Annotated in this window: 50 protein-coding genes (2 of these 50 only partly in view); 24 read left to right on the top strand and 26 right to left on the bottom strand. The window is 72.9% G+C overall.

Features of this window, described 5'->3' with window-relative positions; translation table 11 throughout:
* Positions 1-290: the 3' end of a ribosome biogenesis GTPase Der gene (gene der / locus ACJ9NR_RS08850; protein ID WP_412491684.1), read on the top strand. It extends 1,192 nt beyond the left edge of the window; only the last 290 of its 1,482 coding nucleotides appear in the window; its start codon lies off the left edge, out of view; the stop codon is at positions 288-290.
* 48 nt (positions 291-338) lie between these two features.
* Here der and ACJ9NR_RS08845 read toward each other — a convergent pair whose 3' ends face one another.
* Complete coding sequence (locus tag ACJ9NR_RS08845; RefSeq protein WP_412491683.1) at positions 339-728, bottom strand: hypothetical protein; 390 nt, start codon at positions 726-728, stop codon at positions 339-341.
* Positions 729-802: 74 nt separating this feature from the next.
* Positions 803-1,582: a DUF8842 C-terminal domain-containing protein gene (locus tag ACJ9NR_RS08840; RefSeq protein WP_412491682.1), complete on the bottom strand. Its 780-nt coding sequence runs from the start codon at positions 1,580-1,582 to the stop codon at positions 803-805.
* A gap of 533 nt (positions 1,583-2,115) precedes the next feature.
* Here ACJ9NR_RS08840 and ACJ9NR_RS08835 point away from each other — a divergent pair.
* Complete coding sequence (locus ACJ9NR_RS08835) at positions 2,116-2,808, top strand: transglycosylase family protein (RefSeq protein ID WP_412491681.1); 693 nt, start codon at positions 2,116-2,118, stop codon at positions 2,806-2,808.
* Positions 2,809-2,922: 114 nt separating this feature from the next.
* Positions 2,923-3,627, top strand: coding sequence for a transglycosylase family protein (locus ACJ9NR_RS08830; RefSeq protein WP_412491680.1), 705 nt, complete (start codon positions 2,923-2,925; stop codon positions 3,625-3,627).
* Here ACJ9NR_RS08830 and ACJ9NR_RS08825 read toward each other — a convergent pair.
* From ACJ9NR_RS08825 to ACJ9NR_RS08815, 3 genes are read right to left on the bottom strand one after another with little or no spacing between them, the layout of a single operon-like run.
* A complete protein-coding gene (locus ACJ9NR_RS08825; protein WP_412491679.1) occupies positions 3,593-4,240 on the bottom strand; it encodes an ATP-binding cassette domain-containing protein in 648 nt (215 codons plus the stop codon). The genes ACJ9NR_RS08830 and ACJ9NR_RS08825 overlap by 35 nt on opposite strands.
* On the bottom strand, positions 4,237-6,942 hold the full coding sequence (locus ACJ9NR_RS08820) for an ABC transporter permease subunit (protein WP_412491678.1): 2,706 nt from the start codon (positions 6,940-6,942) through the stop codon (positions 4,237-4,239). The genes ACJ9NR_RS08825 and ACJ9NR_RS08820 overlap by 4 nt, the downstream gene beginning before the upstream one ends.
* Positions 6,942-7,421, bottom strand: coding sequence for a hypothetical protein (locus ACJ9NR_RS08815; RefSeq protein WP_412491677.1), 480 nt, complete (start codon positions 7,419-7,421; stop codon positions 6,942-6,944). Before ACJ9NR_RS08815 ends, ACJ9NR_RS08820 begins: the two co-directional genes overlap by 1 nt.
* 143 nt (positions 7,422-7,564) lie before the next feature.
* Between ACJ9NR_RS08815 and ACJ9NR_RS08810 the strand changes: the two genes are divergently transcribed.
* The 3 genes from ACJ9NR_RS08810 to ACJ9NR_RS08800 all read left to right on the top strand — a co-directional run bounded on the left by ACJ9NR_RS08810 (position 7,565) and on the right by ACJ9NR_RS08800 (position 10,346).
* Complete coding sequence (locus ACJ9NR_RS08810; protein ID WP_412491676.1) at positions 7,565-8,137, top strand: MTB12 C-terminal domain-containing protein; 573 nt, start codon at positions 7,565-7,567, stop codon at positions 8,135-8,137.
* Positions 8,106-9,404, top strand: coding sequence for an ABC transporter substrate-binding protein (locus ACJ9NR_RS08805; RefSeq protein ID WP_412491675.1), 1,299 nt, complete (start codon positions 8,106-8,108; stop codon positions 9,402-9,404). The genes ACJ9NR_RS08810 and ACJ9NR_RS08805 overlap by 32 nt, the downstream gene beginning before the upstream one ends.
* Positions 9,405-9,503: 99 nt before the next feature.
* Positions 9,504-10,346, top strand: a complete 843-nt coding sequence (locus ACJ9NR_RS08800) for a hypothetical protein (protein ID WP_412491674.1) — start codon at positions 9,504-9,506, stop codon at positions 10,344-10,346.
* A gap of 48 nt (positions 10,347-10,394) precedes the next feature.
* Here the strand turns inward: ACJ9NR_RS08800 and ctaD are convergent, their stop codons facing one another.
* Positions 10,395-12,095, bottom strand: coding sequence for an aa3-type cytochrome oxidase subunit I (gene ctaD / locus ACJ9NR_RS08795; protein ID WP_412491673.1), 1,701 nt, complete (start codon positions 12,093-12,095; stop codon positions 10,395-10,397).
* A 435-nt stretch (positions 12,096-12,530) separates the two neighbouring features.
* Here ctaD and ACJ9NR_RS08790 point away from each other — a divergent pair, with 435 nt between their 5' ends.
* The gene (locus ACJ9NR_RS08790; protein ID WP_412491672.1) at positions 12,531-12,746 is read left to right on the top strand and encodes an I78 family peptidase inhibitor; all 216 of its coding nucleotides are present in this window, start codon (positions 12,531-12,533) and stop codon (positions 12,744-12,746) included.
* Positions 12,747-12,834: 88 nt separating this feature from the next.
* Here ACJ9NR_RS08790 and ACJ9NR_RS08785 read toward each other — a convergent pair whose 3' ends face one another.
* Positions 12,835-13,860, bottom strand: a complete 1,026-nt coding sequence (locus ACJ9NR_RS08785; RefSeq protein WP_412491671.1) for a phosphatase PAP2 family protein — start codon at positions 13,858-13,860, stop codon at positions 12,835-12,837.
* 238 nt (positions 13,861-14,098) lie between these two features.
* Positions 14,099-15,409, bottom strand: a complete 1,311-nt coding sequence (locus ACJ9NR_RS08780) for a hypothetical protein (protein WP_412491670.1) — start codon at positions 15,407-15,409, stop codon at positions 14,099-14,101.
* A gap of 261 nt (positions 15,410-15,670) precedes the next feature.
* Between ACJ9NR_RS08780 and ACJ9NR_RS08775 the strand changes: the two genes are divergently transcribed.
* Positions 15,671-17,272: an MFS transporter gene (locus tag ACJ9NR_RS08775; RefSeq protein WP_412491669.1), complete on the top strand. Its 1,602-nt coding sequence runs from the start codon at positions 15,671-15,673 to the stop codon at positions 17,270-17,272.
* Positions 17,273-17,368: 96 nt separating this feature from the next.
* Entirely contained in the window at positions 17,369-18,559 is a 1,191-nt protein-coding gene (locus ACJ9NR_RS08770) for an acyl-CoA dehydrogenase family protein (RefSeq protein ID WP_412491668.1), read from the top strand.
* A 37-nt stretch (positions 18,560-18,596) separates the two neighbouring features.
* Here ACJ9NR_RS08770 and ACJ9NR_RS08765 read toward each other — a convergent pair whose 3' ends face one another.
* Positions 18,597-19,037: a cell division protein SepF gene (locus tag ACJ9NR_RS08765; protein ID WP_412491667.1), complete on the bottom strand. Its 441-nt coding sequence runs from the start codon at positions 19,035-19,037 to the stop codon at positions 18,597-18,599.
* Between the two features lie 328 nt (positions 19,038-19,365).
* Here ACJ9NR_RS08765 and ACJ9NR_RS08760 point away from each other — a divergent pair, with 328 nt between their 5' ends.
* From ACJ9NR_RS08760 to ACJ9NR_RS08745, 4 genes are all read left to right on the top strand, one after another.
* Entirely contained in the window at positions 19,366-20,541 is a 1,176-nt protein-coding gene (locus tag ACJ9NR_RS08760; RefSeq protein ID WP_412491666.1) for a DUF5685 family protein, read from the top strand.
* A gap of 98 nt (positions 20,542-20,639) precedes the next feature.
* On the top strand, positions 20,640-21,275 hold the full coding sequence (locus ACJ9NR_RS08755; RefSeq protein ID WP_412491665.1) for a GTP-binding protein: 636 nt from the start codon (positions 20,640-20,642) through the stop codon (positions 21,273-21,275).
* A gap of 204 nt (positions 21,276-21,479) precedes the next feature.
* Positions 21,480-22,379: a S1 family peptidase gene (locus tag ACJ9NR_RS08750; RefSeq protein WP_412491664.1), complete on the top strand. Its 900-nt coding sequence runs from the start codon at positions 21,480-21,482 to the stop codon at positions 22,377-22,379.
* 174 nt (positions 22,380-22,553) lie between these two features.
* Entirely contained in the window at positions 22,554-23,435 is an 882-nt protein-coding gene (locus ACJ9NR_RS08745; RefSeq protein ID WP_412491663.1) for a slipin family protein, read from the top strand.
* A gap of 216 nt (positions 23,436-23,651) precedes the next feature.
* On the opposite strand, the gene ACJ9NR_RS08740 is transcribed toward ACJ9NR_RS08745, so the two are convergent.
* Positions 23,652-24,680 (bottom strand): ABC-2 transporter permease, encoded by a 1,029-nt coding sequence (locus ACJ9NR_RS08740; RefSeq protein ID WP_412491662.1) that lies wholly within the window; start codon positions 24,678-24,680, stop codon positions 23,652-23,654.
* Positions 24,681-24,813: 133 nt separating this feature from the next.
* On the opposite strand from ACJ9NR_RS08740, the gene ACJ9NR_RS08735 reads away from it, so the two are divergent.
* Both ACJ9NR_RS08735 and ACJ9NR_RS08730 read left to right on the top strand, forming a co-directional pair.
* On the top strand, positions 24,814-28,404 hold the full coding sequence (locus tag ACJ9NR_RS08735) for a DNA polymerase III subunit alpha (RefSeq protein ID WP_412491661.1): 3,591 nt from the start codon (positions 24,814-24,816) through the stop codon (positions 28,402-28,404).
* Positions 28,401-29,375 carry a DNA polymerase Y family protein gene (locus tag ACJ9NR_RS08730; protein WP_412491660.1) on the top strand — a complete coding sequence of 325 codons (975 nt, stop codon included), beginning with the start codon at positions 28,401-28,403 and terminating at the stop codon, positions 29,373-29,375. Before ACJ9NR_RS08735 ends, ACJ9NR_RS08730 begins: the two co-directional genes overlap by 4 nt.
* Positions 29,376-29,378: 3 nt before the next feature.
* Here the strand turns inward: ACJ9NR_RS08730 and ACJ9NR_RS08725 are convergent, their stop codons facing one another.
* Entirely contained in the window at positions 29,379-29,753 is a 375-nt protein-coding gene (locus tag ACJ9NR_RS08725) for a cupin domain-containing protein (protein ID WP_412491881.1), read from the bottom strand.
* A gap of 92 nt (positions 29,754-29,845) precedes the next feature.
* On the opposite strand from ACJ9NR_RS08725, the gene ACJ9NR_RS08720 reads away from it, so the two are divergent.
* Complete coding sequence (locus tag ACJ9NR_RS08720) at positions 29,846-30,292, top strand: MarR family winged helix-turn-helix transcriptional regulator (RefSeq protein ID WP_412491659.1); 447 nt, start codon at positions 29,846-29,848, stop codon at positions 30,290-30,292.
* A gap of 171 nt (positions 30,293-30,463) precedes the next feature.
* On the top strand, positions 30,464-31,324 hold the full coding sequence (locus ACJ9NR_RS08715) for an esterase/lipase family protein (protein ID WP_412491658.1): 861 nt from the start codon (positions 30,464-30,466) through the stop codon (positions 31,322-31,324).
* A 61-nt stretch (positions 31,325-31,385) separates the two neighbouring features.
* Here the strand turns inward: ACJ9NR_RS08715 and ACJ9NR_RS08710 are convergent, their stop codons facing one another.
* Complete coding sequence (locus ACJ9NR_RS08710) at positions 31,386-32,468, bottom strand: lytic polysaccharide monooxygenase auxiliary activity family 9 protein (RefSeq protein WP_412488875.1); 1,083 nt, start codon at positions 32,466-32,468, stop codon at positions 31,386-31,388.
* 224 nt (positions 32,469-32,692) lie between these two features.
* Between ACJ9NR_RS08710 and ACJ9NR_RS08705 the strand changes: the two genes are divergently transcribed.
* Positions 32,693-33,157, top strand: a complete 465-nt coding sequence (locus tag ACJ9NR_RS08705; RefSeq protein WP_412488876.1) for a GNAT family N-acetyltransferase — start codon at positions 32,693-32,695, stop codon at positions 33,155-33,157.
* Positions 33,158-33,163: 6 nt separating this feature from the next.
* On the opposite strand, the gene ACJ9NR_RS08700 is transcribed toward ACJ9NR_RS08705, so the two are convergent.
* The gene (locus tag ACJ9NR_RS08700) at positions 33,164-33,298 is read right to left on the bottom strand and encodes a hypothetical protein (RefSeq protein WP_412488877.1); all 135 of its coding nucleotides are present in this window, start codon (positions 33,296-33,298) and stop codon (positions 33,164-33,166) included.
* Positions 33,299-33,437: 139 nt separating this feature from the next.
* Between ACJ9NR_RS08700 and ACJ9NR_RS08695 the strand changes: the two genes are divergently transcribed.
* Positions 33,438-34,055, top strand: coding sequence for a class I SAM-dependent methyltransferase (locus tag ACJ9NR_RS08695; protein ID WP_412488878.1), 618 nt, complete (start codon positions 33,438-33,440; stop codon positions 34,053-34,055).
* A gap of 39 nt (positions 34,056-34,094) precedes the next feature.
* Here ACJ9NR_RS08695 and ACJ9NR_RS08690 read toward each other — a convergent pair whose 3' ends face one another.
* Entirely contained in the window at positions 34,095-34,595 is a 501-nt protein-coding gene (locus ACJ9NR_RS08690; protein ID WP_412488879.1) for a ribonuclease FAU-1 family protein, read from the bottom strand.
* The gene (locus tag ACJ9NR_RS08685; protein ID WP_412488880.1) at positions 34,576-35,508 is read right to left on the bottom strand and encodes a GNAT family N-acetyltransferase; all 933 of its coding nucleotides are present in this window, start codon (positions 35,506-35,508) and stop codon (positions 34,576-34,578) included. Before ACJ9NR_RS08685 ends, ACJ9NR_RS08690 begins: the two co-directional genes overlap by 20 nt.
* Before the next feature lie 89 nt (positions 35,509-35,597).
* Here ACJ9NR_RS08685 and ACJ9NR_RS08680 point away from each other — a divergent pair, with 89 nt between their 5' ends.
* Positions 35,598-35,969: a GntR family transcriptional regulator gene (locus tag ACJ9NR_RS08680; RefSeq protein ID WP_412488881.1), complete on the top strand. Its 372-nt coding sequence runs from the start codon at positions 35,598-35,600 to the stop codon at positions 35,967-35,969.
* Between the two features lie 291 nt (positions 35,970-36,260).
* On the opposite strand, the gene ACJ9NR_RS08675 is transcribed toward ACJ9NR_RS08680, so the two are convergent.
* Positions 36,261-37,013, bottom strand: a complete 753-nt coding sequence (locus ACJ9NR_RS08675) for a DUF72 domain-containing protein (RefSeq protein WP_412488882.1) — start codon at positions 37,011-37,013, stop codon at positions 36,261-36,263.
* A gap of 15 nt (positions 37,014-37,028) precedes the next feature.
* Entirely contained in the window at positions 37,029-38,123 is a 1,095-nt protein-coding gene (locus ACJ9NR_RS08670) for a DUF5925 domain-containing protein (RefSeq protein WP_412488883.1), read from the bottom strand.
* A 188-nt stretch (positions 38,124-38,311) separates the two neighbouring features.
* On the opposite strand from ACJ9NR_RS08670, the gene ACJ9NR_RS08665 reads away from it, so the two are divergent.
* A complete protein-coding gene (locus ACJ9NR_RS08665) occupies positions 38,312-39,742 on the top strand; it encodes a GH39 family glycosyl hydrolase (RefSeq protein ID WP_412488884.1) in 1,431 nt (476 codons plus the stop codon).
* Positions 39,743-39,763: 21 nt separating this feature from the next.
* On the opposite strand, the gene ACJ9NR_RS08660 is transcribed toward ACJ9NR_RS08665, so the two are convergent.
* The 5 genes from ACJ9NR_RS08660 to ACJ9NR_RS08640 all read right to left on the bottom strand — a co-directional run bounded on the left by ACJ9NR_RS08660 (position 39,764) and on the right by ACJ9NR_RS08640 (position 47,188).
* A complete protein-coding gene (locus ACJ9NR_RS08660; RefSeq protein ID WP_412488885.1) occupies positions 39,764-43,705 on the bottom strand; it encodes a lipopolysaccharide biosynthesis protein in 3,942 nt (1,313 codons plus the stop codon).
* On the bottom strand, positions 43,698-44,498 hold the full coding sequence (locus tag ACJ9NR_RS08655) for a polysaccharide deacetylase family protein (RefSeq protein ID WP_412488886.1): 801 nt from the start codon (positions 44,496-44,498) through the stop codon (positions 43,698-43,700). Before ACJ9NR_RS08655 ends, ACJ9NR_RS08660 begins: the two co-directional genes overlap by 8 nt.
* Positions 44,491-45,522, bottom strand: coding sequence for a glycosyltransferase family 2 protein (locus ACJ9NR_RS08650; RefSeq protein ID WP_412488887.1), 1,032 nt, complete (start codon positions 45,520-45,522; stop codon positions 44,491-44,493). The genes ACJ9NR_RS08655 and ACJ9NR_RS08650 overlap by 8 nt, the downstream gene beginning before the upstream one ends.
* Positions 45,519-46,370 (bottom strand): glycosyltransferase family 2 protein, encoded by an 852-nt coding sequence (locus tag ACJ9NR_RS08645; protein ID WP_412488888.1) that lies wholly within the window; start codon positions 46,368-46,370, stop codon positions 45,519-45,521. Before ACJ9NR_RS08645 ends, ACJ9NR_RS08650 begins: the two co-directional genes overlap by 4 nt.
* Positions 46,371-46,714: 344 nt before the next feature.
* Entirely contained in the window at positions 46,715-47,188 is a 474-nt protein-coding gene (locus tag ACJ9NR_RS08640; protein ID WP_412488889.1) for a hypothetical protein, read from the bottom strand.
* Between the two features lie 183 nt (positions 47,189-47,371).
* Here ACJ9NR_RS08640 and ACJ9NR_RS08635 point away from each other — a divergent pair, with 183 nt between their 5' ends.
* Positions 47,372-48,178: an SGNH/GDSL hydrolase family protein gene (locus ACJ9NR_RS08635; RefSeq protein WP_412488890.1), complete on the top strand. Its 807-nt coding sequence runs from the start codon at positions 47,372-47,374 to the stop codon at positions 48,176-48,178.
* Here the strand turns inward: ACJ9NR_RS08635 and ACJ9NR_RS08630 are convergent, their stop codons facing one another.
* From ACJ9NR_RS08630 to ACJ9NR_RS08615, 4 genes are all read right to left on the bottom strand, one after another.
* On the bottom strand, positions 48,179-49,774 hold the full coding sequence (locus tag ACJ9NR_RS08630) for a serine/threonine-protein kinase (RefSeq protein WP_412488891.1): 1,596 nt from the start codon (positions 49,772-49,774) through the stop codon (positions 48,179-48,181). It lies immediately after the preceding gene.
* A gap of 60 nt (positions 49,775-49,834) precedes the next feature.
* Positions 49,835-51,583, bottom strand: a complete 1,749-nt coding sequence (locus tag ACJ9NR_RS08625) for an urease accessory protein UreH domain-containing protein (RefSeq protein WP_412488892.1) — start codon at positions 51,581-51,583, stop codon at positions 49,835-49,837.
* Positions 51,580-53,091 carry a tetratricopeptide repeat protein gene (locus tag ACJ9NR_RS08620; RefSeq protein ID WP_412488893.1) on the bottom strand — a complete coding sequence of 504 codons (1,512 nt, stop codon included), beginning with the start codon at positions 53,089-53,091 and terminating at the stop codon, positions 51,580-51,582. Before ACJ9NR_RS08620 ends, ACJ9NR_RS08625 begins: the two co-directional genes overlap by 4 nt.
* A 187-nt stretch (positions 53,092-53,278) precedes the next feature.
* Positions 53,279-54,814, bottom strand: coding sequence for a DUF4331 domain-containing protein (locus ACJ9NR_RS08615; protein WP_412488894.1), 1,536 nt, complete (start codon positions 54,812-54,814; stop codon positions 53,279-53,281).
* Positions 54,815-55,042: 228 nt separating this feature from the next.
* Here ACJ9NR_RS08615 and ACJ9NR_RS08610 point away from each other — a divergent pair, with 228 nt between their 5' ends.
* Together ACJ9NR_RS08610 and ACJ9NR_RS08605 are read left to right on the top strand one after the other, a co-directional pair.
* Positions 55,043-55,585, top strand: a complete 543-nt coding sequence (locus ACJ9NR_RS08610; protein WP_412488895.1) for a sigma-70 family RNA polymerase sigma factor — start codon at positions 55,043-55,045, stop codon at positions 55,583-55,585.
* A protein-coding gene (locus ACJ9NR_RS08605; RefSeq protein ID WP_412488896.1) for an anti-sigma factor crosses the window boundary here: on the top strand, positions 55,582-55,822 show its beginning. The gene runs 572 nt beyond the window's last position; only the first 241 of its 813 coding nucleotides appear in the window; it begins with the start codon at positions 55,582-55,584; its stop codon lies off the right edge, out of view. The genes ACJ9NR_RS08610 and ACJ9NR_RS08605 overlap by 4 nt, the downstream gene beginning before the upstream one ends.

Here is a 55,822-nt window from a genome sequence, read left to right as displayed (position 1 = left end):
CGCTGGCGGGCTGGGAGACGCGCGTGCCCACCGGCCGGCTGAACGCCTTCCTCGGCGAGCTGGTCGCCGCCCACCCGCACCCGATCCGCGGCGGCAAGCAGCCCCGCATCCTCTTCGGCACCCAGGCCGGCACCAAGCCGCCGCGGTTCGTGCTCTTCGCCTCCGGCTTCATCGAGGCGGGCTACCGGCGCTTCATCGAGCGCCGGCTGCGCGAGGAGTTCGGCTTCGAGGGGACGCCGATCCACCTCTCGGTGCGGGTGCGCGAGAAGCGCGGCGGCAAGAAGAAGTAGCGCCACGTGGTGGAGGGGCGGCCCGGTCCGGGCCGCCCCTCCACCACGTCAGCGGCCGCCGCGCGGGCCGGGCGGCAGCGCGGCCGGCAGCTGGTGCAGCCCCGTGGCCTGCTGCCCGGCCGACCCGGCGCGCTGCCACTGCGACTGCTGCCGGGCGCTGACGGCCCCCGCGCTGTAGGCGCTGTAGGAGCTGCTGAAGGAACCCGGCCGGTGTCTCGCGTACGTCCCCGCTCCGTGCGGGATGTTCCCGAAGGCGGTGAATCCCAGCTCCTCCTCCCCGCTGCGGTCACCCGGCAGCGTACGGAAGGACTTGACGTACTCGGCGTAGAGCGCGTCGTAGATGGGCGTGGCCGAGGAGCCGCCCGGGACGTCCTGTGCCGACCGGGCGGACGGAATCGGCTGGAGGGACTGGCGGCGGGGAACGTCGTATGGGTGCACGTATGTCCAAACGACCCCGGACCTCAAGGGATGCGGTCACCACCGGCTCCGCCGGGCGCACGCGCCGGGCGCACTCACGTCCCGGCGAGGGGCACGGCGACACCGACCAGCTTGCCGTTGGCCGCCGCCTTGTCCAGCGCGTCCCGCAGCAGGTCCTCGCGGGGCTGGCGTCCGATGGAGCCCACCGGAGCGGCGAACAGGAGCACCTGGTGGAGCTTGTTGGCGGCCGCCCGCCAGCCCTCGGTCACCTGCAGCGGCTGGTGCGCCTGCCACCACGCCACCGGCTGCCCGCCGTCGCCGCCCGGCTGGAGCACCGCGTGCAGCTGGCCCATGGCGAGCAGCACCGACCAGCCGTGCAGCACCGGCGGCACCTCGGCCAGCTCCGTCAGCGGCATGAACCCCTGCTCGATGAGCAGCGGCAGGAAGTCGTCGCCCGCTCCGGTGGTGCCGGGCCGCACGATGGGCCCGGTCGGCTCGACGACCAGCGCCGGGTGCAGCTCCCCGGAGATCAGCACGAGTCCGCTCGTCACGCCGAGCACGGCCTGCTCGGCAACGGCCTGGGCGGGAGCCGTCTCCACGGTGTTCCCGGAGATGGACCGCACCGCCCCCTGGAGCTGTTCCTCGGTGACCTGGACGACCTGCGAGGGCAGGCAGGTGGCGTGGGCGAAGGCGAGGACGGCGGTCTCCTCGCCGACGAACAGCACGGTGCTGGTGCGTTCCTGTCCGGAGTCGCCCGGTGTGCGGCAGGACGTGCAGTCGTAACCGCCCGGGTTCTCTCCGGCGAGCAGCCGGTCGGCTTCTTCGTCGCCGATCTCGGCGCGTACCTCGTCGCTGACATCGAGCATGCGCGGCACGGGTGGCTCCCTCGGGGTCGTGGTGCGCGGCGGGGCCGGGTGGCTCCCGGCCCGTGAACCGGGTGGGCCCGGGCTCATGCAGAAGACAACGGGCGATCTGTGGCGGGAGTCACGCCTGTCGGCGAACGGAATCGAACCATCCACCGCGCAGGGTCACCAGGGGTGCGGAATCGGGTACTCACCGTCAAGTCCCCGGAAATCGAGGGAAGTTGGTTTCGTGAAGTGAGTCACAGACCGTCCGGGTACCGGACCGACAAATGCCGAAATCCAGGAATGAAGCGGGTGTCCGAAAATAGTCGATACCCGCGGTAACGGCGAACTGGCCAGGAATGACAAGCAGTTGGTTGCTGACGGCGCCGGGGGCTCTCTAGATTCCTCGGCCGTGTGCAACGAGCACCGCTCGGGTACGTCCGCCGATCGCGACAAGCCGGTTCAGCACCACCTGCGGCGGACGGGCGGGGCGTGACGACCACTCAGGTGTGGGCAGGCGCGCCCGGCTCAGGGGGACCCCGGGTTGTTCGAGAGGGAACTTCATGTCCGAATGTGCCGATACCACTCACGGCAGCGCTCGTCACGACAACGCTCGCAAGACGCCGACTCGTACGACGGCGGTCCTCGCCGGGGCCGCCCTGCTCGCCGCTCCGCTCGGACTGCTGGCCGCGACCGGGAACGCCGCGGCGGCCGACAACGGAGTGTGGGACCGCATCGCCCGGTGCGAGAGCGGCGGCAACTGGCACATCAACACCGGCAACGGCTTCTACGGCGGGCTCCAGTTCTCCGCCGGCACCTGGCGCGCGTACGGCGGAGCGGCCTACGCGCCGACCGCCGACCAGGCCTCCAGGGGCCAGCAGATCGCCGTCGCCACCAAGGTCCAGCGCGCCCAGGGCTGGGGCGCGTGGCCCGTCTGCTCGGCCCGGGCCGGGGCGAACGGCAGCGCACCGGCCTCCTCCGGCCCGGTGACCACCAGGTCCACCCGGACCGCGAAGACCACCGAGGCCGCCCCGTCGAAAAAGCCGTCGAAGAAGCCGTCGAAGGGGCCGGCACGTGCGACGGGCCACGCGAGCCGCGGCTCCTCCCGCGGTGACTACACCGTCCGACCGGGCGACACCCTGAGCAGGATCGCCGCCCGGCACGGCACCACCTGGCAGCAGCTGTACGCCGCCAACCGGACCGTCATCGGCGCCGACCCCGACCTGATCGTGCCCGGACAGCAGCTCCGGCTCTGAGCCGGCGCCCTCACCGGGCAACGGGCCCCCTCCGGTCGTCCGACCGGGTGGGGCCCTGTGCCGCTGCGGACGCGCCGGAGCGGCCACGGGCCGCCCGCTGCTTACCGTGGGCCGATGTTGCGCACGCACAGGTACGGCTCGCCCCGCGGGCACCGCACGCCCCGCAGGTGCCGCACGCCCCATACGTCCGGCATGCCGCTCGCGCTCGCCCTGGCCGCCGCCCTCTCCTGCCTCCTGACCCCCGCCGCCGCCCAGGCCGCGCCCGCCCCCGTCAAGCAGCGCACGCTTCCCGCGCGCGCGGCCGGCGGCTGCGCCAAGGACCACTGGCCCTGGGGCTGCCTCGCCGAGTGCGAGAGCGGCCGGCGCTGGCACGCCAACACCGGCAACGGCTACTACGGTGGACTGCAGTTCTCGCAGTCCACCTGGAAGGCGTTCGGCGGCCTGAAGTTCGCCTCGCGCGCGGACCTCGCCTCGCGCGAGGAGCAGATCACCGTCGCCAAGAAGGTGCTGGCCCGTCAGGGCTGGGGCTCCTGGCCCGTCTGCGCCGCGCGGTACCGGCTGGAGGGACGCGTGCTCACGGCGCGACCCGGCCGGACACTGGCGTCGATCGTGGAACTGCTGGGCGTGCACGGCGGCCTGCCCGGGCTCTACCGGTCCGGCGACGGCATGCCCGGCGACGGCCCCGGCCCCGGCCACGTGGACACCGGCGCACCCACGGTCGTCCCGGAGGACCCGGACGGCGGCGGGGAGCCGCACCGGGTTCGCGCGGAGTTCGGCCCGCCCCTCACCGACGCTCCCGCTCGGCCGCCTCTCCGCTGAACACGACCGAGCCGCGGCGCAACTCGTACACCAGCACCCCCGGGCGGTCCCGCAGCCCGGGCGGCAGCCGCTGCTCCGCGACGACGACACACGCGCCGAGGGCACCCAGCAGCTCGTAGGTGCGGGCGGCGACCGCGGGCGACATTCCCTGGGCGGGCTCGTCGACGAGCACCACGTGTGCGCGTGCCAGCAGTGCGCGGGAGAGGGCGAGCATGCGCTGCTCGCCGCCGGAGAGGGTGCCGGCGCGGCGGGGCAGCAGCGGCGCCAGCTGCGGATAGGCGTCCAGGGCGGCGGTGTGGTCGCGGGCGGTCAGCTCCAGGTTCTCGCGCACCGTCAGGGAACCGAACACCGCCTGCCGCTCGGGGATCAGGCACAGCCCGCGGCGGGCCCGTTCGAAGGCCGGCATCCGGCTCACGTCGACGCCGTCCCAGACCACGGCGCCGCCGGACAGCGCCACCGTTCCGGCCAGAGCGCGCAGAGCCGTCGTACGGCCGGAGCCGTTGCGGCCCAGCAGGACGGTGAGGCCGGGGCCGGGAGCGGCGAGGGTGACGCCGTGCAGGGCCTCCAGGGGGCCGTAGCGCACGCGCGCGTGCCGCAGCGAGAGGGCCGTCATGTGACCGCTCCCGTGGTGCCCAGGGCGTCGAGCACGTGCCCGGGCGGGCCCGAGGCGATGACGCGGCCCGCCGCCATCACGAGCACGACGTCCGCGAGGTCGGCGACCAGGTCGAGGTCGTGCTCGACCACGAGGAGGGCGGTGCCGTCGGCCGCGAGGGCCTTCAGGACCCGGGCCAGGGCGGTGACCTCGGCGCTGTCGAGACCCGCCGCGGGTTCGTCGAGGAGCAGCACGCGGGGGCCGCCGGCGACGGCCCGGGCGAGTTCGACGCGGCGCAGGGTGCCGGTGGGCAGCTCGGCGGCGGTCAGTGACCGCAGCGGTCCGTCGAGGGCCAGCAGCCGCAGCGCCCGTTCCACGGCTCCCGGGTCGCGCAGCCGGCCCTGCTCGGCGCCCACGCGGACGTTCTCGGCGACGGTCAGCGAGGGGAAGACGGCCAGTTGCTGGAAGGTGCGGGCGATGCCCAGGCGGGTGCGGGCGTGCGCCGGGAAGCGGGTGATGTCGCGTCCGGCGAGGACCACCCGGCCGTGGGCGGGGCGCAGGGTGCCCGCCAGGCAGTCGAACAGGGTGCTCTTCCCCGCGCCGTTGGGGCCCACGATCGCCGTGACCCGGCCGGGGACGACGTCCAGGTCCACGCCGTCCAGGGCGGTGAAGGTGCCGTAGCGGGCACGCAGGGCGCGGGCGGTGAGCACGGGCGCGGACGCGCGGGGACGCACCCGGCCCTCGGCCCGGCCCGTGCCCCCACCGGCACCATGGGCAGCGTCCGCACCATCGGTACGGCCGGTAGGGCCGGTGCCCCCCGCTCTGCCCTCGTCGTCCGGCACGGGCGGCCCCTGCGGGAGCCGGGCGGCGGCGGGCCGCAGCCGGCCGCGGGCGCGCAGCCCCGCCGGCGTCAGCCGCGCGCTTCCGCGCGGGCGCAGGCGTTCCGCCGCCGTCCGCAGCGCCTCGTACGGGCCCCCCGGGAAACGGCCGACCAGGACCGCCAGTACGCCGATCAGGGCCGCCGCCACACCGCCCCGCGCGCCCGCGTCCAGGCCCACCAGCAAGGCCGCCGCGAGCAGGGCGCCCAGGGTGCTGTCGGCGCCCAGGACCACCACCGCGGCGAACCAGAGGAGGCCGCGGACGGGGTCGTAGGCGGCCGGGTCGAAGGCGCGTACGCCCATGCCGAGCATCCCGCCGCCCAGGGCGGCCAGCGCGGCGCCCGAGACGAAGGCCAGGAGTTTGAGCGAGGGGACCTGGACGCCCGCCGCCGAGGCGCCCGCCTCGTGGTCCCGCATGGCGGCCAGGGCCCGCCCCGTGCGGCCCCGGCGCAGCGCCCGCGTGGCCAGCGACGCCGCCGCCAGCAGGGCCAGTTCCAGGACGTAGTAGGCGCGGTCCCCGTCGAAGCCGGCCGGGCGGTCCAGCGCGAGTCCGGAGGTGGCGTACGGCTGGGCGAAGACGAAGCGGCTCACGCCGACGCCGACGGCGAAGGTGGCGAGCGCGAGGGCGAGGCCCCGGCGGCCGATCGCCGGCCAGCCGGTCAGCAGACCGAGGGGAGCGACCAGGGCCACCGCCGCCGCGAGCGCGGCCAGTTCGGGCAGCCGGGGCAGGCCCGGGAAGCGGCCCGCCGCGAGCAGCGCCGTGAACAGGGCGCCCAGACCCGCGTACGCGGCCTGTCCCAGCGAGATCTGCCCGCCGCGGCCGGTGACCACCACCAGGGAGAGCAGGACCACGCCCAGCGCCGGCACCTGGACGGACGTGTGCAGGTCGTTCCCGGCGAAACCCAGCGGCAGCAGGAAGAGGACCACCGCCACTATCCACGCGCCGTGCGGCGTCGGCACGCGCGCGGAGGCCGTGCGCGGCAGGGCGTCGCGGGTGCCGACACGGGGCAGCGCCAGGGCCGCGACCAGCAGGGCCACCACGAACAGGTTCGCTCCCACCGCCTGCAGCAGGGGCTCGCCCCAGCCCGGGGGGTGCAGGCGCGTCAGCTGGCTCTGCGCGATCCCGGTGCCCAGGGCGGCGACGACGGCCACCGGCAGGCTGCGCATCCGCGCCGCCACCGCGACCGCGACGACCTCCATGACGAGCAGCGGCAGCCCGTAGGGGTCGAGGCGGACGTACGGCGCCAGCAGCACGCCCGTCAGGCCCGCCGTGAACGAGCCGAACGCCCAGCCCGCGGCCGCCACCCGGTCCGCGTCGATCCCGCCGAGCACCGCGAGCCGCCGGTCGTCGACCACGGCCCTGAGCTCCGTGCCGAACCGTGTCCAGCGGATCACCGCCCCGACCCCCGCGGCCAGCGCGAGCGCCACGCCCAGCTGCCCCCACGGGTCGGCCGACACCAGTTCCGGCGCGTCGTCCCGGGCGCCCTGCCCCCACAGCACCGCGGCGCCCCCGACCAGCAGCACGAAGACGCCGATGGAGGCGACCAGGGTCTGCGCCGGATCGCCGCCCAGGACCGCCAGCGGCCGGAAGACGAACCGTTCCAGCACCACGCCGATCCCCGGCGCCAGCAACACCAGCGTCACCGTGGCCGCGGGCCACAGCGGCCAGCCCCACTCGACCACGCACTGCCGCAGCGCGTACGCGCACACCATCGCGATCGCGCCGTGCGCGAAGTTGAGCACGCCGGTCGCGCGGTACGTCACGATCAGGCCGATTCCGGTGAGCGCGGCCGCGCTGCCGACGGAGAGGCCGGCCAGCGTCAGGTCGTACGTCAGTGAGGACATCAGTCGGTGTCGCCGGTGGGCTCGCAGATCGGGCACGGGCCGAGCTCGCCGCCCGCGATCAGTTTCGTGTCCACCGGTACGGCCTCCGCCTTCCCGGCGACCAGCGGGCAGTCCGCGCGGTGCCAGAGCGTGCCGCCCGGCACCATCAGCAGGTCCCCGCTCACCGCGAGGGGCAGGGCGGCCCCCGCCGGTCCGGACTCCTCGGCGTCGGCGGAGCCGGCGGTCACCAGCAGGCCGTAGAGCTCCTCGACGCGCGACGCGGCCAGCGCGTTGCGCCCGTGGGTGAGCAGCACCGCACCGGCCACGATCAGCGCCGCGCCGGGGACCGTGCAGGAGGCGAGGTAGGGCAGCTGGCGCCCGACGTACCGCTCGCCGGAGACGCCGTACCAGCCGATGACGCACAGCACCGCGCCCACGGCGAGCGCGGCCCAGCCGGCCCACAGGACGGGGTGCACACCGCGCAGTCGGCCTGTCCGCATCGCTGGCTCCCACACGTCGCGTTCCGGTGCATGTGTCTGGAGGTATTCCATGTAAGCCAATGGACTTGCACTATGCCCTCTGGAAGCCGACCCTGAAAGCACCGGGCGCACGTTGCCCGGACCGACACCCGGTGGTGAGCCAGATGGTTCTCGGGAGCGACCTCAGGCGGGGGAACGGGGAGAGGGGCCGCGGCCCACGGGTGGCGGGCCGTGGCACGGCGGCACTGGCCGCCCTCGTGCTCGTCCTCACCCCGGCCCTCGCGGCGTGCGGCGACGACAGCGGCGGCAGCGCGAGCGCGCCGCCCACTCCCTCGGTGCAGAAGACCACGAGCGCCCCGGCGGCGGCACCGGCCGATCCGGCGGCCGCCACCAAGGAGATCCGGCAGAACTGGAAGACGTTCTTCGACCCGGCCACCTCCACCCGGGACAAGCAGGCGGTCCTGGAGAACGGCGACAGGATGGGCCCGGTCATGCGGGCCTTCGGCGGCGACCAGCGCGGCGGGGAGGTGCAGGCCACGGTGACGAAGGTCGAGTTCACCTCGCCGACCCGGGCGAACGTGACGTACGACCTGACCCTGAAGGGCGCCACCGCGCTGCCGAACGCCTCCGGGACGGCCGTCGAGCAGAACGGCACCTGGAAGGTCTCCGTCAACACCCTCTGCGCACTGGTCGGCATGAGCGGAAATGCCTCGGCGTCGGCGCTCCCCGGCTGCTGAGACCGCCGCCGCGGTGCTGCTGCTCCTCGTGGGCACGGCCTGCGGCAGCAGGCTGCCGGAGAGCGACTTCGAGCACGGCGGGCGCACGGACGCGCCCGCGCCGAGCGGCGCCGCACCGGTGCGCGTCGGCATCGTCACGAGCGCCACCAGCCCGGTCGGGGGCAACGCCTTCACGGGCCCGCGCGACGGCGCCAAGGCCTGGTTCGACCGGCTGAACGCGCACGGGGGCATCGACGGGCACCCGGTCGAGGTGCACGAGTGCGACGACGGCGGCAGCGGCGTCGGCAACAACACCTGCGTGCACCGGCTCGTCGACGAGGACAAGGTGGTCGCCCTGGTCGCCACCACCGCCCTGGACTACGCGGGCGCCCCCCGCGTCTCCCGGGCACGCGTGCCCGACATCGGCGGCCAGCCCATCGGCGCCGCCTACGACACCTGGCCCCACCTGTACGGCATCTACGGCAGCCTCGCACCCCGCGACGGCACCCCCGGCTGGGACGGGAAGCTCTACGGCGGCACCGAGGTCTACCGCTACTTCAAGCGCGAGAAGGGCGCCCGCACGGCGGCCGTGGTGTCGTACAACCAGGCCTCCTCCGCCGCCTACGCCCGCCTGGTCGAGCAGGGCCTGCGGACCGAGGGCTACAAGGTGGTCACCGAGGAGGTCGACTTCGCGCTGCCCAACTTCCGTGCCGCGGCGGCGGACTTGAAGCAGCAGGGCGCCGACCTGGTCTTCGACGCCATCGACACCCACGGCAACGCACAGCTGTGCAAGGCGATGGACCAGGTCGGCGCCCGGGTGATCGCCAAGGTCACCAACGTGCAGAACTGGACGTCCACCGTCCCCGAGGACTACAAGGACTCCCCGCGCTGCCGCAACGCCCTGTGGGCGACCGGCGCCAGCCGCAACTACGAGGACACGGGCAACGCCGCCGTACGGCGCTTCCGGGACGCCACCAAGGGCCTGAAGACGCATTCCCAGTGGCAGCTGGAGGGCTGGGCGGCCGGCATGTGGTTCACGGACGCGGCCCGGTCGTGCGCGCGCGAGGGCATCACGCGCGCGTGCGTCGACGCCTTCATGAACCGCAGCGACCGCTACACCGCGGACGGCCTGCTGCTCCCGGTCGAGTTCGAGCGGCTGGCCGAGCCGCCGAAGCACCGCAGGACCTGCCTCTCGGTGGCCCGCTGGCGGGACGGCAGGGGATGGGTGTCCCAGGGCGACATGAACAGCACCTGTTTCGACGTGCCCCAACTGCCCTACCAGCCGTAGATCCGGGGGCACCGGACGCAACCAAAGCGCCCGGTCGCCTGTCTGACCGGGTAGCACAGGCCGAGGAAGGATTTCAGGCCGAGGAAGGATCTTGACCGGATGAGGACGCTGGCTCCGCGGTCCACACCGCTGCGCGCCGACTGCGTCGCCGACTCCGCGGGCGGGCTGACCTTCGACGTCCCCGCCGCGGGAGGGGCCGCGGGCGCGTTCATGCTGCTGCGCCTGCGCGGCGGTCACGAGGAGGTGTGCCTGCCGCTGGCCCCGGCCGCGGACGGCCGGCTGCGCGCCGCGCTGCCCAGCAGCGTCGCCCTCGCCGAGGGCCGCTGGGACGCCTACGCGCGGGTGGGCGCCGGCGAGCCGCGCCGCCTGCGCCTGGGGGCCACCGACCTGCGCTCGCTCGCCGCGCGCACCCCCAGCGGTTTCCGCGGCCAGGTCGCCGTCCGCATCCCCTACGCCCGCACCGCCGATGCCGCCCGGGCGGGGGAGCCCCCGTCGTGCGAGGGCGGTCTCGTCGTGCGCAGCTGGGTCCGCGCCCCGCACGCCGAGGCGGACGAACCGCTCGCCGGGCCCGGTGTGCTGACGGTGCCGGGGCGGGTGTACGGCACCGGACTCGGACCGCGGGCCCACGCCGAGATCCGTGGCCGGCACGCGTCCGCCCCGGTGCGGCGGGCCGAAGTCCTCGCCGGCCGCGCCGGGTTCCGCTTCACGGTGGTCTACGCGGCCCTGGAACCGGGCGTGTGGGACCTGTGGCTGCGGCCCGCGGGCGAGGCCGGACCGGCGGTGCGGGTCGCGCGGCTGCTCGACGACGTGGCCGACAAGGCGTCCCTCGTCCGCCCGCGCGTGCGCGTGGACACGCCGCACGGCCCGCTGGAGGCCGGGCCCTGCTACACGCGCGACAACGACCTGTCGGTGTCGGTCACCGCGGCGGCCGGGAGCAGCTGACGGGCTGCGGGTCCGGTCTGCCGGAGCCGGCCGAGGTGATCAGGGTGATCAGGGCGCCCCGGGGCCGGGGCCCGCTTTCCGGCGCTCCGCGCCGAGGGGCTCCTCGGGAGTCGCGGCGTACTCGGGGTGGTGCAGGTCGAACGCCGGGGACTCGGAGCGGACCCTCGGCAGGGCGTTGAAGTTGTGCCGCGGCGGTGGGCAGGAGGTCGCCCACTCCAGGGAGCGGCCGTAGCCCCAGGGGTCGTCGACCTCGACCCGCTCGCCGTACTTGGCGGTCTTCCAGACGTTGTAGAGGAACGGCAGCGTCGACAGGCCCAGCAGGAACGAACCGATCGTCGACACGGTGTTGAGGGCGGTGAACCCGTCCGCCGCGAGGTAGTCGGCGTACCGGCGCGGCATGCCCTCCGCGCCCAGCCAGTGCTGCACCAGGAACGTGGTGTGGAAGCCGACGAACAGCGTCCAGAAGTGGAGCTTGCCCAGCCGCTCGTCCAGCATCCTGCCGGTGAACTTGGGCCACCAGAAGTAGAAGCCGCCGAAGATCGCGAAGACGACCGTGCCGAAGACGACGTAGTGGAAGTGGGCCACCACGAAGTACGAGTCCGAGACGTGGAAGTCCAGCGGCGGCGACGCGAGGATCACCCCGGTCAGACCGCCGAAGAGGAACGTCACCAGGAAGCCCGCCGCCCACAGCATCGGCGTCTCGAAGGACAGCGAGCCCTTCAGCATCGTCCCGGTCCAGTTGAAGAACTTCACCCCCGTCGGGACGGCGATCAGGAAGCTCATGAACGAGAAGAACGGCAGCAGCACCGCACCGGTGACGAACATGTGGTGCGCCCACACCACCACCGACAGACCGGTGATCGACATCGTCGCCCCGACCAGCGTCAGGTACCCGAAGACCGGCTTGCGGCTGAAGACCGGGATGATCTCCGTGATGACGCCGAAGAACGGCAGCGCGATGATGTACACCTCGGGGTGGCCGAAGAACCAGAAGAGGTGCTGCCACAGCAGCGCCCCGCCGTTGGCCGCGTCGAAGACGTGCGCCCCGAACCGCCGGTCGGCCTCCAGGCAGAGCAGCGCCGCCGCGAGCACGGGGAACGCCATCAGGATCAGGATGGACGTGAAGAGCGTGTTCCAGGTGAAGATCGACATCCGGAACATCGTCATCCCGGGGCAGCGCATCCCGATGATGGTGGTGATGAAGTTGACCGCGCCGAGGATCGTGCCGAAGCCGGCCAGGGCCAGCCCCATGATCCACAGATCGGGCCCGATGCCCGGTGAGTGCGCCTCGCTGTTGAGCGGCGCGTAGGCGAACCAGCCGAAGGCGGCGGGGCCGCCGGGCACGAGCAGCGAACCGAGCACGATCAGGCCGCCGAACAGGAAGAACCAGTACGACAGCATGTTCAGGCGCGGGAAGGCGACGTCGGGGGCGCCGATCTGCAGGGGCATCAGCTCGTTGGCGAAGCCCGCGAACATCGGGGTCGCGAACAGCAGCAGCATCACCGTGCCGTGCATCGTGAACAGCTCGTTGAACTGGTAGGCGCTCACGATCTGCAGCCCCGGCCGGGCCAGCTCGGCGCGCATCAGCAGCGCCATCACCCCGCCGATCAGGAAGAAGGCGAACGAGGTGATCAGGTAGAGGTGCCCGATCTTCTTGTGGTCGGTGGTGGTCAGCCAGTCGACGACCACCTGCCCGCGCCCGCTGGTCTGTGCGGGTCGCTCCGCCGCCCGCACGGTCTCGGTCCCCATCGCTCGCTCGCCCCTTCGCTCGTCGCGTCCTGGGTCCGCCGAAGCCCGCGCGCCCGGTCGCGAGCTCAGGCCATGATGCTCGCGACCCCGCACGCTCCGACAGGGGGTGTGCGAGGGTTCTGTGCTGAAACCGTGTATTTTCCATGCGGCGCCAGCTGCTGCGGGGCTGTCCGGATTCGGCCGGGAAAGAAGTCCGGGGCGGTTCTCCGGGCACTTTCCGACGTGGTATTCGAAGAGAGGCCGCGACACGCGGGCAATTACGTTCGATTGCCTACGGAAGGCCTACGGAAGGCCTACGGAATCGCCCGTACGTGTGACGCGGCCACGCCCAAACGCACGTCGCGGCGCTGTGACAGAAGTGTGACCGGAGGGGGAAGCGGGGCCCGCGGGACGGCCCCGCTTCCCTGTCCGCCGGACAGGGCCTAGCGTGGCGGCATGGCACCGATTCCCACTCCGCAGGCGGAACCCCACGACGATCCGGACGGGTACGTCGGCCTCGACGCGGCCGGCGCCGAGCGGCGCGCGCGGGAACGCGGATGGTCCACGGTGCGCTCGCTGCCACCGGGGGCGATCATCACGATGGAGTACCGCGTGGGCCGGCTGAACTTCGAGGTGCGCGACGACCGCGTGGTGCGGGCCTGGAAGGGCTGACACAGGGCGAGGGCCCCGGCTCCTGGAGGAGACCGGGGCCTTCGCCGTGCGGAGGTGGGTGTGCGTACCGCTTCCCCCGCCGGTGGCGTCAGCCGCCCGTGAGCGGGCGGGCCGTGGAGGTCGTGGCGCCCCGCGGGACGCGGTCCGAGTGCGGCGGGCGGCGGCTGCCCGCCGGGGTGACCGGTGTGCGCTCCGAACGGGCCGTGTGCGGGCCGGGGGCCAGATAGGCCGGCGGCCGGGCCGGGCGGGCCGACGACGACCCGCGCACGGGAGCCTCGTCCTGCGGCGGCGCGGTCGTACGCGGCTGGAGCAGCGCCGGAGAGCCGACCGGGGCCGGCGCCGGGGCCGGGGCGGTGCCGCGGGCGCGCCAGCGGTCGCGCAGGTCGAGGATCCAGACCTCGGCGCGGGCGATCAGCGGCTCGCACCAGGGCAGGGCCAGCAGGATCAGCAGGCCGGCGGCCCAGCCGAGGAGCACGTCGCTCAGCCAGTGCGTGCCGAGGTAGACCGTGGCCATCCCGACGCCCAGCGCGGTGAGCGCGGACAGCGCGGACAGCCAGCGGCGGGCTCTCGGGGTGGAGGCCAGGTAGGCCAGGATGCCCCAGGTCACCACGGCGTTCGCGGTGTGACCGCTCGGAAATATATCGCCGCCGAGGCCCATCTCGTTCGAACCGATCATGGTCGCGTAGTGCGGTCCCAGGCGGCCCATGCCGATCTTGGCGGCGCCGACCGTGACGTTCAGCAGCAGCAGCGCGGTGCCCAGCGTCAGCAGCGGACGCAGCGTGTGCTGCCGCCAGGAACGCCAGCCCAGCCAGGCCGCGACCATCACCGCGGTGGGGCCGCGCTGGCCCAGCACCACGTAGTAGTCGACGAACCAGTGGATATGCGACCACTGCTGGTACGGCCGGAAGAACATGACCTGCCAGTCCAGCCGGACCAGCCAGGAGGTGGTCACCACGGCCCACACGATCGCCAGGTAGAACGCCAGCGTCCCGGTCAGCAGCGCGACCCGGTGTCTGCTCATCCTCGGCACATCGATCAGGGCCGGTCGTTCCGGCTCCCGGTCCAGTCTGGCGAACACCCGGTCCAGACGGGTGAGGTTTCGTTCGGTACGCACCCAATCGACGTTACAGCGAGTGAGCTCAGTTCTCCGGCGAATCAGCGGCTTTGTGATGACGATGTGATGTGGGATTCCTCTCAGTGGTGGCTTTATTTCCAACGAATCCGCAATGCCGGGGGCCGGCCTCCTTCAATTCCTTTGATCATTCCGCGAATCAGTTTTATGGGACTTATGAATTCGTTCACCGAATGCTGGGGCGGATTTCCCCGGGCGCTCACGGGGCCCGGGAAGCCGATCATGGCGGACCGGAGCCGTTGAGCCAGAACGCTCCGTACACGGCCGATGCCGCGGCGACACCGCACACCACCAGCGCCGACCTCGACGTGCGCAGCCGGGCCAAGGGCACCGCGAGGGGCAGCAGCAGCGGGAAGGCCGGCAGCAGCAGGCGCGGTTTCGAGCCGAAATAACTCGACGCGCACAGGGCCAGTGCGGTGACGACACCCGCGTACACGAGCAGCGGGAGCGGCTGGCGCCGGCGTACGCAGACGGCGTACGCCCCGATCACCAGGCCGACCCCGGCGATCGTGCCGAGGCCCGCGAGGACCGAGGGGAACGAGGTGAGCTCGCCGGCGACGAAGCGGGCGAAGGCGGCGCCGCCGTCGAAGCCGTTGCGCCAGCCCGCCTGGACGTCCAGATAGCCCAGCGGGCCCCTGCCGGTGTGGTGGCCGACCCACAGGACGTAGCCCGCGGCGCCCAGTGGAGCCACGAACAGGGCCAGGGCGCGGCGGGCCGTGCCGGGGGCGTACGCCGTGCCCGGCGCGCCCTCGGATGCGGGGTCGCGCCCCGAGGGGCTGTGCGCCGACGGCGCGGGGGCGTGTTCGCCCGCGTGGGCGGCGCCCGGGTCCGCCGTGCTCCGCTCTCGCCCGAACGAGGCGATGCCGGCGGCCCACACGGCGGCGGCGACGGCGAGCCCGACCGGCCGGGTCAGCCCCGCCAGCGCGGCCAGGGCGCCCGCGGCCGGCCAGCGGCCGGTCAGGACCGCGTACAGCGACCAGGCGGCGAGCGCGGTGAACAGCGACTCGCTGTACGCCATCGACTCCACGATCCCGACGGGCAGCACGGCCCACAGCAGCACGGCGCAGACGCCCACCCGGCGCCCGCCGTCACCCGCCCGGAGGCACGCCTCGCCCCTTTCCCGGTCCCCGCGGCCGTGGACCCGGTCCGCGACCGCGAAGATCCCCCAGGCCGCCGCGAGCGAGGCGAGCAGGCTGACGGCGAAGCCGGCGTCCGCGTACGACAGGGGCGTCACCGCGTGCAGCAGCCGCTCGAGCCAGGGCAGCAGGGGGAAGAAGGCCAGGTCCGAGTGCACGTCGCCGTTGGGCAGCCGCACCTCGTAGCCGTAGCCGAGACCGGCGACCCGGGTGTACCACAGCGCGTCCCAGCGGGCGGTCAGCAGGGTGTGGGCGCTCTTGCCGTGCGCGCCGCTCCACACCGCCAGCACCACCAGGCCCAGGGCGCGCACGGCCGCGTACCCGAGGAGGGCCGGGGCGGCACGGCGCAGGGCCCCGCCGCGGGGCGGCGCGGTACGCGTCGCGAGATCGGTCACGGGCCCGATTATCGGCGCCCGCCGGAACCGGCGAACCGGGCGGGGCGTGGACGAAGGGGAAGGGAAAGTGGTGCATGCCACACGGATCGGTGCGGACTCTGAGAGGTCCGCCACGTGACCGCGGCGCGGACTCGCGTACGCTGGCGTGTCACTCGCCTTCGTTGCGCGGGCCGGAGACCACCGCTCCCTCCGGCCGAGTCACGGGGAGTCCCCACCCCGTGTGCCCCGCCGAACGCGAGGGAACATCTGGGAGGTACGTACATGTCCGGGACGACCACGGCCGCCGCCGCGCTGCGCCGTCGGGCGGCCGGGGCCGGTGCCAACCGCTGGGTCGTCCTCGTCGTCCTCTGCGTGAGCCTGCTGCTGGTCGCGGTCGACGCGACCGTGCTGCACGTGGCGGTGCCCGCCGTCACCGAGGACCTCAGGCCCGGCGCGATAGAACTGCTCTGGATCGTCGACGTCTACCCCCTCGTCTGCGCCTCGCTGCTGATCCTCTTCGGCACGCTCGGTGACCGCGTCGGCCGCAGACGCATCCTCCTTCTCGGCTACGGCCTCTTCGGCCTCGCCTCCGGCCTCGCGGCGCTCGCCCACGACCCGCAGGTCCTGATCCTCGCGCGGGCGCTGCTCGGCGTCGGTGGCGCGATGATCATGCCCGCGACGCTCTCGATCCTCCGCCAGGTCTTCCCCGACCGGCGTGAGCGGGCCCTGGCGATCGGTGTCTGGAGCGCGGTCGCCGCGGTCGGTGCGGCCGTCGGCCCGCTGCTCGGCGGCTTCCTGCTGGAGCACTTCTGGTGGGGCTCGGTCTTCCTCGTCAACATCCCGCTGATGCTGGTCAGCCTCCCGGTGGGACGGCTCCTGCTGCCCGAGTCGCGGGGCACCGGCGACGGTCCCTGGGACGTGGTCGGCGCGCTGACGGCCGCGGCCGGCCTCTTCGGCGTGGTCTTCGGGGTGAAGCGGCTGGGCGCCGGTGAACTCGGCGTCCTCACCGCGGTGCCGCTCGTCCTCGGCGCGGGGCTGCTGGTCCTCTTCGTGCGGCGGCAGCGGCACCGCGCGCATCCGCTCGTGGACCTCCGCATGTTCGCCCGGCCCGCCTTCAGCACGTCCGTGGGCTGCATCGTCCTGGCCATGCTCGCCCTGGTCGGACTGGAGCTGATCGCGGCGCAGTACCTGCAGCTGGTGCTGGGGCTGTCGCCGCTGCAGACGGGGCTGCGGCTGCTGCCGCTGACGTTCGCCGCGATGGCCGCGGGGCTCGCGGGGGCGCGGATGCTGCGGCGCTTCGGGCCGCGCCGGATGGTGTGCCTCGGCTTCTGCCTGACGGCCGTGTCGGTACTGCTGCTGACGGCGATGGGCGGCACGGACGACCCGGGCCTGCTGGTCTCCGCCTTCCTGGTGCTCGGCTTCGGCCTGGAGACCACGCTCTTCGGCGCCTACGAGTCGATGCTGAGCGAGGCGCCGCCGGACCGCTCCGGCGGTGCCGCGGCCGTCGGGGAGACGTCGTACCAGCTGGGAGCAGGGATCGGCATAGCGCTGCTGGGCAGCGTGATGAACGCGGCGTACAAGCCGGGGCTGTCGTCCGTGCCCGGTGTCCCCTCGGCCGCCTCGGCCGCGGCGGGCCACTCGCTGGGGGAGGCGTACCAGGTCGCCGGGCGTCTGGGCGGGCCGGCCGGAGCGGCACTGCGCCGGGCCGCCCGGGACTCCTTCGTGCACGGGCTGCACGTCACCCTGCTGGTGAGCGTCGGCCTGCTGCTCCTGGGCGCGGCCATGGCGCTGCGCCTGCCGCGGACCATGCAGTGCGGCGAGACGGCACCCGCGGTGGAACTGCCCGCGCCGAGGGAGATGGCGGACTCCCGCGTCTCCGTGTAGCCCCGGGGCACTGGACGTGCGGGACACTGCGTCGTAACGTCGGCTCCGGAATCTAACTAGCGCTGCTAGTTTTTATCAGTGTCGGAGGGTGTCCCCATGGCCGCGTCCGCGAAGTTGCCCCCGTTCGACCCCGCCGACCCGCTCGGCATCGACGACCTGCTGGAGCCGGAGGACATCGCCGTCCGGGACACCGTCCGCTCCTGGGCGGCCGACCGCGTCCTGCCGCAGGTCGCCGAGTGGTACGAGAGGGGCGAACTGCCCGGCATCCGCGAGCTCGCGAAGGAACTCGGCGGACTGGGCGCGCTCGGCATGTCCCTCACCGGGTACGGGTGCGCGGGCGCGAGCGCCGTGCAGTACGGCCTCGCCTGCCTGGAGCTGGAGGCCGCCGATTCCGGCATCCGGTCCCTGGTCTCCGTGCAGGGATCGCTCGCGATGTACGCGATCCACCGCTTCGGCAGCGAGGAGCAGAAGCAGCGGTGGCTCCCGGGCATGGCCGCCGGTGACGTCATCGGATGCTTCGGGCTGACCGAGCCGGACCACGGCTCCGACCCCGCCTCCATGCGGACGTACGCCAAGCGCGACGGTACGGACTGGGTGCTCAACGGACGCAAGATGTGGATCACCAACGGGTCGGTGGCCGGGGTCGCCGTCGTCTGGGCACGGACCGACGACGGCATCCGCGGCTTCGTGGTGCCCACGGACGCCGCCGGGTTCTCCGCGCCCGAGATCAAGCACAAGTGGTCGCTGCGCGCCAGCGTCACCAGCGAACTCGTCCTGGACGACGTACGGCTGCCCGCCGACGCCGTACTGCCGGAGGTCGTCGGGCTCAAGGGTCCGCTCAGCTGTCTCTCGCACGCCCGTTACGGCATCGTCTGGGGGGCCATGGGTGCGGCGCGCAGCTGTTTCGAGGCGGCAGTCGACTACGCGAAGTCGCGGGAGCAGTTCGGGCGGCCCATCGGGGGGTTCCAGCTCACCCAGGCCAAACTCGCCGACATGGCGGTCGAACTGCACAAGGGGATCCTGCTCGCCCACCATCTGGGGCGGCGGATGGACGCCGGCCGCCTGCGTCCCGAGCAGGTCAGCTTCGGCAAGCTCAACAACGTACGGGAGGCGATCGAGATCTGCCGTACGGCGCGCACCGTTCTCGGCGCCAACGGGATCTCGCTCGAATATCCCGTCATGCGGCACGCCACCAACCTCGAGTCGGTGCTGACGTACGAAGGCACCGTCGAGATGCACCAGCTCGTGCTGGGCAAGGCGCTCACCGGACTCGACGCCTTCCGGTGAACCCTGCGCGGGGGCAGGGCCGGTGAGCGGCCCTGCCTCAGCTCTGGTTGAAGAACCCGTCCGCCCGGTGCGCCGCCGGGTCCTGGCTCACGATCTCCGTGTCGGCCGGAGTGAGCAGGAAGACGCGGTTGGAGACGCGGTCGATCGAACCGCGCAGGCCGAAGATGAGTCCCGCCGCGAAGTCGACGACGCGCTTGGCGTCGGCGGCCTCCATGGCGGTGAGGTTCATGATGACCGGAACGCCCTCGCGGAACAGCTCGCCGATGGCGCGGGCGTCCCGGAAGCTGTCGGGGGTCACCGTGCCGATGCGGCGGCCCTTCTCCTCCGCGGTGTCCGAGGCCACCTTGACCCGCGGGTCGGTGACCCAGGCATCCCCGGGCTGCTCGGTCCCTTCGGAGTAGTCGTCGTCGTAGTAACGCTCGTCATCGTTGTCGTCGACGAGGCCAAGCCAGGCACTCGCCTTGCGTACCGATCCCATGGACGCCTCCTCTCACAGCGGTTCTTCTGCTTTCCGCATCCCTATGGTCATCCATGATGCGGTTGGCGCGCCAAGTGGATAGACGCCGCGCGGGGGGTTTGTGACGGTACTGGTGCAGAGCGAATCCGTCGAGAGCCCGGGTATCCCAAGGGTCGTGCAGTATGCGGGTGCTGACTGTGAGTGAAATATGATTCTTCACGGCGTACGGGTGACGGGCGGGGCGTACGGGTGAACGCAATGGCCGATAAGCTGCGGCAGCTCATCGCCGTATCGGCCGTAACGGCCTGATCGGCCGCACCGGATGGCGCATGTCACGGGGGAGATCGTCATGTTCGGAATCGTCAGGCCCTGCCGTCATCGGCTCGGTGAGAGCCTCAAGTCCCAGTGGACGGCGCACCTGTGCGGACTGTGTCTCGCGCTGCGCGAGGACCACGGGCAGTTCGCACGGGTCGTGACCAACTACGACGGGCTGCTGATCTCCGTTCTGACGGAGGCTCAGGCCGAGGGGGCGGGCGGCGGGCGGCGGCGTACCGCGGGGCCCTGCCCGCTGCGCGGGATGCGGACCGCCTCCGTCGCACAGGGTGAGGGGGCGCGCCTCGCGGCGGCCGTTTCGCTGGTGCTCGCCTCGGCCAAGGTGCGCGACCACGTCGCCGACGGCGACGGGCTGCTGGCGCGCCGGCCGGTGGCGCTCGCCGCCCGGCGGGTGGCGTCCAGCTGGGGTGCGGCGGGTGCCCGTACGGGATCCGACGTCGGTTTCGACACGTCGGTCCTGGTGGACGCCGTGGACCGGCAGACCGGCATCGAGGCGCTCGCCGGACCCGGGACGCCGGTCCTGACGGTCACCGAGCCGACCGAGACGGCGACCGGAGCGGCCTTCGCGCACACCGCGGTGCTCGCGGGGCGGCCGGGCAACACCGCGCCGCTCGCCGAGGCCGGGCGGCTGTTCGGGCGGCTCGCGCACCTCCTGGACGCCGTGCAGGACAAGGAGGCTGACGCCGCGTCGGGGGCCTGGAACCCGCTGACCGCGACCGGGACCCCGGTCGAGGAGGCCCGGCGGCTGGCCGGCGACGCCCTGCACGGGATACGGCTCGCGCTGCGCGAGGTGGAGTTCACGGACGGCAGGCTGGCGCACCGGCTGCTCGTGCACGAACTGCGCGCTTCCGTCGACCGCGCCTTCGGCACGGCCTCGTGCGGACACGGCCGCACGCCGTCGCCGGCGGGGTCGTACGCGCCGCCCGGCGGGCCCGGCCTGCCGCCGCGGCCGCCGCGGCACGACCGGCGCGGACTGCTGGCGGGCTGCGCGGTGTGGGCGGGGCTGGCCTGCACGTGCCGGATGTGCTGCGGGGAGTACGAGGACCCGTGGAGCCGCGAGCGCAAGAACGGTCTCTGCAACGGCGCCGACTGCGGGGACTGCGGGGATTGCTGTGACTGCTGCAATTGCTGTGACTGCGACTGCTGTGACGGATGCGATTGCTGCGACTGTGGGTGTGACTGCGGTTGCTGACGGGGTGTGCGGTGTGGCGGTGAACGGTGAACTGTTCTGAGACGTAGAGCTGGTTGAGGACGTGAGGACCGTCCGGCCGCTCGAAAGGATCAGCAATCATGCCCGGCCGCTGTGACAGGACCGCCCCGCTCGCCGTGAAAATCGTGGTGAGCGGGGGACTCGGGGTCGGCAAATCCACGTTCATCAGAGCGATTTCGGAGATCGAGCCGCTGGACACGGAGGCGGCGATCACCCAGGTGTCGGTGGGCGTCGACTCACTCGACGGAATCGAGTCGAAGACGACCACGACGGTCGCGCTCGACTTCGGCCGGATCACTCTCGATCCGTCGATCGCCCTGTATCTGTTCGGGACGCCCGGGCAGCGGCGGTTCTCGTTCATGTGGGAGGAACTGGCGGAGGGGGCGCTCGGGACGGTGGTGCTCGCGGACACCCGGCGGATCGGGGACTGTTTTCCGGCTCTCGACTATTTCGAGGACCGGGGTGTGCCGTTCGTGCTCGCCGTGAATCGCTTCGACGGTGCCGAGCGGACCGGACTGAGGACGGTGCGGGAGGTTCTGGGACTGGGCCGTGAGGTGCCGGTGCTCGAATGCGACGCACGCGAGCGGGATTCGGTGCGGGACGTTCTCGGTGCCTTGATGGACCGGGCGCTGGGGGTCCGGTCCGCGCCCGTGGAAGGGAGGGTGACGGTGCGTCGGCCGGCGCGGACGGCCGGAGCCGGGTCGGTCGGTCCCTGAGCCGGATGGCCGGAACCCTTGGGTGGTTCAGGACTTGACGGCCGAAAGGCACCCTTGCGCCTACCGGTCGTTCGGCCGAATACTCCCGGCAAGCGCTTGTCAGGGGCACACCTTGTCCGAAATCCGGACGTTGTCGGCCCTGGCTGCGCCTCACGGGGCCCCGACCCCACGCGGGCCCCCCGACTTCCCCCTGGGAGGAACGAAGTGAGGATCAAGCGCACCACCCCCCGCAACGGCATCACGAGACGGAGCCGGCTGATCGCCGTCACCACCGGCCTCGTGGCCGCCGCCGCTTTCGCGGTCCCCAGCGCGAACGCGGCCACCCCCACACCCTTCAGCACCGCCCAGCTCAGGAGCGCCGACGCCTCGGTGCTCAAGGCGGACGTCCCGGGTACCGCCTGGTCCGTGGACAGCAAGACCAACCGTGTCGTCGTCACCGTCGACAGCACGGTCTCCAAGGCCGAGATCGCCAAGATCAAGCGGCAGGCCGGCAGCAACTCCGGCGCCCTGACCATCAAGCACACCCCGGGCACGTTCAGGAAGCTGATCTCCGGCGGTGACGCGATCTACGGCGGCCAGTACCGCTGCTCCCTGGGCTTCAACGTGCACAGCGGAAGCACCTACTACTTCCTCACCGCCGGTCACTGCGGTCAGGTCGCGTCCACCTGGTACTCCAATTCCAGCCACAGCACGGTGCTGGGCACCAACGTGAGCTACAGCTTCCCGACCAACGACTTCGCGCTGGTCCGCTACACCAACTCCTCGATCGCGCACCCGAGTGCGGTCGGCGGCCAGACCATCACCCGCGCGGCCACCCCGAGTGTCGGTACGACGGTCTACCGTCGCGGCTCCACCACCGGTACCCACAGCGGCCGGGTCACCGCACTGAACGCCACCGTCAACTACGGCGGCGGCGACGTCGTCTACGGCATGATCCAGACCACGGTCTGCGCCGAGGGCGGCGACAGCGGCGGCCCGCTGTACGCGGGTTCGACGGCGTACGGTCTGACCTCCGGCGGCAGCGGCAACTGCAGCTCCGGCGGCACGACCTTCTTCCAGCCGGTCACCGAGGCGCTGAACTACTACGGCGTGAGCGTCGGCTGACGAGCCCGTCCCGGCACACGCACCGGGCAGCAGGCGAGCCCCCGCGGCAACTGCCGTGCGGGGGCTCGCCCTTGTCCGCGCCCCGGAGTTACCTTCGAAGTACAGGCAGCACGCCTCTGTATCGACGCCTGTGCAGCGCGTCCATACACCCACTTCGGACCCTGGGGGGCCGACATGGTCGAGGAGCTGGTGGCCACGGGAGTGGTCCTCGCGTCCGCCGGAGCGGTGTACCTGCTGGCCGCCGCGCGCGTCGTCAAGCAGTACGAACGCGGTGTGGTGTTCCGGCTCGGCAGGCTCCGTGACCAGGTGCGCGGGCCGGGCTTCACGATGATCGTGCCGTTCGTGGACCGGATGCAGAAGGTCAACCTGCAGGTCGTGACGATGCCGGTGCCCGCGCAGGAGGGCATCACCCGGGACAACGTCACGGTGCGGGTGGACGCCGTCGTCTACTTCAAGGTCACCGCGCCGGCCGAGGCGATCGTGCGGGTGGAGGACTACCGGTTCGCGGTGGCGCAGATGGCGCAGACCTCGCTCAGGTCGATCATCGGCAAGAGCGAGCTGGACGACCTGCTCTCCAACCGCGAGAAGCTCAACCAGGGCCTGGAGCTGATGATCGACAGCCCGGCGGTGGAGTGGGGCGTCACCATCGACCGCGTCGAGATCAAGGACGTCTCGCTGCCCGAGGCCATGAAGCGCTCCATGGCCCGGCAGGCCGAGGCCGACCGGGACCGCCGGGCCCGTGTCATCAACGCGGACGCCGAGCTGCAGGCCTCGAAGAAGCTGGCGGAGGCCGCCGAGCAGATGGCGGACACCCCCGCCGCACTCCAGCTGCGGCTGCTGCAGACGGTGACGGCGGTCGCCGCCGAGAAGAACTCCACGCTCGTCCTGCCCTTCCCCGTGGAGCTGCTCCGCTTCCTGGAGAAGGCGCAGAACACGGCCGGTGCGCCGCAGCAGACACCGCAGCCGATCGCACGGCAACCGGTGCAGGAGCAACTCCCGCCCGCGGAGCAGGACCCGGGACCGGACTCCGAAGGGTCGAATTCCGGACAGGGCTAGTGCCGCGGCAGGCAACGTTTGCCCGTCAAGGAGCGGCGTCCGGTGCGTGCTCTCGGCGGGTCGGCCGGAAGCCCTCGTACTGGACGTACTCGGGGTTTCGGCCGGTGCGGCGAGAGTGCGTGCCGGGCGTCGCGACGGGGCGAACGTTGCCTGTTGCGGCACTAGGACGGCCCCGGGCCCTGCCTGCTGCCACGGGCCCCGTGAGGTGTGGAAGGCCTACGTCGCCGGTGTGAAGGTTTCCGTGCGCCGCCGTCGCAGCTCCGCCGCCAGCAGTGTGATCACGATCCCGGCCGCCGCCCACGCGGACAGCACCAGCAGGGCGCCGGTCGTGGCGTTGCCCTCGAAGTACGCGATCGAGCGCGCCGCCCAGGTGCCGGCTCCCGGTGGCAGCGCGGGCCCGATCGCCTTCCAGAACGGCGGCAGCATCGGCAGCGGGAAGGCGCCTCCCGCGCTCGGATTGCCCGCGATCACCACGATCAGGATCGCCAGGCCGATGCCGACGATCCCGAAGAGCCCCTGGAGGGCGAGCGTCGCCGCCCCGACCGCGAAGGTGACCAGCGCACCCAGTCCCCAGAGGGCCATGACGCTCCCGGGCAGGGCGCCCAGGACCGGCCCCACGATCACCGCTCCGCCGAGCCCGCCGGCGATCGAGACCAGCGCGATGACGAGCAGCCGGATCGCCGCGCGGCGCGGCGTCGCGGGCCGGGCGCCCGAGCTGATCGCCAGGATCGAGGCGCACAGATAGCCGCCCACGCACCAGCCCACGACCACGTAGAAGGACGACAGCCCGTCGAAGTCCTCGGACGAGGCCGGCGCCACGTCGACGGTCCGGACGGTCCGCTGCCGGGCGGACTCCAGGGAGGTGACGCGCTGGTCCAGGGTGTTCGCGAGGGCCGTGCCGCCGCCGCTCGCGACCAGCAGCGTGTCGGTGGTGCCGGCCGGGTCGATCAGCAGCGCGCCGTCGATGTCCCGGTCCAGGATCTGCTTCCGGGCCGTCGCCTGGTCGGCGACCACCCGCGGGTCCAGCGGTGAGCCGGGCAGCCGTTCGAGCCGGGTCACCGCCTGCCGTGCCGCGGCGGCGGGCGCCACCACCCCGAAGGGCACGTCCCGGGGCCTGGGGTCGTGCAGCGCGCCCACGTAGGAGGCGATGAACAGCAGCTGGAGGGCGATCACGCCGATGACCAGCAGGGTGGCGCGCGGGGTGACCGCGTCCCGGGCCTCGGCGAGAAACGTCCTCTGTGTCATGTCCCCACAGTCCGAGGCGGCGGACGTTTCCGCAGGTGGGAGGGGGCCGAACGGTTGTCGTACATGCATTCGATTTTTGGTCTATGGTGGAGGTGGGGCGATCGGGAACTGATGTTCGAATCGGGAGGTGCGGATGCCGGGCTTCACTCATCTGCACACCGCCTCCGGGTTCTCCCTGCGCTACGGCGCCTCCCACCCGGAGCGGCTGGCGGAGCGCGCCGCCGAGCGGGGCATGGACGCCCTCGCGCTCACCGACCGCGACACCCTCGCCGGCACGGTCCGCTTCGCCAAGGCCTGCGCCGGGGCGGGTGTGCGCCCCCTGTTCGGTGCCGAGCTGGCGGTGGAGCGGCCCGCGCGGACGCTGCAGGACGATGCACCGCGGCGGACGGGGGCGCCCCCGGCCGAGCGGGGCCGGCGCCGCGCCCCGGTACGCGGCGGTGCCTTCATCGACGAGTCGGCACCCCGCGCCACCTTCCTCGCCCGGGACGGCGCCCGCGGCTGGGCCGACCTGTGCCGGCTGGTCAGCGCCGCCCACTCGGCCGGGGCGGAGGGGGCATCGCGCGGCATCCCGCCGAGGGGAGGCGGCCGGGAGGCGGCCGGGCCCCTGCTGCCCTGGGCCGGCAACCACGCCGAGGGCCTCACCGTGCTGCTCGGCCCGGCCTCGGACGTCGGCCTCGCGCTGGCCGCGGGGCGCCCGGACCGGGCCGCGAAGCTGCTCGCCCCCTGGCGCGAGATCTACGGCGACGCCCTGCGCCTCGAGGCCGTCTGGCACGGCCGCAAGGGCACCGGCCCCGGCTCCCTGCGGCTGGCCGCCCGCACCGTCGGCTTCGCCGCCGAGCAGCACGTCCGCCCGGTGCTGAGCAACGCCGTCCGCTACGCCGACCCGGGCCTCGGCCCGGTCGCCGACGTCCTGGACGCGGCCCGCCGGCTGGTGCCGGTCGACCCGGCGGGGGGACTGGACTCCGGGGAGGGCTGGCTGAAGGACGCCGGCGCCATGCGGCACGCGGCCGAGCGGATCGTGGAGGCCGCGGGCTACCGGCGCGACACCGCCCACCGGCTGCTGGAGCAGACGCAGGCGACGGCCGCCGAGTGCCTGGTGGACCCCGACGACGACCTCGGCATGGGTGCCGTCCACTTCCCCGAGCCGCATCTCGTCGGCGCGGGCCGCCGCACCGCCCAGCGGACGCTGGCCTCGCGGGCGGCGGCCGGAATGGTGCGGCACGGCTACGCGGGCAGGCGCGCCTACTGGGAGCGGATGCACCACGAGCTGGACATCATCGCCCACCACGGTTTCGCCTCCTACTTCCTGACGGTCTCCCAAGTGGTGCAGGACGTCAGGGACATGGGCATCCGGGTCGCCGCACGCGGCTCCGGCGCGGGGTCCCTGGTCAACCACCTCCTCGGTATCGCGAACGCCGACCCGGTCGAGCACGGGCTGCTGATGGAGCGCTTCCTGTCCAAGGAGCGGGTCGTGCTGCCCGACATCGACATCGACGTGGAGTCCGCGCGCCGGCTGGAGGTCTACCGCGCGATCATCGACCGGTTCGGCGAGGAGCGGGTCGCGACCGTCGCGATGCCGGAGACCTACCGTGTCCGCCACGCGATCCGCGACGTCGGCGCGGCCCTGTCCATGGACCCGGCCGAGATCGACCGCATCGCCAAGTCCTTCCCGCACATCCGCGCCCGCGACGCCCGCGCGGCCCTCGACGAACTGCCCGAGCTCAGGGCGCTGGCGGGGGAGCGGCAGCGGTACGGACGGCTCTGGGAGCTGGTCGAGGCGCTCGACGCCCTGCCGCGCGGAATCGCGATGCACCCCTGCGGTGTGCTGCTGTCCGACGCCTCCCTGCTCTCCCGTACGCCGGTCGTGCCGACCAGCGGCGAGGGGCTGCCCATGGCGCAGTTCGACAAGGACGACGTGGAGGACCTCGGGCTGCTCAAGCTCGACGTGCTCGGCGTCCGGATGCAGTCGGCGATGGCGCACGCGGTGGCCGAGGTGGAGCGGGCCACGGGGGAGCGGGTCGACCTGGACGCGCTGGAGGACGGCGATCCGGCGGCCTACCGGCTCATCCGGTCCACCGAGACGCTGGGCTGCTTCCAGATCGAGTCGCCGGGCCAGCGGGACCTGGTGGGGCGGCTCCAGCCGGCCACCTTCCACGATCTCGTCGTCGACATCTCGCTCTTCCGGCCCGGCCCGGTCGCCGCCGACATGGTGCGGCCGTTCATCGAGGCCCGGCACGGACGGGCGCCCGTCACCTACCCGCATCCGGACCTGGAGGAGGCGCTGAAGGGCACGTACGGCGTCGTCGTCTTCCACGAGCAGGTCATCGACATCATCGCCGTCATGACCGGCTGCGGGCGCGGCGAGGCGGACCGGGTGCGGCGCGGGCTGTCGGACCCCGGGTCCCAGGGCCGTATCAAGGTGTGGTTCGCCCAGTGCGCGGCGGCCGGCGGATACGACGCAGAAACGATTCGGCGGACCTGGGAGACCGTCGAGGCCTTCGGCAGCTACGGCTTCTGCAAGGCGCACGCGGTCGCCTTCGCCGTGCCGACCTACCAGTCGGCCTGGCTGAAGGCGCACCATCCGGCCGCCTTCTACGCGGGCCTGCTCACGCACGACCCCGGGATGTACCCCAAACGGCTGCTGCTGGCGGACGCGCGGCGGCGCGGGGTGCCGGTGCTGCCGCTGGACGTGAACAGGTCGGCGGTCGCCCACCGTATCGAACTGGTGTCCGAGTCGCCCGTGAGGTGGGGGCTGCGGCTGGCCCTCTCCGACGTGCACGGCATCAGCGAGGCCGAGGCGGCGCGGATCGCCGACGGGCAGCCGTACGCCTCGCTGCTCGACTTCTGGGAACGGGCCCGCCCGAGCCGGCCGCTCGCCCACAGGCTGGCGCAGGTCGGCGCGCTGGACGCCTTCGGCGCCAACCGCCGTGATCTGCAGCTGCACCTGACCGAGCTGCACCGGGGCGCCCGCGGCGCGGGCGGCGGCCAGCTCCCGCTGGCGGGCGGGCGCAGGACGGCGCCGGCCGGACTGCCGGACCTGTCGGAGGCGGAGAAGCTCAGCGCCGAGCTGGGGGTGCTGTCGATGGACGCCTCACGCAACCTGATGGACGACCACCGGGCCTTCCTCGACGAGCTGGGCGTGGTGTCCGCACGCCGGCTGCGCGAGGCCGGGCACGGCGAGACGGTGCTGGTCGCGGGCGCCAAGGCGGCGACCCAGACCCCGCCGATCCGCTCCGGCAAGCGGGTCATCTTCTCCACCCTGGACGACGGCACGGGCCTGGTCGACCTCGCCTTCTTCGACGACTCCCACGACGCCTGCGCCCACACCGTCTTCCACTCCTGGCTGCTGCTGGTGCGCGGGGTGGTCCAGCGGCGCGGCCCGCGCAGCTTCAGCGTGGTGGGCTCCGCCGCGTGGAACCTCGCGGATCTGCTGCGGGTGCGCGCCGAGGAGGGGCTCGACGGGGTCGCGGCCCGGCTCGCCGAACCGCCCGCCGGCGACGGCTCCGCGCCGGCGGACGGCGGAGGTCCGTCGCCGGCCCGCCTCGCCGGTTCGGACGGCCGGCCGGCGCCCGCGGGCTCCGCGGCCCGCGACCCGATGGAGGACCGGAGGATCCGCATGTCCACGGGGTACGAGATGCACCCCTGGGCGGATCTGCGCCCCGCGGGCGAAGGGCCCGCGGTGGGAAGGAAGTTGTGGCACCAGAGCCCGGGGAGTGCGGGATGACCATCGTGTGCGTACGTTTCCAGCTGACTCCGGCGGACGAGGCGGCCCTGCCGGGACTGCTCGCGCTGCTCGAGGAGTTCACCCCGGTCGTCGAGGCGCTGCCGCCGGACGGGGCACTCGCCGATCTGCGGGGGGCCGAGCGGTATTTCGGGCGCGGCGCGGTCGAACTGGCGGCGGTGATCCGCGTGCGCGCCCTGGCCCTGCACGGCGTGGACTGCGCGATCGGCGCCGGGCCGGGCCCGATGCTGGCCCGGGTGGCGCTGCGCGACGCCCGGCCGGGGGTGACGTGCGCGGCGCCCGAAGACCCCGGCGCCCTCGCGGAGTTCCTCGCGGACCGGCCGGTCGCCGTGCTCCCCGGCGTCGGCGCGGCCACCGCTCGCACCCTGTGCGACTACGGCCTCGACACCCTGGGCCGGGTCGCCGCCGCACCGCTCTCCACGCTCCAGCGCCTGATCGGCGCGAAGGCGGCCCGCGATCTGCACGAGAAGGCGGGCGGTATCGACCGCGGCCGGGTCGTCCCCAACGCCGTCTCGCGTTCTCTCGCCACCGAACGCCCCTTCACCCGCGACGAGCTGTCCCCGCAACGGCACCGCCGCGCGCTGCTGTCCGCCGCCGGGGAACTGGGTGCCCGGCTGCGCGCCCTGGAGAAGGTCTGCGGCACGCTCACCCTCACTGTGCGCTACGCCGACCGCACCTCGACGACCCGCACCCGCACCCTGAGGGAACCCACCGCCCACTCGGCGGCCCTGACCAGGACGGCGTACGCCCTGTACGAGGCACTCGGCCTCCAGCGCGCCCGGGTCCGCGCCCTCGTCCTGCGCGCCGAGTCCCTCGCCCCCGCCGAACAGGCCTCGTACCAGCTCACCTTCGACCCGGTGGACGAGAAGGTCCGCCGTGTCGAGGAGGTCACCGACCGGGTACGCGCGAAGTTCGGACCGCACGCGGTGATGCCGGGGGCGATGGTGGCGTAGCCCTCAGTTGGCCCACGGCGGGGTGATCCGGGTGCCGTCGGCCAGTTCGGCCTCCAGGCCGATGGACGTGGTGACCCAGGAGATCGCCGTCTGGTCGCCGGGGTTCTCGACCCCGAGGGCCGTGCCCGGGTTGACGACGACCGTGTCGCCCGCGGTGACGCGCTCGGTGCGGCCGTCGAGGGTGATGAGCAGCTCGCCGACGAGCAGGTGGAAGATCTCCTCGCGGCTGACGGTGTGGACGGGGGCCTCGGTACGGGGCGGGATCTCGCCGCGCCAGGCGCAGAGTTCCCTGCTGCCGGTGAGCGGGGTGGCGTACGAGACGAAGCGGGCGCCGTGGATCTCGTGCGTGACCGCTTGGGACGTGCGGATGACGGGCATGGCTGCCTTTCGGTCGGAGGTCAAGCTGCTTGACCATCTGCTCCAATGGTCAAGCAGCTTGACCATTCCGTCAAGGGTGTTTCAATGCCTGCGTGCAGAACTCCGAGGCCATGGCCCTGTCCGCCGCCCTGCTCGCCGCCGCCGGTGAGCTCACCCAGCGCATTCATGAGGGGGTGCTCGCGCGTGGCTTCGAGGGGCTCAGGCCCGCGCACGGCTTCGCCTTCGCCCGGCTCGCCCCGGACGGCGCGACGGTGACCGAACTGGCCGCCCACCTCGGCGTGACCAAGCAGGCCGCGAGCCAGCTCGTCGACGAGGTCGTGCGCAAGGGGTACGCCGAGCGGCGGCCGCACCCCGGCGACGCGCGGGCCCGGCTGGTGGTGCTGACCGAGCGGGGGCGGGCGTGCACCCGGGCCGCGGAGGAGGCGGCCGCGGAGGTGGTGCAGGGGTGGGGGCGCCTGCTCGGGGAGGCCCAAGTGTGTTCGCTGCGTGACCAGTTGACGCGGATCGCGCCCTACGGGCCCGTCCGGCCCGGCTGGTGACGGCGCGTCGGCGGCTACGGCGAGTTAGCTATCACTGGAAGTTTTTACTGACGCGTAACTTCACACTTGCGCTACTCGCCCGTAACTTGACGAGTGAACAGCATCCTTCGTGATCCGGATCACAGGGCGTAAGGCCATCGCACCTCCCTTGAGCCGCAAGGAGACCGCTCGATGCTGCCCTGGAAACGACTGCTCAGACCCCTCGCCGCCCTGCTGCTGACCGCCTCGGTCGCCCTCGTCCCCGCCACCGTCGCGCACGCCTCCGGAGCCGCGAGCTCCGGCTGGAACGACTACTCCTGCAAGCCCTCCGCCGCCCATCCGCGTCCCGTGGTCCTGGTCCACGGCACCCTCGGCAACTCGGTCGACAACTGGCTGGCGCTCGCCCCCTACCTGGAGGACCGGGGCTACTGCGTCTTCTCGATGGACTACGGCCAGTTGTCCGGCGTCCCCGTCTTCTACGGCCTCGGCCCCATCGACAAGTCGGCCGGGCAGCTCTCCGCCTATGTCGACAAGGTGCTCACCGCGACCGGCGCCGCCAAGGTCGACATCGTCGGCCACTCCCAGGGCGGCATGATGCCCCGCTACTACCTCAAGTTCCTCGGCGGGGCCGCCAAGGTGAACGCCCTCGTCGGCATCGCGCCCGACAACCACGGCACCGACCTGGACGGCCTGACCAAGCTGCTCCCGTACTTCCCGGGCGCCGCGGACCTGCTGTCCAAGAACACGCCGGGCCTGGCCGACCAGGTGGTCGGCTCGGCCTTCCTCACCAAGCTCAACGCGGGCGGCGACACCGTGCCCGGAGTCCACTACACGGTCATCGCCACCAAGCACGACGAGGTGGCCACGCCGTACAGCAGCCAGTTCCTGAGCGGTTCCGACGTGCACAACGTCCTGATCCAGAACCTGTGCTCGCTCGACCTCTCGGAACACGTCCTGATCGGTCTCACCGACCGGATCGCCTTCCATGAGGTGGCCAACGCGCTCGACCCGGCCCATGCCACCACGACCAACTGCGCGTCGGTGCTGAGCTGACGCACCCGGCGGGGCCTGTCCGGCCTGAGCCGCCGGACAGGCCCCGCCCCCCGTGGGCCCCCTACTGCCGGCCGTGCCGCCCGGCGCCGGTCGCCCGCCTGCGGACAGAGGCGAACAGGGCCGCCGCGCCGAGGGCCAGGGCGGCGGCCCCGCCCATGGCCAGGTACGGGGTGCTGCCGCCGCCCCCGGTCTCGGCGAGGCCGTCCGGTGCGCCGGCCGCCGACGGTGCGCCGACGGCGGCCGCCTCGGCGGTGACCCGGGGCTCGGCCGACGTACGGGCGTCCTGGTCGCCGTGGCCGTGGTGCCCGACCGTGGACTTGCCCGCACCCGCGGCGATCTGCTCGTCCGAGGGCGCGGAGGCGGCCGGGGCGGGCGCCCCGCCGCTCGCCGTACCCCTGCCGCCGGTGTCGCCGCCGCTGTGGTCACCCGCGCTCTTCCCGCCCGCACTGTTGCCGCTCGCGCCGTTCCCGTCCGCGGTGTCCGTGCCGCCGCCGGCCGCGGAGGCGCCGCCGAAGGTGACGTCCGAGCAGGAGTAGAAGGCCTCCGGGCTGTCCGAACGCTGCCAGATCGCGTACAGCAGCTGCTTGCCGGAGCGCTGGGGGAGCGTGCCGGAGAAGGTGTAGAAGCCGCCGGAGGCGGCCGGGTCGGTGGCCGTCGCCACCGGGTGCCCCAGATCCAGGTCCGACCAGGCCAGCGGCTTCGCCGGGTCGTAGCCGGGCTTGGTGAGGTAGACCGTGAACGTGCCCCTGTGCGGGGCGGTCACGCGGTACTTGAAGGTGTACGCGCCGCTCTTCACGCTCGTCGCGGGCCAGTCGTCGCGCGCCAGGTCGAGGCCCTTGAACTCCTCGTTGCCCGCGCTGCACAGCTTGCCGTCCGGTATCAGCGTCCGGTGCCGCCCGCCGGCGTCGCCGATGCGGATGCCGTTCCAGTCGTAGAGCGCCTGGGTGCCACCGGCCGCGACCGCCGCCCTGCACGCGGCCGACCCGGGACTCTCCGGGCCCTCCGCGTAACACTGGGCGACCCGGCTGACCGGGTCGCCCATCGTGCCGTGCGCCGACGCCGGGGCGGCGGCGAGCGCGGTCAGGGCGAGCGGGGCGCCGCCGAGGACGGCGAGCGTGGCGACCTTGCGGCGGCGTGCGGGCATGCGGAATCTCCTCGAACGTCCTGATGCGTGCGGGCGGGGCCCGCGGACGTGATCCCGCGGGCGGATCACAGGGGGCGCGGACCCCGTGGCGCGGATCCTGTGGGGTGCGATCAGAAGCTAGCCCCAAGAAACCGCGGAATCGCCTGCTGGAGGCGGGTGAGGGAGATCCTTATGGTGGCGTTAAGGGAGTGCTCAGACTGGGATCAGGTAATACCGTGCGCGGCATGGGAGCAGACGGGATCCGGCCGGCCGGGGCCACCGACGTGGCGGCCGTGAAGGCCGTGACCGACGCCGCGTACCACCGCTACATCGAGCGCATCGGGGTGGTGCCGGTGCCCATGGAGGCGGACCACGCGGCGAACGTGGCCGCGGGGAAGGTCTTCGTGACGGGTGACCCCGTCATCGGGCTCGTGGTGCTCGAGGAGCGCGACGACCACCTGTTCCTCGACAGCATCGCCGTCCACCCCGACGCGCACGGCAGGGGGGTGGGACGGCGGCTGCTGGGATTCGTGGACGCACGCGCGCGTGCGCTCGGCCTGCCCGAGGTCAGGCTCTGCACCAACGCGATGATGTGGGAGAACCAGGAGATCTACCCGAAGTTCGGCTACGAGGCCGTGGAGCGGCGGGTGGAGGGCCCCTACGACCGCATCCACTACCGCAAGCGGCTGGCCGGCAGCGGCTGCGACTGACCGGCGTCAGCCGTCCGGCCACCATGTTCGTGCGATGTCTCGGCGCACCTCCGGGCGTCCGGCGGGGCGCTCGTCGGCCTTGTCGCGGACCCTGCGCGAGTCCGTCTTCTTCAGGGGCTTCTGCACAGTGGTCCGGCGCATGGCTGCCTCCTTCAGGGCCTACCGGGTTCCGCGTTCTCACGGAGGTAGACCCTTTTCGGGAGGGTGACTCATCGGTGCGGGTCTGTCTGTGGCCGCTGTCACCATTCGACTGTCAGTGGTGGGTGTCACTCTTGGGCACATGACGAACGACAACGGGGACCTGACCGGCACGGACGTCGACTGGGACGCGCTGGCCGCCTCCTTCGACGACGAACCGGACCACGGACTGCGCGATGCGCGGGTGCGCCGGGCATGGGCCGGCCGGCTCGCCTCCTGGCTGCCCCCGCGGGCGAGCGACGTCCTGGACCTGGGCTGCGGCACGGGCAGTCTGTCGCTCCTCGCGGCCGAGCAGGGACACCGGGTGACCGGTGTGGACGCGTCACCGGCGATGGTCGACCGCGCCAGAGCCAAGCTGGCCGGGCGCGACGCCGTGTTCCTGGTCGGTGACGCGGCGGCACCGCCGGTCGGGGAGCAGCGCTTCGACGTCGTCCTGGTACGGCACGTCCTGTGGGCGCTGCCCGACCCCGGGCGCGCCCTGCGGCACTGGCGCGGCCTGCTGCGGCCGGGTGGACGGCTCGTCCTGGTCGAGGGCGTCTGGGGCACGGTCGACCCGGCGGGCATACCCGCCGACGTCCTGACCGGCCTGCTGGCCCCGCTCGTGGTGGGGGAGGTGCGGCTGGAGCGGTTGTCGCAGGACGCGGTGCTGTGGGGGAAGGAAGTGACGGACGAGAGGTACGCGGTGGTGGCCGTGGTGTGAGGCCGGTCGGGCCGCGCGGGCCGTGCGGCACGGCTGCTTTCAGGCCGTCAGCGCCTCGAAACCGCCCCCGCGGGCCAGCCCCTCCAGCTCGTCCAGCGCGGCCACCGCCGCGGCCGCGGCCTCCGGGTCCGTCTCCGTCAGGCCGCTCGCCTCGAACTCGTCCTCGTCCAGGCGGCGTACGTCCCCGCCGTCGGCCGAGCGCCACAGGTCCAGGTCGAGGTCCTCGACGACCAGTCCGGTGCCGAGGAGCACGGCGGGGCGGGTGACGTCGCAGTACCAGCCCTTCAGGGCGCCCGCACGGTCGCGGACCTCCTTCACCGCGTACCAGCGGTCCCGCCAGTAGTACTCCGTGAAGACGTCACCCTTCTCGAAGCGCACGAAGCCGAAGTCGCGGACGCCCTCGCCGGCCCAGGGGGCACGGACGGCGATGCGCGTGCCGTCGTCGCCGAGCAGCTCCGCCTGGTAACGGATCTTCGTACGGCCCGCCTTGACGAGGACCACGTCCACCGTGGCCCCCCGCTCAGCCGAGTTCACGGACATGGCGCACCTCCGTCGCGCAGATCTCGTACCCGAACCACTTGTTGATCGCGAGCATCGGGCCGTTGCCCGCGTCGTTGCCCGTGAGCGCGTGGGCGAAGCCGGCGGCGCGGGCGCGGTGCAGGGAGTCGTTCTTGACGAGCTTGGCCAGGCCGCGGCCGCGGAAGGCCCGTGCGGTGCCGGTCATGGCGGTGGCGTAGCGGCCGGTCGAGGGGTCGGTGTGCGCCGCGCTGAACGCGGCCGGGCGGCCCTCGACGAGGGCGACGGTGGTCAGCTCCCGGTCGAGCAGCGGGTGTTTCCAGTTCTCCTCGATCCAGTTTCCGTAGTCGGTGAGCCCGGTGTCCACATCGCTCGGTTCGTCCCGGGTGGTCTCCGTGTCCAGCTCGAACAGCGGGCGCGGATCGTCCGCGAGGTCGGCCGCGGAGCGCACCTCGACACCGGGCGGCAGCGGCTGCGGGGGCGGGAGCGTGCCACCGAGCAGATCGAGGCGGAGGAAGTGGGCGGAGCGGCCGGCGCGGTAGCCGTGCCGCCGGGCGAAGGCCCGGTTGGCCGGCTCGTCCAGCACCCACGCGAACAGCTTCGTCGCGCCGTGTGCGGTGAGGTGCTCCTCCGCGGCGCGGACCAGGAGTTCGCCGGCACCGCGGCGCGTCCGGTCCGGGCGGACGTAGATGTTGAGCATCCCCTGGCCCGGTACCGGGCTGTCGTGCGCCAGTTGCACCTGGGCGGTGCCGATCGGCTCGCCGTCCGCCTCCGCGACGAGGGAGCGGAAGCGGGCGTCCGGGTGGCTGTGGACGAGGCGGTGCAGCACGGCGTCCGCGGTCCACAGGATGTGCGGGAGGGCGAGGTGCCGTATCCGGGCGAAGCCCTCGGCGTCGGACCGGTCATCGGGGCGCAGGTCGCGCACGCTCACAGTCATATGGGCGCACGCTACGTGCGGACACGCCCCGGCGCCTCTCATTTTCGGGCGGATGCGTGGGATCCGGTGGGTGCGGGAGAATCGGCTGCGTGACCTTGAAGATCCACATCGACGAAAGCGCCGCGCCCTACGAGCAGGTGCGGGCGCAGATCTCCGAGCAGGCGCGGTCGGGGGCACTGCCGGTCGGGTACCGGCTGCCGACCGTGCGGGGGCTGGCCGAGTCGCTGGGCCTCGCGGCGAACACGGTCGCCAAGGCCTACCGCGCCCTGGAGAGCGACGGGGTGATCGAGACCCGGGGGCGCAACGGCACGTACGTCGCTGCCGCGGGCCCGGCGGCTCAGCGGGAGCTGGCGTCGGCCGCCCAGGTCTACGTCGAGCGGGTCCGACGGCTGGGGCTGGACCAGGACGCCGCGCTCACGGCCGTGCGGGACGCCCTGCGAGCGGTCTACGGCGACAACTGAGCGAAGCGGGGGCGCGGGCGGGGACCGGCCGGCAGGGGTGGGGGACCGGCTGGCACGGGTGGGGGGGCGCGGGCGGGAGTGCCCGGCACGGGCGGGGCGGGGAAGGACCACACGGCCTGGAGGCGTCGGCCGGGAGTGCCTCGGCACGTGGAGGCGTCGGCCGGGAATGCCCGGCGCGGTGGAGGCGTGGGCGCGCGGGGAGGACCCGGCGCGGTGGAGGTGTGGGCGCGCGGGGAGGGCCCGGCACGGCACGGGTCCGAGCGAGAGCGTCCGCGTCGTGGTGTGCCGGTGTCACAGGGTGCGGGTGGTGTCCAGGGCCGCCGCGCGGGCCGCCCGTGCGAACGTCCTCGCGTCCTCGACCGCCGCCGCGTTCGGGTCGTTGTTGAAGTACGTGTACACGTCGCCGTCTGGGCCCCAGGTCGCCGCGATCCGCTCCGCCCATGTCCGCAGCGCCCGGCGCCCGTAGCGCGGCCAGGCCCGCGCGCGCCCCTCGTGGAAGCGGACGTAGCCCCAGTCGGTGGTGCGCCACAGCGGGGTCATCGGGGAGCCCCGCACGTCGGCCCAGCACAGGGCGGCGCCGTGGTCCTGGAGGACCTTGCGGATCTCCTCCGTCCACCAGGAGCCCTGGCGCGGCTCGACCGCCACGCGCGTGCCGGGAGGGAAGCGGGCCAGGCACTCGTCCAGCAGCCACGGGTCCGCCTTCAGCGTCGGCGGGAGCTGCAGGAGCACCGGGCCCAGGCGGTCGCCGAGACCGGCCGCGTGGGTCATCAGGCGCTGGACCGGTTCGCCCGGTTCGCGCAGCCGCTTGATGTGGGTGAGGTACCGGCTCGCCTTCACCGCGACCACGAAGTCCGGCGGCACCCGCTCCCGCCAGTTCTCGAAGGTCTCCCGGGCCGGCAGACGGTAGAAGGCGTTGTTGACCTCCACCGTGGCGAAATGCCGCGCGTACTCCTCAAGCCACAGCCGCTGCGGGCACCGGTCCGGGTAGAAGGCACCCCGCCAGTCCCGGTACTGCCACCCCGACGTCCCGACGAACAGGGTCATACCCTCATCAAAGCACTACAGGTACAGTCCCGCGTCCGCCCCGTCCCGCGGCTCCGGCAGGGCCGTCGGGGACGTCCCCCGGCGCAGCGCGTACAGCTCCGCCAGCGTCGCGCCCTCACGGCCGACACCCTCCTCGGTGCCGAGCCAGTCCACCGCCTCCCGGCGGGTCAGCGAGCCCACCTCGATACGGGCCAGACAGCGGCCCGGGCGGACCACGGCCGGGTGCAGGCGCTCCAGGTCCTCGTTGGTCGTCACGCCCACCAGGACGTTGCGGCCCTGGCCCAGCAGGCCGTCGGTCAGGTTGAGCAGCCGGGACAGGGCCTGGCCGGCCGTGTGCTTGGCCTCGCCGCGGATCAGCTCGTCGCAGTCCTCCAGGAGCAGCAGCCGCCAGCGGCCCTTGCCGGTGCCGTCCTCCTCGCCGATCGCGATGTCCATCAGATAGCCGACGTCGGAGAACAGGCGCTCGGGGTCGAGCACGCAGTCCACCTGGCACCAGTCCCGCCAGGAACGGGCGAGGGTGCGCAGCGCCGAGGTCTTGCCGGTGCCGGGCGGGCCGTGCAGCAGGAGCAGGCGGCCCGCGATGTCCTCCGGCGTCGTCTTCATCAGCCGGTCCATCGCCTCCGCCACCGGTGCGGTGTAGTTCTCCCGCACCTCCTCCCAGGTGCCCGCGGAGATCTGCCGGGTGGTGCGGTGCGGGCCGCGCCGCGGGGAGACGTACCAGAAGCCCATCGTCACGTTCTCCGGCTGGGGCTCGGGCTCGTCCGCCGCGCCGTCCGTGGCCTGGTCGAGGACCTGGCGCGCGAGGTCCTCGCCGGTCGCCGTCACCGTGACGTCGGCGCCCCTGTTCCAGCGGGAGACCAGCAGCGTCCAGCCGTCGCCCTCCGCCAGCGTCGCGCTGCGGTCGTCGTCGCGGGCCACTCGCAGCACCCGGGCGCCCGGCGGCAGGAGCGTGGCCCCGGACCGGACGCGGTCGATGTTCGCCGCGTGCGCGTAGGGCTGCTCGCCCGTCGCGAACCGGCCGAGGAAGAGCGCGTCGACGACGTCGGACGGCGAGTCGCTGTCGTCGACGTTGAGCCGGATCGGCAGAGCTTCGTGCGGGTTCGCAGACATGGCGTCCATGATCCGTCACCGGCACGTCCCGTGCACCCGGTTTCCGCCGTGCGCCGGGTGTGTCGGCCGTGTCCGCCGTGTCGCGTGCTTCCGAAATGCCCGCCGGCGTATTCCGTCCACCTTGTTGCAGACCCGTGCAATCACAACATCTGCCCGACCCGGCCGCCGCGCGGTTACTGTTGCCCTCGATGGGACGTCATGAGTGGACTTCGGGGGCACGGCGGTGGCGGCTCACCGCGCTGCTCGGGGTGGGCGTGGCCGCGCTGGCGCTGATCGTCACCCTGGTCAACACGCTGCCGGGGGGCGGCGGAAGCACGGCGGGCACCTCGCGCAACGGCGACGCGGTGCACGGCACGCCGGTGACCCCTCCCGGCGCGGACAGACCCGAGGTGGGCTGGGGTTTCACGCACACCCAGTACAGCGCCGACGAGGGCGACCCGGCCGCCACCGACCGGGTGGAGCGGCTGATCTCGGGCGCCGGGGGCCTGCCGCAGGACCAGGCGATCATGGGCTGGGGCGCCGACAACCCCGAGCCGGTGAAGGGCCGTTACGACTTTGGCGCGATGGACCGCCGCATCGACTTCATCCGCAGGTCCGGCGGCACCCCGGTGGTCACCCTGTGCTGCTCGCCGGACTGGATGAAGGGCGGCAGAGCCGGCGTCGACAACACGGACTGGAGCCGGTCGGCGCTGGAGACGGCCCCCGAGCCGGACCACTACGCCGACTTCGCCGCGCTGGCCGCGACCGTCGCCAAACGCTATCCGGACGTACGCCACTTCATCGTCTGGAACGAGTTCAAGGGCTTCTGGAACGACGCCAAGGGCCGCTGGGACTACGAGGGTTACACCAAGCTGTACAACCTGGTCTACAGGGCCCTGAAGAAGGTCGACAAGAACATCATGGTCGGCGGGCCGTACCTGGTGATGGACAGTGTCGACCCGCGCGCGGGCGAGGCCTCCGCGACCTTCAAGGGCCCCTGGGGCGCCATGGACCAGCGTGTCCTCGACGCCTTCGAGTACTGGAACAGGCACAAGGCGGGCGCCGACTTCGTCGTCGTGGACGGCTCCAGCTACACCAACGACGACGAGATGCTGCCCGACGAGTTCGCGGCGACCGACAAGTTCACCGCGGTCGGCAGGTGGGTGCGGCGGCGGACGGGCGGCCTGCCGCTGTGGTGGGCCGAGTACTACGTCGAGCCCGCCGACGGCAAGGGCGGGCGGAAGGGCTGGTCCGAGAACCGCCGCGTCGCCGTCCAGGCCGCCGGAATGATCGCCATGGTCAGGGGCGGCGCCTCCTCCGGCTTCTACTGGAACCCCGAGGACGAGAAGGGCGACGGCTGCGCCGGCTGCCTGTGGACGCCCACCGGCGGCTCCGACGGCGGCCGCGAGCTGCCCATGTTCGGCCTCGTCTCCCGCTTCCACCGGGCGTTCCCGCCCGGCACGACGTACACGACCGTCTCCGTGGCCGCGGACGACGTGCCCAACGTCCGGGTCCTGGCCACCGACCGGACCGTCCTGGTGGTCAACACCCTCGGCCGGCCGATCAGCGCGAAGGTGGACGGCAGACGGTTCGGGATGCGGGCCTACGAGGTGAAGTGGCTCGACCGCACGGGCGGTTGAGCCACTTCCCGGGACGCGGCCTCACTTCATGGTCAGGAACCGCTGCACCAGCGAGGCCAGGAAGACCGCCAGCAGCGGCAGCGAGAACCAGTAACTGCTCTGCAGCCACCGCAGTTGCCGCACGCTCGGCCGCAGCGCGACCCGCACCACCTCGCGCGCCGTCATCAGCACGATGAGCGCGAGCGCCGCCAGGGCGCCGACGACCGACCAGGGCGTCCAGGTGATCTGCGGCCCGATCGGCCCCGGGTCCGGCTTCGGCACCGCTCCCTCGGGCTGCTTCTTCAGGGCGTAGAGGGTGGCGTCGGCGTTGACGTAGACCTTCTTCAGCTCCGGCCGCTGGTCCAGGTTCCTCATCAGCCGGGGTTGCCAGGTGTCCGAGTAGCCCACGTCCATCGTGAGGTAGGTCGTCTGGCTCTCGTTGATCATCAGGTACGAGTTCGGACCCGCGTCCTTGAGCGCCTTGACCAGGCCGGACACCAGCACCGGGTCGGCCGGCGCCTGGGTGGGCACGTAGCTCACCCGTTCCATGTCCTTCGCGCCCCAGGGCATCGCCGGTGTCACGTCGTTGACCGTGTCGTTGCTCAGCCAGAGCAGGCGGACGGTCGGCCGGTCGTGGGCGTAGACGTAGTCCATGGCCGCCACCTCGCCCGGCCGGACCCGCTCGAACGGCTCGTTGCCCCAGCGGGCCACCAGGAAGCCGCCCATGAGCAGCAGTCCCGCCATGAGCGCGGCCAGCGGGGCGAGGCTCACCCGGTCCTTGTCGCGTTCCTCGGCGGTGACCCCGGTGCGCGGGAACAGGGCGAGACCGGCCAGCAGGGCCGCGCCCGGCAGCGCGAACATGAAGACGCGCAGGGCCATCTCGCCGCCGTAGGACTGCATGCCGAAGCCCAGGAAGGGGACGAACGTCAGCACCAGCAGCGACCGCTCGCGGTACTTGTGGTCGTGCCGGCGCCACCAGCCCCAGCAGGCGAAGGCCATCACCGCGCCGGCCAGCAGCACGCGCGCGTACAGGACGAGCTTGTGGGTCGAGTCGCCGCCCTGGATACGGCCGGAGACCGAGGTGGAGACGTTGCTCCCGACGCCGCCGACCCCGCCGAACAGATCGTTGAAGTGCCCGGACCAGTACGGCTCGGCCATGAAGCCCACCCAGGCCGCGACCACGACGCCGAACAGGATGGGCAGGCCGCGCAGTTCGGACCGGCCGATCAGGACGAGCACCGCGAGCACGCCCAGCATCACGAACGGTGTGAGCTGGTGGGCCGGGACGCTCGCCGCGTACAGGCCGATCAGCACCCCGAGCAGGGCGGTCTTCTGCCGCCTGCTCGTCGGCTCGACCTCCGCCTCACCGGGCCGCCGCTTCGCCCAGATCACCCGTGGCTCGCGGAACCAGACCAGCAGGATCGCCACGAACGCCAGGTAGAGCAGATAGGTGAAGCCCTGCGGAGAGAAGTAGTCCTGGCCCACCCAGCCGCTGAGCACGAAGATCCAGATGCCGGTCCACTTGGCCCGCCAGCTCGCCCGCATGGAGCGCACGAGCAGGAACATCGGTACCAGATAGAGCAGCTGGATGGTCATCGGCCACCAGCGGATGACCTCGGTGAGGTCGGTGACCCCGCAGGCCTTCGTGACGAACGCGGCCACCGCGAAGAAGCCGGGCCAGCTCCAGCGCGCGTCCAGGTCCGGTACGGCGGAGCCGGTGCGGTCGATGTAGTCGAGGAAGCCGAGGTGCTGCCAGGCCGTCGGGAAGCGCGGCTCGGTCTCGATCACCGCGGGCAGCGCGTGCAGTGAGATCACCGTCGCCAGCAGTGTGACCAGGAGCAGCGCCTTGTGCTCCCGGGCCGTCCACAGCAGCGAGGCGAACACCACGACCAGCAGCGCGGCCCCGATCAGCGTCGGCAGCGGCAGGACGGAGATGAGACCGAGCCCGCCCATCGCGTCCAGGTCGGCCTCGCCGAGCCCCAGCGCCGGCACCCAGTACAGCAGCAGCGCGGCGGTCAGGAGGCAGCCGAGGACGAGGCCCAGGCGGCTCGGCCGCAGGCGCTCGCGCCAGGACAGGACGGGTGGCACGGGCTCCCGCACCTGCTCGGGGGCCTCTTCCCCGGGCGCGCCGTCCCCGGGTGTCTCCGCTCCGGACGCACCGCCCCCCGGTGTCTCCGTACCGGGCGCACCGTCCCCGGGCGTCCGGCCGGCGAGCGCCTCCCCGGCGAGCGGCGCTCCCGCCCGCGGCAGGAGCTCCTCGCCGAACGCCGTCCCGAACGGCGCGTCCACCTCGGCGGGCCCCAGCGAGGCCTCCGAGCCGGGCTCCCTCTCCTCCACGGGCAGGCCGAGCTCCGGGGTCTTCGCCCGGACGGGCCGGTGCTCCGGGGACGGGGCGGGCGTTCCGGCGGGCGGGGTCCCGGGGCCCGGCCGCACGTCCGGGCGCCGCTCCATGTGGTCGAAGTCGACGTGGATGCCGAGCGCGAGGGTGTCCGTGTCCAGGGCCCAGGCGGGCCCGCGCCCGCGCGGCTTCTCGGTGGCGGGGACGGCGGCACCCGCCCCGCTCGAGCGCCGCCGGGAGGGGTGGAGCCCCTCCAGGTCGGCGAGGTCCCCGTCGGGTGCCGCGTCCTCGGGCACGTCGCCGCCCGGGCGGGCGCGCAGCACCCGGAACAGCCTCGGGGCGGCGATCATGACGATCACCGCGAGCGAGGAGATCTCGGCGACACCGGCGCCGGTCAGCCCCATGCGGGGGAGCAGCAGCAGCGTCAGACCGAGCACCAGGACGCACAGCAGGCCCTGCAGCCAGGCGAGTCCGGCGGTGCGGCTCTGCGCCCGCAGCACCGCGAAGTACGTCTCCATGACGACCCGGAGCAGCGCCCCGAGCGCGAACCAGCGCAGCAGCGGCGTCGCCGCGTCCGCGTAGCCGGTGCCGAAGACACCCAGGATCCACGGCGCCCCGATGAACAGCACCCCGCAGATCGGCAGCATGATCCGGGTCATCCGGCGCAGCGCGGCGCGGGTGTTGGCGGCCAGCCGTGCCGGGTCGTGCGAGCCCTCGACGGTCAGCGAGGCCCCCATGTTGATGGCGAGGAGGTTGACCGTGCCGCCGATGGTGGTGGTGATGTAGAAGTACGCGTTGTTCTGGGAGCTGACCTGCGAGGCGATGATCACCGGAACCAGGTAGACCGCGGCGAGCGAGAACAGCGAGCCGGTGTAGTCGCCCGAGAGGAACCTGCCGACCTCCCTCAGCGTCGGCGGCTTGGCGTGGTCCTCGGTCGCCTTCACATGCCGTGGCACCAGGCGCCGGAAGACCAGCCAGCCCAGCGGCACCACCGAGGTGGCGATCGCGGCGACCCAGGAGACGAAGACGCCGGTCGTCGGGATCGCCGCGGCGAACGCCACCAGCAGCCCCAGCTTCACCGCGGAGAACACGGTGTTGCCCACCGGGACCCAGGGCGCGCTGCGCAGCCCCGTCAGCACACCGTCCTGCAGCGTGAGCAGGTTCCAGGCCATGACGGCCACGATGAATCCGAGGCCGTGCAGCGGCCCGTGCAGGAAGCGGTACGACGGCCCCCACACGTTCAGCGTGAGCAGGAAGATCCCCGCCGCGACCGCCACGACCAGCGAACTGCCCGCGTAGGTACGGAAGATCAGCTGCCCGGTGGTGCGCCCGGCGACCGGGATGAACCGGGCCAGGGCACCGGTCAGGGTCACCGCGGTCAGCCCCGCGAGGAACTTCATCGCGGCGATCGCGGCGGAGCCCTGGCCGACGGCGTCCTCGGAGTAGTAGCGGGCCGCGGCCAGCCAGAAGCCCAGGCCGAGCACGGCGGAGATGCCGGTGTTCAGCATCAGCGCGTAGGCGTTGCGGAACAGCTGGTTGCCGCCCTTCTTCCGGCCCAGTCCGGGCAGGCGAAGGCGGCGCCCCGGCTGCTCGGGCGTCTGGGTCGGGGACGACGCTGCCTCGGTCGTGGTCGTCGTGTCAGACACGGGAACGGATGGCCTTCCGGCGAACCTGGCGGGCTCTGCGGACCACGGCGTACCCCTTGGTGAGCACGCGGTCCCTGGCGAAGTCGCGGGCGATCGCGCGGCCGTGGACCAGCCGCTCGAACTCCTCGATGCCCGTGCCCCGGCGCACGGTCACGCGCTGGAGGGCGTACGGGCCCTGGCGGCGGCGGGCGAGGCCGTTGCCGACGGCGAGCGCCTGGGCGTATCCCGTCACGCGCACGGCCTCGCGCACCCGGCGGCTGGAGTAGCCGTAGGGGTAGGCGAACGAGGCCGGGACCGAGCCCAGTTCCTCGGCGATGATCTCCTTGCAGCGGATCAGTTCGTGGCGCAGGGCGTCGTCGCGGAGCTGGTCGAGCTGCGGGTGGGTGTGGCTGTGCCCGCCGATCTCCACCTCCGCGCCGGCGAGTTCGCGCACCTGGTCCCAGTCCAGCATGGTGTCCAGGCCGCCGCCCATGTCGTACGCGCCCTTGATCCAGCCGGTGGAGACGAACAGCGTGGCGGCGAAGCCGTGCTTGGCGAGCACGGGCAGGGCGTGCCGGTGCACGCCCTCGTAGCCGTCGTCGAAGGTGATCAGCACGGGCCGCGGGGGCAGCGGGCGGCCCGAGCGCCAACCCGCCGCCAGGGCGGCGGTGCTGACGGGCGTGAGCCCGTGGTCCGCGAGGCACGCCATCTGCTCCGCGAACGCCCCGGGTGCCACCGACAGCGCGCGGGTGGCGTCGTTCGGGGCGGTCGAGACGGAGTGGTACATCAGGATCGGCACCGGTGCCTCAGTCATGGGATCCCCCCTCGGTCTCGGCGGATTCCCTTCCGGTCCCGACGGATCCCCGCTCGATCGCGACGACGCGGAAGGTGTCTCCGCCACGGCGTGCCCGGACGCTGCCCACCACGTACCCCCCGGCCGCGGTGAGCACCCCGGCGACGATCGCGCCCGCGCGGCCCGCGCCCCCCGGGCGGACCAGCACGGCGTCGCGCAGACCCCGGACCACGCCGGCCGGCAGCACCCGGGTGGCGTAGCGGCGCTCGGACTCCAGTCCCTTGTCCGCGCCCACACTTCGCGCCACCAGGGCCTTCGACAGGCCCTCGGCGTAGGCGCGGGTGCGGAAGTAGCCGAAGTGCTCGCGCGCCTCGGGCACCCGGTGGTGGATCACCGCACGGTCGTCGATCAGCAGGATCGCGTCCGGCCGGGCGCGGGTGAGCCGGATGCACAGCTCCGTCTCCTCGCAGCCGAGCGGGCGCTTGTCGCCGTCCCGGCCGATGCCGGTCGCGAAACCGCCGGCCGCGTCGAACGCCGTACGGCGGAAGGAGGCGTTGCCCCCGAGGACGTTGCGCACCCGGACCCGGCCCGGCGGCAGGCCCTTGTAGGTGCAGCCCACCACCCAGTCGAACTCCTCGGGGAACCAGGCCGGACGCCTGCCCGACGCCCAGACCGGCATCGTGCGGCCGCCGACGGCCATCACCCGGGGATCGGCGTAGCCCTCGGCGAAGCGGCGCAGCCAGTCCCGCTCGGCCACGGCGTCGTCGTCGAGGAAGGCGAGCACCTCGCCGCGGGCGGCCGCGATCCCGGTGTTGCGGCCCGCGGACAGGCCGCGCGGGCCCGCGTTGGCGAGCACCCGTACCTCGTCGGCCTCCTTGTACTCCTTGGCCAGCCGGTCAAGGAGCGCCGGGTTGTGGTCGACGACCAGCAGGGTCTCCAGGGCAGGGTGGGACTGCGCCCGCACCGAGGAGACCGCCGCGAGGATGTCCTCCCAGCGGTCCTCGGTGTACACGCAGATCACGACGGAGATGTCGAGATCGCTCAAGGCACCTCTCCCTGGACCGAGTCGAGCGGGACCGGGTCGAGAGAGACCGGTTCGAGCATCGGCGAGTGGTGTTCCTGGCGGCGCAGCTCCTTCCGGTTCGACCGCTCCCCGAGGATGACCTTGAGCACCCGGAACCCGTCGCGCACGGCGCGCAGATTGCTCGCACCGTGGATGCGCAGGTACTCGTGGCTCGGGATCTCCTGCACCTTCAGGCCGGCCTTGACCACCCGGATGTTGATCAGGGTCTCGATCTCGAAGCCGGTGCAGTCGAGGGAGATCTTGTCCAGGCAGTGCCGCCAGAAGGCGTTGTACCCGTAGCACAGGTCCGTGTAGCGGGCGCCGAACTTGCGGTTGACGATCGTGCACAGCGCCCAGTTGCCGAGCTTGCGGATGAACGTCATGTCGTCGGTGCCGCCGCCGTTGGCGAAGCGGGATCCCTTGGCGAAGTCGGCGCCGGAGACCAGGGCGGAGACGTAGCTGACGATCTCGTTGCCGTCCGCGGAGCCGTCGGCGTCGACCATCACGATGATGTCGCCGGTGCAGGCCTTGAAGCCGGTGATCAGGGCGTCGCCCTTGCCCTTGCCGCGCTGCTCGACGACCTTGACGTCCGGCCACAGCCCGCGGGCCACCTCGACGGTGTCGTCCGTCGAATTGCCGTCCACCAGAACGACTTCGTGTATCCAGTCGGGAAGTGTCTTGAACACGTAGGGGAGATTCTCCGCCTCATTCATGGCGGGAATCACCACGCTCACCGGTGGCGCGATGGCCAGGTGAGAAGAGATCGGCCGGTATTTGCTGGCTATTAACGGATCCTGGCCCGTGTTCGCCGGCCGAAGAACAGAACTCATGAGTCTGGTCCCTCTCGTCCGGTGGACCGCCCGCCCCTGGGCGGCCCGGTTATGTGTCCGGTTCGAAAGGGGGGTTCACGCCTGTGGCATGACGAATTGGATCTCCGTGCACGCCGAGGCGAGCTGGCAAAGCTGGCCGTCTGCCGCGGAACGGCAGCCGGTCTCGCGGCACGACTCGGTCACAAGTGCGGTCACCGAGCACGGCACCCCCCTACCGCGCCCCACGCCGGTTCCATCGCGGTCCTTGAGCCCTCCCCTAGAGCCGCTTGGTGATGGACCGATGCGGGTGAGATGTACGACGGTATTGACGATTGAACCCCTATGGCAAGGCCTGGAACGAGGCCTCACGTTTTTGTTGGTTTGACCGTTGCACAGCTCACGAGAAGACACAAACTGATCACGGTCACTGCGATGATTCCCCCGGTCACCGACCATCGGTGAACGGCCAACATGCTCTGCGCCACGAGCATGTTGAGAACGATCGCGCCCGCGATCGCGCCGATCGCGCGACCGAGCGGCTCCAGCCCGCGCAGCGCGGCCCCGATGGCCGTGGTGGGCGCGGCGAGCAGGAAGAACAGGGTGAGCGGGCCGCGCAGCGGTGAGTCGGAGCCGGCCAGCGCCAGAAGCGCGCCGCTGCCCCCCACGGCCGTCGCGGCGCCCGCGAGCAGTGGCGACAGGTCCCTCCCCGGTCCCGTCCGCTCCCGCTCGGCGCCCGCTGTTGGTGGTCTCTTGATACGGATGGTCTGCATTGGCGACTTTGCCCCCCGACGCGCCGGATGCCGGGCTTCAATGTCGCGCAGCCCGTCGGTGGCCGTCAAGGTCCCAAAGGGGCCATGGGGCAGTCCTTATGCATTTTTGAACCAGCGTTCCGCGGGGGGCCGGATGCGAAGAAGTCCGGATCTGAACGGCAGTTGGCCCGAAAAAGTTGACATGGACACTTCCCAGTGACGCGCGTAGTTGGTACGACGGTTGAGGCAGAGATCCTGCTAAAGGGAGGTTCCATGAGACGTTCCCGATGTGCCGTTCTCCTGAGCTCCGTCCTCCTCGCCGTCGGCACGGCCCTCACCGGGGCCACGGCGGCGCACGCGTCCCAGAACGCCGCGCCCACCGGCTATGTGGCCCTCGGCGACTCCTACTCCTCCGGGGTCGGGTCGGGCAGCTACATCAGCTCCAGCGGCGACTGCAAGCGCAGCACGAAGGCCTACCCCTACCTCTGGGCCGCCGCGCACTCACCCTCGACGTTCGACTTCACCGCCTGCTCGGGCGCCCGTACGGGTGATGTTCTGTCCGGGCAGCTGGGTCCGCTCAGCACCGCCACGGGCCTGGTCTCCATCAGCATCGGCGGCAACGACGCCGGTTTCGCCGACGTCATGACGACCTGTGTGCTCCAGTCCGACAGCTCCTGCCTCTCCCGGATCGACACCGCGAGGGCCTACGTCGCCAACACGCTCCCCGGACAGCTGGACAACGTCTACTCCGCGATCAGCGCCAAGGCCCCGAACGCCCATGTGGTCGTCCTGGGCTACCCCCGCTTCTACAAGCTCGGCACCACCTGCGTCGGCCTCTCCGAGACCAAGCGGAAGGCGATCAACGACGCGGCCGACCAGCTCGACACGGCCATCGCCAAGGCCGCCGCCGACCACGGCTTCACCTTCGGCGACGTCCGTTCCACCTTCACCGGCCACGAGCTCTGCTCCGGCAGCTCCTGGCTGCACAGCGTCAACTGGCTCAACATCGGCGAGTCCTACCACCCCACGGCGGCAGGCCAGTCCGGCGGCTATCTGCCGGTCATCACCAGCGCCGCCTGATCACTGCGACGCCGACGGCGAAGCACTGGTGGAGGCCCCGCCCGTCGGGGTCTCCGCCACACAGGTCACCGAGAACGCGACCGAGTTGGACTTCGTGGCCACCGGCGAACGCACCTCGACACGGATCTCGTTGCGGAAGGTCCCCGCGCTGTCGTAGGTCGTCACGAACGCCCGGTCCTGCCTGGTCCTCGAGCCGTCCGCCGGGAAGGACAGGGTCTTCCACCCCTGGTCCATGACCTGGCCGTCCCGCGACACCCAGCGGTAGCTCACCTCCGCGGGCAGCCTCCCCACCGTGAACGTCGCCGTGAAGGCGGGCGCCTGGCCGCTCGCCGGCGGACAGCTGCCGGAGTAGTCGGTGTTCGCGCCCGCGAGGGTGACCTGCACGGACTGCGGGGCCGATGTCGTGGGACTGCCGCTCGGGCTCGGCGTGGGGCTGCCGGCCCCGCCGCTGCGCGGACTCGTGGTGCCCGGCGTCTGCGAAGTCCCGCCCGCCGTACGGGTGCTGCCGCCGCCCGCGGTCCCGTCACCGCCCCCGCCGTTCAGCAGCGCGTACGTCAGACCGGCCAGCGCCAGCGCGAGGACGAGCAGGCCGGCGATCAGGACGGAGGCGGCCTTGCGGTTGCGCCGCTGCGGTTGCGCCGCGGCCGTCGGCCCGGGGACGGCCGGCCGCGTTCCGTACGGAGTCGGCGGGGTCCCCGCTCCCCCTTCCGGATATCCGGCGATCGTCGGTGTGTACGGGACGGTCGGCGCTCCGTACACACCGGGCGTGCCGCCCGCCGAGATGAGCCGCAGGTCCTGCTCGGCCCGGTCGGCCGGCAGCCGCTCGGCCGGTTCCTTGCGCAGCAGCCCCTCGATGACGGGGGCGAGCGGCCCGGCCCGCCCCGGCGCCGGCAGTTCCTCGTCCACGATCGCCCGCAGCGTGCCGAGCGGGGTGTCCTGACGGAACGGCGAGTTGCCCTCGACGGCCGCGTACAGCAGGACGCCCAGCGACCACAGGTCGGACTCCGGGCCGGGCGTACGGCCCAACGCCCGCTCCGGCGCGAGGAACTCGGGCGAGCCGATGACCTCCCCGGTCATGGTCAGGGCCGAGCTGCCCTCCACCATGGCGATGCCGAAGTCGGTGAGGACCACCCGGCCGTCGTTCGACAGCAGCACGTTGGCCGGCTTCACGTCCCGGTGCAGCACCCCCGCCGCGTGCGCCGCCCGCAGCGCGGACAGCACCTCGGCACCGATGTGCGCGGCCCGCTGCGGCGGCAGCGGACCCTCCGACTCCAGGACGTCGGCGAGGGAGACGCCGCGGACCAGCTCCATGACGATCCAGGGCCGCCCGTCCTCGGTGGCCACGTCGTAGACCGTGACGACGTTGCGGTCGGCGACCCGCGCCGCCGCCCACGCCTCGCGTTCCAGGCGGGCGTACATCCGCTCCACGTCCGGGGCCGGCAGCCCGGCGGGCGCGCGTACCTCCTTGACGGCGACCTCGCGGTGCAGCACCTCGTCCATGGCGCGCCACACGGTTCCCATGCCGCCCTGGCCGAGAGGGGACAGGAGGCGGTAGCGGCCGGCGATCACACGTTCACTGCCCGGTTCTTCGGACACGGGCGTCCCCCATTCGCATCCGCGGGTTCTCTCCACTCCGTGTGATTCTCCAAACGTAGCTCAGCCGAATGCGGATGCGGCCCCCTTGAGCACCAGACCGGCCCCCAGAATCACGACGAGGAGCGCCGACCCCAGCGGGGCGGTCCGGCGGACCAGCACGGCGAGGGGGTGACCGGTCCAGCGGGGGCGCCGGTCCAGCAGCCGGCTCATGCCGGCGCCCAGCCTGACGACGGCGAACCCGGCCGCCGTGAGCGTGAGGGCGAGCCCGACGCCGTAGGCGACGACGAGCAGCAGCCCGAACCAGGCCTGTCCGAGCGCCGCGGCGCCGACGAGCACGACGACGGCGGAGGGGCTGGGCACCAGACCGCCGGCGAAGCCGAGCAGGAGCGTGCCGCGGAGGGTGGGGGCGGTGGAGTGGGTGTGGGTGAAGCCGCCGTGGGTGTGTTCGAGGCCGTGGCGGTGGGGATGCGGGTGCTCGTGACCGGCGCCGTGGTCGTGGGGGCGAGGGTGGCCGTGGTGGTCGCGGCCGTCGTCGTGGGGGTGCGCGTGGTCGTGATCGTGGTGGTCGCGGCCGTCGTCGTGAAGGTGCGTGTGGTCGTGATCGTGCGTGTGGGGGTGCGGGGAGGTCGCCGCGGCCACGGTGGCGGGGACGCGGGCGGCGGCCGGCACCGGGGCGCGCTCATCGGTCCGGGAGGTCCCGGGCGGGCGCGCGGGGTCGTCGGAGCCGGGCCGGGGGGCGGGGTCGTGCCGTCCGTGGCCGTGCGGCCGCCCCGTGCCGCGGTCGCGCCACGCACGGCGTACGAGGGTCGCGCCCGCGGAGGCCACCATGACGCCGCTGGCGACGCCCAGCCAGGCGATCACCGAGGGCGCGGCACCCGAGCCGGCCGTCACCAGGAGCCCGAGCGCGACGACGCCGAGGGTGTGGGTGACCGTCACCGAGGCGGCCAGGGGCAGGACGTCCTTCAGGCGGGCGCGGCCGCCGCGGGCGGCCGCCGTCGCCGCCATCAGGGTCTTGCCGTGGCCCGGCGCGAGCGCGTGCATGGCGCCGAGGACGACCGCGATCAGCAGCGCGAGCGCGGCGAAGCCGACGGTGAGGTCGTGCCGGGCGACCAGGGAGTCCAGGGCGCGGGTCCAGCGGTCGGCGCCGCGCGGCAGGACCGAGGCGGCGGGGGCGTCCTGCCGCGTCTCGGCCAGTGCGGGACCGCCCGCGCGCACGCGCAGGAAGGCGGCCGAGGTGTCGGCGGGGGAGGAGAGCAACTCCTTCGGATAGCGGGTGAGTTCGTGCGACACCGAGGTCTTCGGTACGTCCGAGGCGGTGAGCGTCATACGGTCGCCGCGCGCGGTGATCTCGCGCCAGCCGGGCCCGGAGGACGCGCCCGCGCTGTGGAAGGCGACGCTCACGCCCTCGTGCCCGGGCAGCGGCGCGGTCAGCCGGCACTCCACGCGCAGTGTGTGCAGCCCCGCCTGCCCGGGCCGCAGGCGCGCCGCGCTGCCGGTGACCGCCAGGGCGGTGGCCCGCCCGCCGACGGTGAGCCTGCTGCCGTCCGCCGCCTTCGCGCACCGCCGCCGCGCCCACTCGGTCATGCCGAGCCGCGCGACGTCGGGCCCGGCCTGCGTGGCCGGGATCTCGGCGAGGTCCTCCACGTGGTCGACGCGCAGCGTGCCGGGACCGGCGACGAGGCCGTCGTAGCGGTTGACGGTGAAGTTGCCGAGGGGGTGCGCGCTCGCGCTGGTGGAAGGAAGCAGCGCGAGCGCGCAGGCCGCCGTGAGGACGGCCCCCGTGGAGGCGAGCAGCCGACGAGGGTTCACCGCCCGGCCTCCAGGTCCTTCAGTGCCGTACGGGCCTCGCGGGCCCCCAGCGGCGAGAAGCCGGGGTTCAGCTTCAGCGCGGCCCGCAGAAGGGCTCGGGCGTCCGCGGCGTGGCCGGTGGCGCGTTCGATCACGCCGCGGTGGTAGAGGAACAGGGCGTTGCGGTAACCGGTGGCCGTCGCCCGCCGGGCCGGAGCCAGGGCTTCCGCGTCCCTTCCGTTGACGTGCAGGGCCCAGGCCAGGGCGTCCGCGGTGTGCACGGTGTGCCGCCTGGACCACTCGGCGCGGGCGGCGCGCAGGGCGGCGGCCCGGTCCCCGTGGTCGGCCGCGGCGAGCGCGGTGTCGAGGTCGGCGTCGACGCCGTTGGCGCGGGCCAGGGCGATCCAGGCGTCGACCAGGGCGTACTGCTCGCGGGCCCTGGCCCGGTCGCCCCCGGCGCCGCGGTCCTGGTACATCTCGCCGAGCGCGACCAGCGGCTGCGGCAGCGGGAAGCGGGCGACGACCTGCTCCATGCCCCTGATCGCGGCGGCCCGGTCACCGCTCGCGTACTGGGCGCGGGCGCGGCCCTCCAGGGCGGGAAGGTAGTTGTCGTCGGCGGCGAGCGCGCGGGCGTAGTAGGTGAGCGCGCCGCGGTAGTCGCCCTGGTTCCAGGCGAGCAGGCCGAGCTGGGCGGCGACGTACGCGATGTCCCCGCGGGCGGTGGAGGCGGTGAGGGCCTGCTCCAGCACCCGGTGCGCGGTGCTCACGTCCCCGCGCAGCTCGTGCACGTAGGCGTACCGCGTGAAGACCGGGACGCCCGGACGCCGGGAGTCGGCGGTGTCGGCGGCCTTCGACGCGTCGGCGTAGCGGCCGAGCTCGACGAGCGCGTCGATGCGGGAGGACAGGGCCCGCTCACTGTAGGGGTTCTCCCGGAGCACCCTGTCCGCGTACCCGAGGGCGTGCGTGAAGTCGTGCCGGGCCGCGGCGAGGGCCGCCTGCCCGGTGACGGCCTGCTCGTTGCCGGGCTTCAGAGCGAGGGACCGCCGCAGCGCCTTCTCGGCCTGCGGGTAGCGCGCCGGGTCGCCCTTGGTCCGGGCCTGCTCGACATAGGCCAGACCCAGCGTGGCCCAGCTGCCGAAGTCCTTCGGCTGCGCCTTGAGCTGCGCCTGCAGCGAGGCGACGCCCGCATCGAGGCCGCCGCCGGCCCGCAGCGCCGGGGAGGCGGCGGCCGGGGCGGACGCGAGGCTCGCGCCCCGGTGCTCGCGCAGCGCCCCGACCGCGATGGCCCCGCAGGTGAGCGCCACGGCCAGCAGGACGGCGGTGCCCCCGAGCCGCGCGGCCCTCAGCCGCCGCCCTGCCTCCCCCACCCGCCGCACCGCGGCGACCCGCGGATCGAGTGCGGCGCCCTCCTCCGGGACGCCGCGGCTCCCGGGCTCCTCGGCGGGCGGCGCGGCCTCGGGTGCCGGCGGGGGGAGCGGCGGGGTGCCGGTCTCCTCCCCCGGGTCGGTGTCGTTCGTGCGCGGGGCCATGCCCTCTCCTTGATCGACGTGCTGCGTGCGGAAGTCGTGCGGCGCGGCCCGGCCGTGGGGGATGGGTACGAACGGGCCGCGCCAGTCGGTGGCCGGGCCGGAGCCCGGCCGAAGGGGCGCGGGGAACCGCGCGACCGGCCACGACGCCGCTGCGGGTGAGTGCCGGCCGGAAGTTCCCGTACGCGCGTCAGTACGCGCGCCCCCGCATCCGGCGCCACCACATCAGGGCGGCGCCGATCAGGGCGACGCCGGCCGCGCCGGCGCCCGCGGAGGCGGCGATCAGCCGGCTGTCGCCGGTGCCGCCGGAGGAACCGGCCGGCCGCAGCGCGTCGCCCAGCTGGTTGCGGACGTCGTTGCCGCTGGTGACGCCCTTGGCGGTGGCACCGCGCGAACCGGCCGTCGGGTCGGCCAGGTAGGGGAAGGTGTGGCCGAAGCCCTTGTCGTTCTTGTCGACCGCGTCGCCCAGGTCGTTCTTGGAGCCGACCAGTTCGCCCTCGACGACCTGCAGCGCCTCGTCGACCACGTCGTCGGTGAGACGACGGCCGTTCGGGAAGCCGGCGTTGTCACCGTCGAGGACGCCCAGCCGCTTGGGATGGGCCGCCGGCTTGATCGAGGTGTTCAGGCGCAGTTCCTCCGCCGGCCGCACCTTCGGCGGCTGGTTGAGGCCCTTCACGCCCTTGAGGAAGACGTCGACCAGGTCGTTGCGCGGCTCGGCCGGCGCCTTGATCTTGTAGATCTGCTCGATGAGCCTGGGCAGTTCGGGGTTGGTCACGTTCTTCAGGAACTGGGCGTCGTACCAGGGCGAGGACGCGTTGAACCGGTCCTTGTCCTTCAGCGGGTTGACGACCTCGTTGACCAGCGGGTTGCCCAGGCGCGAGACCTGCTCGTAGTAGCCCCTGGCGTTCTTGCGCTGGGTGGTGGACCAGATGCCGACGATCGGCTGGTCCTTGGACTGGGTGATCATGTCGGTGGGCAGCTGCAGGGCGATGGAGTTGACGTTGTAGCCCTTGAGCGTGTCCCGCCCGACCTCCGAGAGGTTCCCGCCGTACAGCAGGTCGAAGACGCGCAGATCCAGGAAGAACGGGTCGTCGGCCTGGCCCGCGAACGTCTGCGCCCCGTTGGCGAGCTTGTGGATCGCCTGCTTGCGCAGGGTGTCGTAGTGAGGCATCGACGCCTTGCCGACGTCGGACGGCGCCACCGGCACGTCGTCCGCGAGCTTCGTCCGGTACGTCACCTTCTGCTTGCGCAGCTTGATCAGGTCGATGTCGTACGTCTGGGTCACGTTCAGGTCCGGGTCGTCCAGGCTGGTGACCGCACCGGTGTTGTAGAGGAACGTCTTCTTGTTCTTCGTGTGCGTCTTGAAGGTGTAGCGCAGCAGCAACTCGCCCTGCGCGTCACCGTTGTTGTCGATGTGGATGTCGTACTGGGCGTCGTCGGCGAACGTGTAGAAGTTCGGGCCGCCCGCCGGGTCCTCGAACGGGATCCAGTTGGCGATGATCGTCGTCGTGTCCGGCTTGTCCGGGCTGACGAACGCGTACACGTCGGTGTTGTCGTACTGCGGCTGCCCCGAGATCAGCGGGGCCTCCCGGTGGCTGGAGGCGGAGGCCGCCCCCGGTTCCAGCGTCGTCACGCCGGCGGCCGCGAGCCCCCCGGCGGCCAGCGCGCCGGCTATCAGGGTCGCGATGCTCCCGCGTCCCGCACCGCTCCTGGAGATAGGTGTCATGCCGTCCGTCCTCGGTCCCAACTTGCCTGACGCACGCTGATTCGGAGCGGTCGGCAGGGCGGATTGGTGGAATCTCAGAGGTCTTTACGGCGAGCGGGGAATCTTGTTTCATCGCGCGGCGACTGGCGTTTTCCGCCCGCCCATCCGTAACCCCATCCGGAGGTGCGTTCGTTGCGAATGCCTGGTGTGACGGGACGGGGCCCTTGCGGGCGGGGAGAGGGGGACCGAGTGGAGGCGGACGAGCTTCTGCTGCTGGTCGCGGGCGGTGACCACAACGCGTTCGAGAAGCTGTACGGGCTGGTGTCGGGACCGGTGTTCGGACTGGTGCGCCGGGTCGTGCGCGACCCCGCCCAGTCGGAGGAGGTGGCCCAGGAGGTGCTGCTCGAACTCTGGCGGTCGGCGGCCCGGTTCGACCCCGGGCGCGGCAGCGCCCTGTCCTGGGTCCTCACCCTCGCCCACCGGCGGGCCGTCGACCGGGTGCGCAGCGCCCGCGCGGCCGGCGAGCGCGAGCAGCGCGAGGCACGCCGGGCCCACCACCCGGCCTTCGACCAGGTCACCGAGGAGGTCGAGGCGGGCCTCGAGCGCGAGTGGGTGCGCCGCTGCCTGGACCGGCTGACCGACCTGCAGCGCCAGTCCGTCACCCTCGCCTACTACGACGGCTACACCTACCGTGAAGTGGCCGAGCGGCTCTCGCTGCCGCTGGGCACGGTCAAGACCCGGATGCGCGACGGACTCACCCAGCTGCGCAGGTGCCTGGGAGGCGTCGCATGAGTCTGCTGAGGAAACTGCTGGGCGGCGGCGACGCGCACTCACTCGCGGCCCCCTACGCGCTCGACGCCCTGGCGCCCGCCGAGCGGGTCCGCTTCGAGAGGCACCTCGCCTCCTGCGAGATCTGTGAGGCCGAGGTACGGGCCCTGTCCGAGGACGCCGTCCGCCTCGCCTGGTCGACGGCCGCTCCCGCGCCGGCCGCGATGCGCGACCGGGTGCTGGCCGCCGTGCGCGCCACTC

This window comes from Streptomyces sediminimaris (assembly GCF_047049295.1).
GTDB classification, from domain to species: Bacteria; Actinomycetota; Actinomycetes; order Streptomycetales; family Streptomycetaceae; genus Streptomyces; species Streptomyces sediminimaris.
The sequence above is the reverse complement of the archived record's forward strand: the minus strand, read 5'-3'. Positions and strand labels throughout refer to the sequence as shown.

Excerpts from the sequence above, each read along its gene's own strand:
- ctaD (WP_412491673.1), bottom strand. The coding sequence starts at position 12,095 with ATGGGGACCGAGACCGTGCGGGCGGCGGAGCGACCCGCACAGACCAGC.
- ACJ9NR_RS08615 (WP_412488894.1), bottom strand. The coding sequence starts at position 54,814 with ATGACACCTATCTCCAGGAGCGGTGCGGGACGCGGGAGCATCGCGACC.
- ACJ9NR_RS08725 (WP_412491881.1), bottom strand. The coding sequence starts at position 29,753 with ATGCCCGTCATCCGCACGTCCCAAGCGGTCACGCACGAGATCCACGGC.
- ACJ9NR_RS08665 (WP_412488884.1), top strand. The coding sequence starts at position 38,312 with ATGGGACGTCATGAGTGGACTTCGGGGGCACGGCGGTGGCGGCTCACC.
- ACJ9NR_RS08690 (WP_412488879.1), bottom strand. The coding sequence starts at position 34,595 with ATGTCCGTGAACTCGGCTGAGCGGGGGGCCACGGTGGACGTGGTCCTC.
- ACJ9NR_RS08760 (WP_412491666.1), top strand. The coding sequence starts at position 19,366 with ATGTTCGGAATCGTCAGGCCCTGCCGTCATCGGCTCGGTGAGAGCCTC.
- ACJ9NR_RS08825 (WP_412491679.1), bottom strand. The coding sequence starts at position 4,240 with ATGACGGCCCTCTCGCTGCGGCACGCGCGCGTGCGCTACGGCCCCCTG.
- ACJ9NR_RS08620 (WP_412488893.1), bottom strand. The coding sequence starts at position 53,091 with ATGGCCCCGCGCACGAACGACACCGACCCGGGGGAGGAGACCGGCACC.
- ACJ9NR_RS08710 (WP_412488875.1), bottom strand. The coding sequence starts at position 32,468 with ATGCCCGCACGCCGCCGCAAGGTCGCCACGCTCGCCGTCCTCGGCGGC.
- ACJ9NR_RS08765 (WP_412491667.1), bottom strand. The coding sequence starts at position 19,037 with ATGGGATCGGTACGCAAGGCGAGTGCCTGGCTTGGCCTCGTCGACGAC.
- ACJ9NR_RS08810 (WP_412491676.1), top strand. The coding sequence starts at position 7,565 with ATGGTTCTCGGGAGCGACCTCAGGCGGGGGAACGGGGAGAGGGGCCGC.
- ACJ9NR_RS08800 (WP_412491674.1), top strand. The coding sequence starts at position 9,504 with ATGAGGACGCTGGCTCCGCGGTCCACACCGCTGCGCGCCGACTGCGTC.
- ACJ9NR_RS08830 (WP_412491680.1), top strand. The coding sequence starts at position 2,923 with ATGTTGCGCACGCACAGGTACGGCTCGCCCCGCGGGCACCGCACGCCC.
- ACJ9NR_RS08705 (WP_412488876.1), top strand. The coding sequence starts at position 32,693 with ATGGGAGCAGACGGGATCCGGCCGGCCGGGGCCACCGACGTGGCGGCC.
- ACJ9NR_RS08695 (WP_412488878.1), top strand. The coding sequence starts at position 33,438 with ATGACGAACGACAACGGGGACCTGACCGGCACGGACGTCGACTGGGAC.
- ACJ9NR_RS08635 (WP_412488890.1), top strand. The coding sequence starts at position 47,372 with ATGAGACGTTCCCGATGTGCCGTTCTCCTGAGCTCCGTCCTCCTCGCC.
- ACJ9NR_RS08670 (WP_412488883.1), bottom strand. The coding sequence starts at position 38,123 with ATGTCTGCGAACCCGCACGAAGCTCTGCCGATCCGGCTCAACGTCGAC.
- ACJ9NR_RS08735 (WP_412491661.1), top strand. The coding sequence starts at position 24,814 with ATGCCGGGCTTCACTCATCTGCACACCGCCTCCGGGTTCTCCCTGCGC.
- ACJ9NR_RS08740 (WP_412491662.1), bottom strand. The coding sequence starts at position 24,680 with ATGACACAGAGGACGTTTCTCGCCGAGGCCCGGGACGCGGTCACCCCG.
- ACJ9NR_RS08685 (WP_412488880.1), bottom strand. The coding sequence starts at position 35,508 with ATGACTGTGAGCGTGCGCGACCTGCGCCCCGATGACCGGTCCGACGCC.
- ACJ9NR_RS08655 (WP_412488886.1), bottom strand. The coding sequence starts at position 44,498 with ATGACTGAGGCACCGGTGCCGATCCTGATGTACCACTCCGTCTCGACC.
- ACJ9NR_RS08790 (WP_412491672.1), top strand. The coding sequence starts at position 12,531 with ATGGCACCGATTCCCACTCCGCAGGCGGAACCCCACGACGATCCGGAC.
- ACJ9NR_RS08820 (WP_412491678.1), bottom strand. The coding sequence starts at position 6,942 with ATGTCCTCACTGACGTACGACCTGACGCTGGCCGGCCTCTCCGTCGGC.
- ACJ9NR_RS08730 (WP_412491660.1), top strand. The coding sequence starts at position 28,401 with ATGACCATCGTGTGCGTACGTTTCCAGCTGACTCCGGCGGACGAGGCG.
- ACJ9NR_RS08675 (WP_412488882.1), bottom strand. The coding sequence starts at position 37,013 with ATGACCCTGTTCGTCGGGACGTCGGGGTGGCAGTACCGGGACTGGCGG.
- ACJ9NR_RS08645 (WP_412488888.1), bottom strand. The coding sequence starts at position 46,370 with ATGAGTTCTGTTCTTCGGCCGGCGAACACGGGCCAGGATCCGTTAATA.
- ACJ9NR_RS08805 (WP_412491675.1), top strand. The coding sequence starts at position 8,106 with ATGCCTCGGCGTCGGCGCTCCCCGGCTGCTGAGACCGCCGCCGCGGTG.
- ACJ9NR_RS08715 (WP_412491658.1), top strand. The coding sequence starts at position 30,464 with ATGCTGCCCTGGAAACGACTGCTCAGACCCCTCGCCGCCCTGCTGCTG.
- ACJ9NR_RS08815 (WP_412491677.1), bottom strand. The coding sequence starts at position 7,421 with ATGCGGACAGGCCGACTGCGCGGTGTGCACCCCGTCCTGTGGGCCGGC.
- ACJ9NR_RS08775 (WP_412491669.1), top strand. The coding sequence starts at position 15,671 with ATGTCCGGGACGACCACGGCCGCCGCCGCGCTGCGCCGTCGGGCGGCC.
- ACJ9NR_RS08700 (WP_412488877.1), bottom strand. The coding sequence starts at position 33,298 with ATGCGCCGGACCACTGTGCAGAAGCCCCTGAAGAAGACGGACTCGCGC.
- ACJ9NR_RS08745 (WP_412491663.1), top strand. The coding sequence starts at position 22,554 with ATGGTCGAGGAGCTGGTGGCCACGGGAGTGGTCCTCGCGTCCGCCGGA.
- ACJ9NR_RS08755 (WP_412491665.1), top strand. The coding sequence starts at position 20,640 with ATGCCCGGCCGCTGTGACAGGACCGCCCCGCTCGCCGTGAAAATCGTG.
- ACJ9NR_RS08770 (WP_412491668.1), top strand. The coding sequence starts at position 17,369 with ATGGCCGCGTCCGCGAAGTTGCCCCCGTTCGACCCCGCCGACCCGCTC.
- ACJ9NR_RS08835 (WP_412491681.1), top strand. The coding sequence starts at position 2,116 with ATGTCCGAATGTGCCGATACCACTCACGGCAGCGCTCGTCACGACAAC.